Consider the following 55,151-nt stretch of genomic DNA (forward strand, 5'->3'; position numbering starts at 1 on the left):
CGAGCCGGTCGACTACCGCTCCACCGACGTCACCGAGGCGGTGCGGGACGTCGACGTCGTCCTGGACACGCTCGGCGGCGACACGTCCGTGCGGTCCCTGCGGGTGCTGCGGCCGGGCGGTGTCGTGGTGTCGATCCTGCCGGTGGGTTCCGGGGAGTTCCACGAGGAGGCGGAGCGGCTCGGCGTACGGGCGGTGCGCATGCTGGTGGACGCCGACCGGTCCGGGATGCGGGGCGTCGCGGAGCTGGCGGAGTCCGGGAAGCTGAAGGCCACGATCGCCGGGACGTTCCCGCTGGCGGACGCCGCGAAGGCGCACGAGCTGGGTGACACCGGCCGGACGACCGGAAAGCTGGTGCTGCTGGCGGACTGACCGGAGCCGGGCGAGGGGCGCTGGTAGGGTCCCCGGCCCGCGCCCCGCCATGCGCCAAACTCGAAGACATATGTCAATCGAACATGCTCAAATTCCTTCCATCGAGGGTAACTTGACGATCGGGAAGCGACGTCCGGGCGCGGGTGGGAGGTGGTGCCGAGGTGCGACGCGAACCCGTACCTCTCACCCGGCAGCTGGGCATGTACGCGCTCCAGGGGCACACCGTGCTGGAGTTCCGGGGCGAGATCGACATCGTCGCGGCGACCGAGATCGGCCCCTTCCTGGACCGGGTCACCGGCCGGCCCGGCGCCCGGGTCGTCATCGACCTGCGACCGGTGGAGTTCTTCGACTGCTCGGGGCTGCGGCTGCTGTACCGGGCGCGCCTCCGGGTGCTGGAGCGCGGGGGGCAGCTGCGCCTGGTGTGCACCCACCCGCTGACCCTGCGGGTGTTCCGGGTCACCGGCCTGGCCCGGCTGCTGCCCCCGCACCCGAGCCTGGACGCGGCGCTGGCCGGCTCCGCGGCCGCGTCCGGCTCGCTGTGAGACCGCGGCCCGGCCGACGATGGTGAAGACGGAGCGGTCTGTTCCGGCCGTCGGCGGGCATCCGGTCGGCAGGAAGGAGGACCGTCGTGATGACGACTTCCACCAAGCGCCTGCCGGGCTGGGCCAAGGCCGTGGGGGCACTCGTACTGGTGCTCGCCGTGCTGTTCGCCGGGATCCGGCTGGCCGTACTGCCGGGCATCAAGGATCTGTTCGGCACCGAGACCCACGACCGTTCCGGACCCGCTCTGCTCAAGTCGATCCAGGACATGAGCCGTTACGACGCGGCCTCGGGCAACTTCCAGGTCGTCGTGGACCTGGACAAGGACGCGAAGTTCCTGCCCGACGCCCTCCGCGGCACCCGCACCCTGTACGTCGGCGCGGGCACCGTGGACGCCTACGTCGACCTCGGCCGGGTCGGCGAGGACGACGTACGGGTCGACGGCGACCGTACGGCCGCCACCATCCGGCTGCCGCACGCGCGGCTCGGCAGGCCGGCTCTGGACCCCGACCACTCCTACGCCGTGTCCAAGCAGCGCGGGCTGCTGGACCGGCTCGGCGACCTGTTCTCGGACAACCCCAACAGCGAGCAGGCCGTGCAGCGGCTCGCCGTCCGGCACATCGGGGACGCGGCGCGGCGCAGCGGGCTGACCGTCCGGGCCGAGAGCAACACCACCGGGATGCTCCAGGGCCTGCTGCGCTCCCTCGGCTTCAAGGAGGTACACGTCAGTTACGGCTCCTGATCAGCCTCCCAGCACCCCCGGCGCGGCCAGCGCTCCCAGCACGGTCGCGCCCACCAGCAGCCAGGCCACGTAGTCACCGACGTGCCCGGACTGGAGGCGCCGCAGGGGCGCGGCCCAGTCCGGGGCGGCCACCCAGCGGGGCCGGGTGACGGCGAGGCCGGCGAGCGCCACGGCCAGCACGGTGGAGGCCCCGCCCAACAGGAGTCCGTGCACGGTCCAGTGCACGGAGGCGTGCGCGCCGCCCGAACCGGCCTCGTTGACGGAGCGGGCCACCAGCGCGCCGAAGCCGGGTACCACCCCGGCGGCGAGGGCGGCGGCGAGCAGCACGGCGGGCACGGTGGTCATGGTGTCCGGAATCCGGCGCAGCAGGCCGGACGTCTCGGGTTCCTCGTCGGATCCGCTGGTCTCGTACTCGGTGTCCTCCGGGCGCGGCCCGAGCCCGAGGAAGACGCGGGCGGTGACCCGCAGTACGGCTCCGGCGGTGATCGCGGAGGCGGCCACGAACACCACGGTGAGCGGGCCGCCGACCGCCTCCTCGGTGACCGCCTTGCCGAGCGCCGTGCCGAACGGCGGCAGGCCGGCGAGACCGAGGGCGCCGACGGCGAACATGACCGCGGTGGCGCGCAGCTGCCGGGCCCGACCGTGCAGCGCGTGCTCGTCGACGCTGCCGAACCGGTCCAGGAGGGCGCCCGCGCAGGCGAACAGTGCGGCCTTCACCCCGGCGTGGCCGAGGATGTACAGGGCGACTCCGTCGTCGCCCTCGGGGGTGAGGACGCCGAGCCCGACGAGGAACAGGCCGGTGTGGGCGACGGTGGAGTAGGCGAGGAGCCGTTTGATGTGCCGCTGGTACCAGCACATGACGGCGCCGTTCGCGGCCGTGAGGGCGCCGAGCGTCACCAGGGCCCGGGTCAGGTCGGCGGCGGGGATGCCGCCGGGTCCGGAGAAGACGGTGCCGTACACCCGCCAGACGCCGTAGGCGCCGAGTTCCACCATGACGCCGGACAGGAGCATGCAGACCGGGGTCGGGGCGACGGCGTGCGCGTCCGGGAGCCAGAAGTGGAAGGGTACGGCGGCCGACTTCACCAGCAGTCCGGTGAGGACGAGCACGAAGGAGGCGAGGACGAGGGCGTCCGGTCCGCCCGGCCCGGCCGCCGCGTCGAGCCCGCGGCCGATCTTCGCCATGGCCAGTTCGCCGGTGCGGGCGTACAGCAGCGCGATGCCCATCAGCATGGCGTAGGCACCGAGGGAGTTGACGACGCCGAAGGTCAGGGCGCCCTGCACGGCCTTGGGGTCGTCGATGCGGTAGCCGGTGAGCGCGTAGGCCGTGACGCTCATCAGCTCGAAGAACACGAACGCGTTGAACAGGTCGCCGGCGATGGCGAATCCGCACATGGCGCCCTGGAAGACCAGCATCAGCGCGGTGAACGCGCCGGTGTGACCGTGCGGGGGCGCGGCGAAGTAGCGCCAGGAGTAGGCGAGCGCCGCCAGGGCCAGCAGGGAGGCCAGCGCGGCCATGCCGAGCGACGGACCGTCCCCGACCACGAGGATGCCGACGCTCTCCCCGCCGGCCGGCAGCCAGCCGCCGACCCACTCGGTCATCGGCGGCGCGGAGTTCAGCAGCAGCACGACGGCGAGGGCGCCCGTACCACCGGAGACCACGAAACCGGTGATCTCGGTGGCGATCCGGGGCAGATGGCGGCCCGTGGCCGCCAGCAGGGCGGCGCCGAACAGCGGGAGCGCGACGAGCAGCGGAAGCAGATGGTGCATCAGCCGCGCAGCTCCCGCAGCTCGTCGGGGTCGACCGTGCCGTGCCGCTTGGCGACCTGGAGGACGAGGGCGAGCAGCAGCGCGGTGACGGTGGCGCCGACGACGATGTCGGTGAGGGTGAGGGCCTGGACCACAGGGTCGACCACCGGCCGGGAGCCGGGCTCGATGTCGGAGAAGACGGGCGCGGTGGCGCCGTCGCGGTAGCCGACCGCCAGCAGCAGCACGTAGGTCGCGGACTGGCAGACCGCGAGACAGCCGACGGCGTGGATGAGGTTCCGGCTGGTGGCGAGGCCGTAGCAGCCCGTCAGGAAGACGTAGACGGCGACGAGGTACGGCAGGACGTGCATCGCGGTGTTCAGCTCCCTGGTCTTCCTCGGTGTTCTACTCCGGTGCTCCTCCTCGGCGGTCAGCTCACGTCCGCCTCCTCGATCTCGACGGCCTGGTCGAGGAAGTGGGCGAGCAGGACGACGACCGCGCTCGCCACCTCCATGCCGATGGCCGCGTTCAGCAGCGGGACGGTGCCGCCGGAGGACAGCGTGTTGAAGGTGCCGTACGGCAGCAGCGTGTTGGCCAGGAACGCGGTGCCGGCCAGGACTCCGGCGAGGCCCAGCACCAGGTAGGCGGAGACGGCGAGCGCGTCGGAGGTCTCGTAGACGCCGAGCGGGCGGACGCGTTCCAGCGCACGGTAGTCGGCGCCGAGATAGAGCAGGTGCAGGGCGGTCGCGGCGACGACCCCGCCCTGGAAGCCGCCGCCGGGGCTGAGCTGGCCGTGGGCGACGACGTACAGGCCGGTGACCAGGGCGACGGGCAGCACGAGCAGGGCGTAGCGGCGGACCGGCCGGGCCACCTCGGCGGGTTCGGGCCGGGCCCGGTGCTCGTCGCGGGCCTGGCGCAGCAGCACCACGCAGCCGAGGACGGCGGCGAACAGGATGCTCATCTCGCCGAGGGTGTCGTAGGCGCGCTGGTCGAAGTTGACGGAGGCGATGGTGTTGGCGGTGTGCCGGGCGAGGGAGGCGTGCACGGCCCGGTCGCCGTACGGGTGCCGGGGTCCGCCGAAGGAGGGCAGGTCGAGGCAGGCGGCGATGAGCAGGGCGGCCAGGCCCGCGCCGCCGACGGCCAGCAGCCACAGCCGCAGCCGGTTCACCGGGTGCCGTCCTTGGTCCGGCCGCGCCGGCGGACCTTGCGCACACAGAGCATGATCAGCAGCGGGGTGAGGGCTGAGCCGACGGCCAGCTGGGACAGTCCGACGTCCGGGGCCTGGACCGCGGTGAACAGCACGGCGAGGACGACCCCGAGCACGGACAGCACCAGCGCCTGGCGGGCGGGGTCGCGCTGGGCCACGGCCGCGGTGGCGGAGGCGGCCACCAGCAGCAGGGCGACGACGATCACCGCGTCGGACACAGCACACCCGCCTCTCGGCACCCCGCGCCGCAGCCGCACCCGGCACCGGCCCACCCCGGGGCCGCCCCTCGGCACCCCGCGCCGCAGCCGCACCCTGCACCGGCCCGGCCCGGCGTCCCCTCAGCCACCCCGCACCCCCCGGAGCCCGCCCGCCAGCGCCCGTGAGGCGATCAGGTTGCCGCCGATCAGCAGGGTGCCGATGACCAGCAGCTTCACCATTGCCCGGCCGGGTCCGCCGGCCACGCAGAGCGCGAGCACGACCGCCGCCGCGAGGCCCGCCGCCGTCCAGGTCAGTCCCCAGGCGCCGGGCCGTTCGCCGGCCAGGTCGTCGGAGAGCAGCCGGGCGAAGACGAGGGTGCCGACCGGGCCGAGCAGGGCGAGCAGCAGGGCGAGATCGACGTAGGAGGGGCGGCCGTAGCCCTGGGCGAGGAGCAGCAGGGCCGGGCAGACGGCGGTCGTGGTCAGGTTCTGGGCGATCACCCGGCGGGCCGGCGGGCCGGTGGTCACACCCCACAGCGCGGCCGCCCCGCCGCCGCCCAGTTCGACCGTCGCCGCGAGGAGCCAGCCGTTCACCGCCAGGTCACCGCCCGCCGGCCGGCCCGGGCCAGCAGCGCGCCCGCGGCGGCGCAGCCCGCGCCGACGATCCGTTCCAGGGTGTCGACCGTCGTGATGAACACCAGCCACAGCAGTGCCAGCGCCGCCCACCAGGCCAGGAGTTCACCGACGGCGAGGAGGACCGCGTGCGGGGCGGTACGGCGGGTCATCCAGCACCTCCTCGGTCCGCTCTGCACGGGTGTGCGGCGATGCGTCCGGAGTGCCGCTGGGGGTCATCCAAGCACCGCCCGGCCCGCGCGGGAGCGGCGGCACGCGGGTCCGCACCCGGAGTGCCCCGGGAGCGTGAACGGAAACCCACCGGTGTGCGCCCGGCAGCGGAGCCGGGGGGGCATCCCGGTCCGGGATGGGGGTAACCGGCGTACGAAAGCGGGAAGTTGACGACTGGAGGACCGCATGGCCCGTACCGCACCGCGCCTGCCCGAGGCCCTGCGCGCCGTCCGGAAGCGGCGGCCGGCCGAGCAGGTCCGGCCACGAGGCGCGCGGCACGCCATGCCGCTTCCCGTCCGGCTGCTGGCGATGCTGGTGGCTTTCGCGTGCATGGTGGCGTTCGCCGTCGTCCTGGCCCGGATCACGCTCCAGCCGTCGCCCGCCTCGGTGCCCCTGACGCACAGCAATCTGCATCCGGGCCGCTCGCTCAGGGACTATGTGGAACAGGCGTCGGCGCGGGACGCGATCCGGCAGATCGGCGGAAACCTGTTGCTCGGCGTGCCGTTCGGGGTGCTGGTACCGGTCCTGGCGCCGCGTGCCCGGGGGATGCTCCAGGTACCGGCGCTGACCGCCCTGGTCATGCTGATGGTGGAGCTGGTGCAGGGGGCGCTGGTCACCGGGCGCGCCTTCGACATCGACGACGTCATCCTCAACACGGCCGGTGCGCTGGTGGGTTGGCTGCTGCTGGGACGGCGGCTCGGGCGGGGGGTGCACCGCCGGGTGCGCGAGCCGTCGACCGACTGATCGTCAGCAGCAGGTCTGTACCAGACTATTGACGCCCTCTTATCTCACTCCTTAAATCAAGAGCCGTCATACCCCCCACCCGAACGGAGAGCCATGGCCTCCCGCCTGCTCCGCAGATGTCTCCTCGCCGCCCTGTCCGCGGCCCTGGTCGGCTCCGCCGCCGCCGGCCCGGCGCGGGCCGACACCGCCGCCCCGGCGGCAGCGGCCGTCACCACCTTCTCCGACACCTTCGACGGGCCCGCGGGCTCCGCGGTCGACGGCTCGAAGTGGACGCTGGAGACCGGCGACAACGTCAACAACCACGAGCGGCAGTACTACACCTCGGGCACGAAGAACGCGGCTCTGGACGGCCAGGGCCACCTGGTGATCACCGCCCGCAAGGAGAACCCGGCCGGCTACCAGTGCTGGTACGGCAGCTGTCAGTACACCTCCGCCCGGCTGAACACGGCCGGGAAGTTCACCGCCCAGTACGGGCATGTCGAGGCACGGATGAAGATCCCGCGCGGACAGGGCATGTGGCCCGCGTTCTGGATGCTCGGCACGCCGGTCAACTGGCCGGACTCGGGTGAGATCGACGTGATGGAGAACGTCGGCTTCGAACCCTCGGTGGTGCACGGCACCATCCACGGCCCCGGCTACTCCGGCTCGGGCGGCATAGGCGCGGCCTACTCGCTGCCGAACGGGCAGGCCTTCGCGGACGCCTTCCACACCTTCGCCGTCGACTGGGCGCCCGACTCGATCACCTGGTCGGTGGACGGGAACGTCTACCAGCGCCGCACCCCGGCCGACCTGGGCGGGAAGACCTGGGTGTTCAACAAGCCGTTCTTCCTGATCCTGAACCTGGCGGTCGGCGGCTACTGGCCCGGCGACCCCGACGGCTCCACCCGGTTCCCGCAAGCGCTGGTGGTGGACTCGGTGTCGGTGACGACGAGCGGCAGCGCGGCCGGCGTCCCGATCCGGGGCCTGGCCGGCAAGTGCGTGGACGTGGCCGGCGCGAACTCCGCGAACGGCACCCCCGTCCAGCTCTACGACTGCAACGGCACCGCCGCGCAGGCGTGGACCGTCGGTGCGGACGGCACCCTCCGGGCGCTCGGCAAGTGCCTGGACGTCACGAACAACGGCACGGCCGACGGCTCGACCGCCCAGCTGTGGGACTGCACCGGCGGCCCCAACCAGAAGTGGACCGTCACCGGGGCCCACGACATCGTCAACCCGCAGGCGAACAAGTGCCTGGATGTCACCGGCGACAACTCGGCCAACGGGACGCGGCTGCAGATATGGACCTGCACGGGCGGCGCCAACCAGAAGTGGACGGTCGGCTGAGCCGTCGGTTCAGTGCAGCTTCCAGGTGTACTTGTCCCCGCCCACGAAGCGGACCACGTCCGGGTCGTCCAGGTCGTGGATGGTGATGCCGAAGGAGGCGGCCGCCTCCAGCACGTCGGTGACGGTCCTGGCCTCACCGACCACCTGACCGTCGATCTCCATGATCCGGAACGGCGGCTCGCCCGGCCTGCCCGGGCACACACCGTGGACCAGGACCCGCGGATGGGAGATGTGCGGAGCTGCTTGTTCGGTCATGTCATCGAGGGTAGAACGCAACCCGCCCGGACGGGTCATCCACCGGAGCCGTCCAGAAGATCGAGAACCGCCGCCTCGACGGCTCCCTGCGTGGCGGGACGCCCGAAGCCCCCGTGTTCGCCCAGCCGGGTGAGCACGGAGGCGACGGTCGTACCCTGCGCGAACAGCTCGAAGACCTTCGGGTCGCCGTACGAGGCCGGGGCCGGCGCAGGAGCCGGCCCGCAGCCTCACCGAGGCCTCAGGGACGGCGCCAGTCGTCGCTGGTCAGATGGGAGCCGGCCTGCGGGCCCATGCGGAGCATGCCGCCGTCGACGGTCCAGGAGGCGCCGGTGACGTACGAGGCGTCCGGGCTCGCCAGGAAGGCGATCACGGCGGCCACCTCCCGGGCGTCGCCGGGCCGCCCGAGCGGCACGCCGGGGCGGCGCTCGGCGTGCACGTCCGTGTTCTCCTGTCCGGTCATCGGGGTGGCGATCTCGCCCGGCGCGACCGCGTTCACCGTGATGCCGTACTCGGCCAGCTCCAGGGCCATCACCTGGGTGAGCAGACCGAGCCCGCCCTTGGCCGCGCAGTACGGGGCCGCGCCGACCCGGGGCTGGTGCTCGTGCACGGAGGTCACGTTGACGATCCGGCCGCCGTCGCCCTGCGCGATCATGCGCCGCGCGACCCGCTGCCCGCACAGGAAGGGGCCGACGAGGTCGACGTCCAGGACCCGTCGCACATCCGCAAGGGTCAGGTCGAGGTAGGGGGTCATGGTGCCCGTACCGGCGTTGTTCACGAACACGTCGATCCGGCCCAGCTCGGCGCAGAGCTCGTCCACGGTGTCGGCGGCCTCGGGCAGCCGGGTCAGGTCCAGCTGCGCCACCTCGGCCCGGCGGCCGTGGGAGCGGACCTCCGCCGCCGTCTCCTCGGCGCCCTTCTCGTCGGAGTGCCAGGTGATGCCGACGTCCAGACCCGCCTCGGCCAGCCGTACGGCGGTGGCACGGCCGATGCCGGAGTCCGCGCCGGTGATCAACGCCGTTCGCTGCGGTGCTGGGCTGGGCATGGCTCGTCTCCTCGCGGTGCGTACGTGGACGAGTCATCGCAGTACCCGATGGTGGTGTGGGCAAAACGGGTTCCCGGCGCAGGGGCCGGGGCGCGTTGCGGGTGGCGGGTGGCGGCGGGTGGCGGGTGGCGGGTGGCGGGTGGCACGCTGCGGGTCGCGCAGTTCCCCGCGCCCCTTGCGGGGCGCTGATGCAACCTTGGTTCCCATGGACCCCGTCGCCGCCCTCGACCGGATCGCGTTCCTGCTGGAGCGGGCACTCGCGCCCACCTACCGGGTACGGGCCTTCCGTACCGCCTCCCGGGTGCTTGCCGCGCTGCCCGGAGAGGAGATCGCCGAGCGGGCCGCGTCCGGGACGCTGGAGTCGCTGAAAGGGGTCGGGCCCAAGACCGCCCAGGTCGTGCGGGAGGCGCTGGCCGGTGAGATGCCCGGGTATCTGCGCCGGCTGGAGGAGGAGGCCGGTGCGTCGGCCGGTCCAAAGGGGGCCGGTGCCGAGCTGCGGGCGCTGCTGCGCGGGGACTGCCACACGCACTCGGACTGGTCCGACGGGGGCAGCCCGATCGAGGAGATGGGGCGGGCGGCCGCCGAGCTGGGCCATGAGTGGACGGCGCTCACCGATCACTCCCCCCGACTGACCGTGGCCCGCGGGCTGTCCCCCGAGCGGCTGCGCGAACAGCTCGCGGTGGTGGCGGAGCTGAACGCCCGGTGGGCGCCGTTCCGGCTGCTCACCGGCATCGAGTGCGACATCCTCGAGGACGGCTCGCTGGACCAGGAACCGGAGCTGCTGGCGCAGCTGGACGTGGTCGTGGTGTCGGTCCACTCCAAGCTGCGGATGGACGCGCGGTCCATGACCCGCCGGATGGTGGCCGCGGTGCGCGATCCGCACGCCGACGTCCTCGGGCACTGCACCGGGCGCCTGGTGACGGGCCGGGGGCGGCCGGAGTCGCAGTTCGACGCGGACGAGGTGTTCGCCGCGTGCGCCGAGTCGGGCACGGCGGTGGAGATCAACAGCCGGCCCGAGCGGCTGGATCCGCCCCGGCGGCTGCTGCGCAAGGCCGTGGCGGCCGGGGTGCTGTTCTCGATCGACACCGACGCGCACGCTCCGGGCCAGCTGGACTGGCAGATCCTCGGCTGCGCCCGGGCGGAGGAGTGCGGGGTGCCCGCCGAGCGGGTGGTGACCACGTGGTCGGCGGACGAACTGCTGGCGTGGACGCGGGAGGGCCGTCTGCCGGCACGCGTGGCGGGATCGGGGCGTGGTACCCGGTCCCAGGACCGGGCCTGACCGGCAACCCGGATCGGACGTGACAAGGACCAGGAACCCCGGATGGGCGGGAGAAGGGACCGCGGATGGATCGTGCCGCCGTCTTCGACGTCGACGGAACCCTCGTCGACACCAACCACCTGCACGTCGTGACCTGGTGGGAGGCGTTCCGCCAGGCGGGCCACGACGTGCCCATGCACGCCGTCCACCGGGCCGTCGGCCTCGGCTCCACGGACCTGATCGCCCACCTGCTGGGCGAGGACCGCGACACGGAGCGGGACGCCCAGCTGAGCGACGCGCACAAGACGCTGTACGGCCAGTACTTCGACCGGCTCCGCCCTCTACCGGGGGCCGGGAAGCTGCTGCGCCGACTGCACCGGGACGGCTGGGCGGTGGTGCTGGCCACCTCGGCGAGCGGCTCCGAGCTGGGTGCGCTGCGCCGGGCGATCGACGCGGACGACGCCATCGCGGGCACGGCGAGTGCCGAGGACGTACAGGAGGGCAAGCCCGCCCCGGAGCCCGTGCAGCACGCCCTGGAGCTGGCCGGGGTTCCGGCATCGCGGGCGGTGTTCGTCGGGGACACCGTGTGGGACATGCGGGCGGGCAGCACGGCGGGGGTGCGCTGTGTGGGCCTGCTGTGCGGCGGGATACCCCGGGCCGACCTGGAGGAGGCCGGGGCGGAGGCGATCTACGCCGATCCCGCGGATCTGCTGGAACGACTCCCCGGGAGCCCGCTGGCCTGAGCATCACCGAGGGTGGCATGCGTCACAAGTGCGGACGGAACACCCCGGGGTGGTTGCCCGTTGCACAAAACGTGGGTGCGGAGGGGACAGGGTCCCCGGGCCTCACCTTTTGCCCACAGGGACGATCGTTCGGCTGAAGCCCTGTGGAGCCTTTCGCCGCGAGGCGACCGCCGTCCGCGCCCACCATGTGACCGCCCCGGTCGTGAGTCCCCCGTCACGACCGGGGCTTTTCCATGCCCCGCGAGCGGGCACCGCCGCACGGGCGGGCACTGCCGCACGGGCGGGCGCTGCTCCGCGGCCGGACGCTGCACCGCGGGCGGACGCTGCCGCGTGTGCGGGCGAGGGCCCCGGGTACCCGGCCGGTCGTCGCAGCCTCCGCCGCGAGGACGGAAGGAGCCGAAGGTGAGCAGCTCAGCGGGCAGCAGGGTCGTCGTGACAGGCGCCACCGGCAATGTCGGGACGAGCGTGGTGCGTCTGCTCTCGGAGGATCCCGGGATCAAGTCGGTACGGGGCCTGGCCCGGCGGACGCCCGAATGGGCGCCGCCGAAGACCGAGTGGTCCGCCGTCGACCTGGCCACGGACGGGGCGAAGCTCGCGGAGCGGTTCGAGGGAGCCGACGCTGTGATCCATCTGGCCTGGGCGTTCCAGCCGACGCACGATCCGGCCACCACCTGGCGGACCAACGTGCTCGGTGGCATCCGGGTGTTCGAGGCGGTCGCCGCGGCGCGGGTGCCGGTGCTGGTGCACGCCTCCTCCGTCGGGGCGTACTCGCCGGGGCCGAAGGACCACACGGTGGACGAGTCCTGGCCGACGCACGGCTGGCCGGACGCCGCGTACTGCCGGGAGAAGGCCTATCTGGAGCGCACGCTGGACGTGTTCGAACGCGACCACCCCGAGGTGCGGGTGGTCCGCATGCGGCCGGCATTCCTGTTCAAATGGGAGTCGGCGAGCGAGCAGCGGCGGATCTTCGGCGGGCGCTTCCTGCCCGGTCCGCTGGCCCGGCCCGAGCTGCTGCCGTTCCTGCCGGACATCCCGGGACTGCGGGTGCAGGCGCTGCACACGGACGACGCCGCCGAGGCGTACCGGCTCGCCCTGTACGCGGACACCGCCCGGGGCGCCTTCAACCTGGCCGCCGATCCCCCGCTCGACGCCGGCGTGCTCGCCGAGCTGCTCGGCGCCCGGCCGGTGCGGCTGCCGCGTGCGGCGGCCCGGTCGGCGATCGCCGCCGCCTGGGGGCTGCATCTGCTGCCCGCCTCCCCGCATCTGTTCGACGCGGTGCTGCGGCTGCCGCTGATGGACTGCGGGCGGGCACACGCCGAGCTGGGCTGGCAGCCCCGGCGCACGGCGACCGAGGTCGTCCGGGAGTTCCTGGACGGCCTCCAGAAGGGCGGCGGGATGGAGACCGAGCCGATGCGGGGACGCAAGGTCGGCTGAGCGGGCCCACGCCCGAACCTACGAAGGAGCGGAGAAAACACCATGGCCGAGCGCAGCCAGGAGGAACCCGGCTCTGCGGCCGGGCGCGACGAGACGCCGGTGCCGAGGGACCTGCCCGACCAGCAGGCCGGTTCCGGGAACGACCGATGGGACGTCACCCCCGGTTCCAGGGTCGGCGACGAGCCGGACGAGGACACCGTCCCGGACACGGACGAGTCCGGCACCGGCCCCCGCGGCACACCCCGCCCCGGCACGATCCACCCGGAACACCCGACCCCGGACGAACCGTCGGCCTGAGGGCCGGTCCGGCGGGGGCGGTGACCGCGCGGGCGGTCCACGGGGTGGAAGTCAGTGCGGGGTGCGTTCCTGGAGGGCTGTTCGCCAGGCGGGCAGGGGGTCCTGGGTGGCTGGTTCGGGACGGCGGCCGCCGCTGGCGAAGAAGTCGGCCAGCGGCAGGATCGCGGCGCCGACGGTGACCGCGTCGGGGCCGAGCCGGCCGAGGTCGATGGTCACCTTGTCGGCCGGGTGACGCAGGGCGTACGTCGCCGCGTGCCGGCGCACCGCGGGCAGGAAGCGTGTGCCGAGCTGGAGTCCCGCCCAGCCGCCGATGAGGATCCGCTCCGGCTGGAAGAGGTTGATCAGGTCGGACAGGCCGGCGCCGAGATACTCGGCGGTCTCCTCCAGGACGGCCAGTGCCACCGGGTCGGGCTCACCGCCGTCGGCCGGGTAGGCCGCGGCCAGCATCGCGGTGAGCGCGGTCTCCTCGTCGGCGTTCTCCGGCGGCCGTCCGCCCTCCTCGCGCCAGCGCGCCAACAGCGACTCGGCGCCCGCGTACGCCTCCAGGCAGCCGGGGGCGCCGCAGCGGCAGCGGCGCCCGCGCACCCGGACCGTCAGATGACCCCACTCCACGGCCCGCCCGTGCTCCACCTCGGGGGTGACCAGGCAGGCACCGACACCGGAGCCGAAGAGCACGACCACGGCGTTGCGGGCGCCGCGCCCGGCGCCGAACCACATCTCGGCCTGGCCGAGCGTCTTGGCGCCGTTGTCGATGAGGTACGGCACCTCCTCGGGGAGTGGGGAGGAGGAACGGAGCAGCTGCTCCAGCGGGACCGCGTCCCAGCCGATGGTCTGCCCGTGGACCACGGCCCCCCGGTCCGGGGTGTGCTCGACGATGCCGGGGACACCGACGCCGACACCGAGCAGCCGGTCGACAGCGGCCTCTTCGGCGGTGAGGACCTCGGCGACGCCCTCGCGGATATGGCCGGCGATGACCTCGACGTCGTAGCCCTGCGCAGTCAACGGACGCTCCACGCGGGCGAGTTCGGTGAGGGCCAGGTCGAACAGCTCGACGCGGACCCGGGTCTCGCCGACGTCGACGCCGATCATCTGGCCGCTGTGCGGGGCGACGCGCAGCAGGGTGCGGGGCCGGCCACCGTCGGAGTCGACGCTGCCGGCCTCCTCGACCAGTCCGTCGGCGATCAGGTCCGCGACGACGTTGCTGACCGAGCCGGAACTGAGTCCGGTGGCCGGGCCCAGCTCGAAACGGCTGAGCGGACCGTCGAAGTACAGCCGCTGGAGCACCGCCGTGCGGTTGCCTCGTCTCAGGTCGCGTACCGTGCGACCGTTGCGCCCCGCCATGTGGCTCCCTTCACGAACTGTCCCCGACCTGCAACATACCCCTTCGGGCAGTCGGTGCGCGAGATTCCCCCAAGCCTTAGTTCACGCTGTGAGCTAAGACGCAGTGGCGGGATCTCGTCCAACGCGGCGCCACGCTCCGGGTCCACGGTCTCCCGCGCCCCGGTCTACGTGGCGCCGCCGAGGGGCCCATGGTGGCCGGCCGGGGCGGGCGGGGTGCCCGCCCCGGCCGGCCACCATGCACTCTTTCGAGTCCCCCACCGTGCCCCCTCCTCCGCGGCTCAGCCCGCCGCGTACACGTCCTCCACATAACGCCCGTCCGCCACCAGCGTGTCGAGCCACCGCTCGGCCGCGGCCTCGTCGGCCCCGGGTGTGCGTTCCCGGTACAGGGTACGGAAGGCCGCGCGGACGCCGGGGGCCATACGGGCGCCGTCGCCGCAGACGTACACCCGGGCCCCGGCGGTCAGCAGCCGCCACACCTCGTCGGCCTCGGCGGCGATGCGGTGCTGGACGAAGGCGGCCCCGTTCTCGGGCGCGGCGCTGAAGGCCGGGCGCAGTGACACCGCGCCGGCCCGTTCGGCGGCCCGCAGCTCGTCGGCGTGCAGGAAGTCGGCGTCGGGTGCGTCGCAGCCGAAATAGAGGATGGCCGACGGGAGTCGGGTGCCCGCGCGGCGGGCGGCGAGGCGGTCGGCGACGGCACCCCGGAACGGGGCGAGTCCGGTGCCCGCGGCGACCATCACGACCGGTGCCGAACCGTCGATCCGGAAGGCCTCGCGGCAGGGCTGGACGCGGGCGTACACAGTGTCGCCGGGACGGAGGGAGGCGAGGTGGCCGGAGCCGGTGCCCCGGTAGCGGCCCCGGCCGGAGCGGGCGGGAGCGTCGAGCACCGAGACCATGAGGTCCGCGTGGCGCGGGTCGGCCGCCGGCGAGGAGGACAGGGAGTAGTGGCGGGGCCGCAGCGGGGTCAGCAGGTCGAGCAGGAGCGGCCAGTCGAGGGCGCCGCGCAGGGCGGGTTGGTCCTCGGCCAGCTCCACCAGGGTGCGCGGGTCGTCGCCGGGCAGGGCGGCGAGGGCGGCGCGCTCGGGCGGGCAGGGGTTGGCCTCGGCGAGGAGGGCCAGCTGCCGGGCTGTCGGCCGCTCCTGCAATTCGACGTGGTGTGCCAGAAGTTGACGTACCGTCAGCGGACGATCCACGGCGAGGCCGTCGCGGCGCGGGCGGGTGGCGCGGATGTCCAGGACGGCGTCGGCGTCGAGGCCGAACGCGGCGACGGCACGGTCCACGAGGTCCGGGGCGTTGGTTGGCAGCACGGTCAGATGGTCGGCGGTGCGGTAGGTGACGCCCTCGGGCAGGGCGATGCGCAGGAACCGCTTGGTGCGCGGGTGGTCCGGCGCGGTGAGGTCGTACGCCTCGGTGACCGTCATCGGGACGAGGCCGTGCCGTTCGGCGGCGGCGTCCAGCGGGCCGCCGGTCAGCGTGCGGACCTCGTAGGCATGGCCGGGCCCGGCCGTGGCGCCGTGCGTGGCGTCCGGGTCGCCGTACTCCGTCAGGAGCGCGGTGCGCAGCCGGGTCGTGAACTCCCGTACCGCGCCGGTGAGATCACCGGAGGCGTCGGCGGCGGCGCGGTCGGTGAGCCGGGTGGCGCCGAGTTCGGCGAGGCGGGCGTCGACGCGGGTGGGGACCTGCTGGTAGGTGGCGGCCCAGTTGCGGTCGCCGACGCCGAGGACGGCGTAGGTCACGCCGGTCAGGTCGGGGGTGCCGTCGAGCCAGGCGGTGAAGGCGACGGCGTCGTCGGTGGGGCGGCCGTTGTAGGAGGCGGCGGCGATGACGACGGGCCGGTCGGTGGGCAGGCCGTCCGCGTAGGCGTCCAGGGCGGCGACCTCGGTGGCGCAGCCGACGGCCGCGGCCTCGTCGGCGAGCTGGGCGGCGAAGTCCCGGCAGGTGCCGTAGTTGCTGCCGTGCAGGAAGAGGGCGCTGGTGCGGGGGCGGACCCGGGCCGGCAGGGCGTCCGGGGCCGGGGTGCCCGCGGCCGGGGCGGGGGCGGTGCCGGGCAGCGGGGCGTGCACGCGGTCGGCGGGGGTGCGCGGGGTGAGTGTGAGGGTGAAGCCCTCCGGCTTGAGGGTGAGGGTCTCCTTCACGGTCAGCCGGTAGCCGGCGTGGTCGTGCAGCCGGTAGCGGTGCACCAGCAGGGCGAGCAGCATGGTCGCCTCGTGCAGCGCGAACTGCCGCCCGATGCAGGCGCGTTCACCGGTGCCGAACGGTTTGAAGGCGTGCACCGGGCGGGCCGCCTCGGCCTCGGGGGTGAACCGCTCGGGGTCGAACAGCTCCGGGTTGTCGCCCCACACGGGCTGCCGGTGCAGCATCGGCGCGAGCACGGTGACGGCCTGGCCGGCGCGCAGCGGGATCCGGCCGCCGAGCAGGGTGTCCTCGCGGGCGTGCCGGCTGAACGCGGCGGCCGTCGGCCACAGCCGCAGCGCCTCGTTGAGCACCTGACGGGTGTAGGTGAGGCGGCCGATGTCGTCGTACGTCGGCTCCGGGTCGGGGGTGTCACCCCACAGCGCGTCGGCCTCGCGCTGCACGAGCCGGAGTACGGCGGGGTGCTTGGCGAGGTAGTACAGCGCGAAGGACATCGCCCCGGAGGTGGTCTCGTGGCCGGCGATCAGGAAGGTGATGACCTGGTTGCGGATGTTGGCCGCGTCCAGGGTGCTGCCGTCGGCGGGGTGCGGGGCGCTGAGCATCAGCCCGAGCAGGTCCTCGGCACCGCTCTGGTCGGTGCCCGCGCGGGCGGCGATGACATCGTCCACGACCCGCGCCAGATGGTCGGCGTCCTCCCGGAAGGCCGCGTCGGCCGCCGAGTGATCCGTGCCCGGGGTGCGGGCCAGGCGGGTCATGCTCCACTCCAGGCAGCGGACCATGGACTCCACGAACGGGTGCGGCTCGTCGCGCGCGAAGGAGCCGAAGTCGTAGTCGAATCCGGCCAGTCCGATGGTGTCGAGCGTCATGCGGGTCATGTCGCCGGGCACGTCGACGGGCTGTCCGGCCCGTGCCGCGCGGTCCCAGGAGTCGATGAGCCGGCGGGACACCTTCAGCATCACGGGGTGGTAGGTGCGCATCGAGCCGAGCGCGAAGGCGGGCATCAGGATGTCGTGTGCCTTGGCCCAGTTGGGTTCGTCGTTGTATGCCGTGAACAGGCCGTCGGCGGCGAACTCCCGTACGTTCTCCAGGGCGGGCCCGATGTGTTTGGCGAAGCGCTCCTCGTCGGCCAGGTCGGCGACCAGGTCCGCGTCGGCGACGAACGTCACGTCCCGGCCGTGCAGCCGGCGCGCCAGCACCGGGCCGTGGGCCCGCATCAGCTCCATGACCTGCTGGATCGGGGTCGGGCCGGGACCGGTGGCGGTGATGTCGACGACGGGGATGCCGGGCAGGGTGCCGGCCGGCTCGGGGTGCAGTGCGGTGGGGGGCATGACGCGAGAACTGCCTTTCGCGGTAGCGGAGTACTGCATTCCAGAGTGGTCGACGGGCAGGCCGGCCCGCGCCATCGCACTACACGATCGTGCAGTGGAAAGTGGGCGGTGGGACTTGCGCGGGCCGGGGCCGAGTGCCGAACTCCCCGCGCCGGCCCCGGCCAGGCCCTACGCTGCGAAGAACTCCGGCGAGCCGTATGCGAAGGGAGTGGGGAGTCGGCCGTGGCAGCGGCGGGTCCCGTCGCGGACTTCCGCGCGGAACTCCATCGCCCGGTGCGCGCCTGCGGGGCGTCGCAGACGGAGATCGCCGCCGCGCTGGGGCTGAGCGGTGCCTCGGTGCCGGAGCTGCTGAACGGCCGACGTGGAGGGGGCATGGCGCTGACGTCCGGGCCGCCAAGTTGCCGCTGACCTGCCTCTTCCTTTTGGATGGCGGGCGGGCCGGGAGGTGTGATGGAAGCGGAGCGGGCGGACGCCGTGGTGTGGTGCAACCGTGCGCTCACGTTGTTCGACCGGGTGTCGGTACCGGTGGCGGTGTGCGATGTGTACGGCCAGGTGGTACTGGCGAACCCGGCCATGGCCGCGGAGTGCGGTACGACGCCGGGCCGGCTGCGCGGCCGGCAGGTGCTGGAACTGTTCCGACCGCAGGAGGCCACCCAGGTCGAGCGGATCGCCGAGGCGCTGCGGCTGCGACACCGCTCCCGCTACCAGGTGTCGGTGTGCTGGCGGGCGCCCGGCGGGGCCGAGCGGTACGGGGAGCTGACGGCGGATCCGGTGAGCGACAGCGTGGAGGCGACGCCGGCGCTGCTGGTGATGCTGCAGCTGCTGGGCGAGCGCCCCGCTCAGGAGCCGGAGCCGGTGCGGACCACCGAGGCGGAGCGGCGGGTACTGGCCCTGCTGGCCGGCGGTGCCACCACCGCCCGCGCCGCCCGTGAACTGGGCCTCAGCAAAGACGGCGTCGCCTACCACCTCCGCCGCCTGTCGGCCTGCTGGGGCGCGACCAACCGCACCGAACTGATCGCCCGCGCCTACGCCCTCGGCGTGCTGCTCCCGGACGTGTGGCCACCGGAGCCGAGGCCCACCGCGGAGTAGCCGATACCGGCAGCGGGCCCCCGCCGGCAGAGGCGTCCGAGGCGCCCGGAAATCCGTTGGCCCTCCCCAGCCTTGCTAATTAGGCTAGGCATGAACCTAGACCCTCTAGGCTCGCACTCCCTGAATCCGGAAGGACTCCGCCATGAGATCGCTCACCGAGCAGGACATCCGCAACTCGTTCGTCAACTGCTCCAAGGGCGAGGCCAAGCGACTGGCGGTCCCACGGGATCTCGGGGAACGGCCGTGGGACGACCTGGACTTCCTCGGCTGGCGCGATCCCGGGGCACCCGACCGCAGCTATCTGGTCACCGAACGGGAGGGCCGGCTCGCCGGTGTCACCCTGCGCTTCCCGGCCTCGCAGCGCGGCTTCCTGCACCGCAGCATGTGCTCGGTCTGTCTGACCACGCATCCGGGTGGCGGCGTCTCGCTGATGACCGCGCGCAAGGCGGGAGCGGCGGGCCGCGAGGGGAACTCGGTCGGGCTGTACATGTGCACGGACCTGGCGTGTTCGCTGTACGTGCGCGGCAAGAAGGTCCCGGAGTCCGGCGGCCGGTTCGAGGAGAGCCTGAGCCTGGAGGAGCAGATCGCCCGCACGCGGGGCAACCTGTCCGCCTTCATCGACAAGCTGTACGAGTAGCCCGGACAGACCCGAACAGAAACCGTCGGCATATGGCCACGTTCGACCCACCCGAGGAACGGGAACAGGCCAAGGGATGCACGACGTACGAAAGTGGTCCATGGGGCTCCGGCGGCTGGTGGCGCGCCGCCGAGAGCCGGTTGTCGTCCAGACGCTGCGCTCGGCCGCGGCCGCGACGGTCGCCTACGTGATCGCGCTCCGGCTGAGCCCCGAGCCCGCCCCGCTCACCGCGCCGCTGACCGCGCTGCTGGTCGTTCAGGTGACCTTCTACGCCACACTCACCAACGGCATCCGCCGGGTGAACTCGGTGGTCGCCGGGGTGCTGGTCGCCATCGCGTTCAGCGTGCTGGTGGGCCTGACCTGGTGGAGCCTCGCGCTGCTGATCGTCGCCGCGCTGGCCGTCGGGCACCTGGTGCGCGTCGACGAGTACGTGGCCGAGGTGGCGATCAGCGCCATGCTGGTGCTCGGCGTCACCACGGTCGGGTTCACCGCGTGGGCGCGGATCGTGGAGACGCTGATCGGCGCGGTCGTCGGGACGGCCTGCAACCTGCTGCTCCCGCCCCCGGTGTGGGTCGACGAGGCCGGCCGGTCGATCGAGGACCTGGCCCGGCGGGTGCGGCAGCTGATGCTGCGGATGGGTGAGGAGGCCGCCGGCCGGACCCCCTGGGAGCGGGCGGCCGAGCGGCTGCACGAGGCCCGTCGGCTCGACCACGACATCGTGCAGGTGGACGCGGCGCTGCGGCAGGCCGAGGACAGCCTGCGGCTCAATCCACGGGTCAAGGAGGGGCTGCTGCACCGGGTGGTGCTGCGCACCGGTCTGGACACGCTGGAGATCTGCACGGTGGTGCTGCGGGTGCTGGCCCGCTCGTTCACGGACCTGGCGAAGGCCCGTGGGCCCGAGGAGCTGTTCCCGCCCCAGGTGGGGGCGACCGTGGAGCAGCTGCTGTCGGAGATCGCCGACGCCATCGTCAGTTTCGGGGTGCTGGTGACCACCCATCTGAGCGAGAACGCCGAGTCGGCGGAGGCCCGGCTGACCGCCGAGCTGCACACGGCGGCGGGCACCCGGGACCGGCTGGCCGAACTGCTCCAGGACGAGGTCCGCAAGGACTGGGCGCACTGGCAGCTGCTCGGGGCCGTGCTGACCGAGACGACCCGGATCATCGACGAGCTGAACACCGAGCACCGCGCCCGCCGGCTGCTGGAGGAGCTGGACCGGGTCTCCCGCGGGCACCGGACCAAGCTGCCCCGGCTGGCCTGGCTGCGCGACCGCCTCGGTGTCCAGGAGGAGCTGTGGCGGAACCACGCGGGGTTCGGTGAGCGTTATCGGTGAGGGAGCTGCCGGGGCGGGCCGGCGCGTAAGGCGAGGGGTGGGCGGATGACCGGCACCGGGGTCCGGATCGACGGGAACACACTGCGGCTGCCGGGCGGGGTGGCGGTGCGGTTCGTGCGTACGCTGCGGCTGCCGGAGAGCGGCACGCACCCGCTGCCGCCGGGACTGGGCGAGTTCCCGATCCGGCGGGTGGCCGACCACGCCGACCGGGTGCCGGAGCAGTGGCGGGCGCGCGGCGGCGTGATGCTCCCGGTGTATCTGCGCGAGGCGATGTGGCTGAGTTTCGCCGGTACGACGGAGCCGGCCGCGCTCCAGGTCGGCGTGGGCAAGGTGTGCGCGGTGTCCGGCAAGCCGTGGCGCGACCGGCTGTCCCGCCGCCCGCAGAACTATGTGGTGCTGCCCCGCCAGCCGTGGCTGGACGGCATCAACTCGGGCAAGGGCACGGTCCGCCAGTTCGTGGCCGTGCCGCTGGGACTGGGCGCGACCGTGGAGGGGCAGGTCACCGGCGAGGAGGTGTGGGGCGGGGTCCAGCTCCAGTCGTTCCCGCTGAAGGAGGACGTGCTGGCCGAGTGGCGACACCGAGAGCGGGAGCGGGCGCGGCAGCCGGGCCCGGCCGGCGCGTTCGGCGGCTACGGCGCGCCTGCGCCCATGGCCGCCGCGGCCCCCGGCGGCCCCCCGCCGGCGGCGGCCTTCGGTGCTCCGCCGCCCCCGGCCGCCGCCCCACGGCGCGCGGCGGCCATGGGACTCGGCGTGGGCGGCTCGATGCGGCAGGAGGTCTACCGGGACGACCGGCCGCTCGGGGACTGGGCCGAGGAGCCGGCCGGGCGCGTGTTCGTGCACCTGGTCACGCCGCCGGAGTGGCGCCGGATCACCGGCGAGGCGCCCCCGCCGTCGCCGGTGGACCGGGCGGCGTACACCCGGGCGGGCCTGCCCTGGTACGACTACTACGAGGCGGACGCCGAGGACCTCGCCCCCACGGAGACCCTGGAGGCGGTCAAGCCGGTCGGCGAGTGGCTCGGGGACGACCTGGACCCGTGGCAGGCGCCGCCCCCCAACCAGGTGACGCCGCTGAAGGACGCGCCGGGAAAGCCGGTCGAGGACGGGGAGTGGTGAGACCCTCGCCACCCCTCTCCTGCGGTTGCACTGTGTGCAACACCGGTTGCCCGGCTTGCCCTTGACGGCGCACGCGCGCCAAGGTGGCTGTCACGACCGGTGCAACCGACGACATGAGGTGCGGCATGGACACGGAGGCAGGGACGGCGGGGCGGGGCTCGCCCCCGCCCCGGGGGAGCCGGGAGCGCGGGGGCGGCTGGACCAGACGCCGGTTCGTCGGGGCCGTGGCCGGTACGGCGGCCGTGGTGGCGGTGCCGGCCACGGCCGCCCCGCCGGCGGACACCCACGCCCCGGCGAGCAGGCCGAAGCCAGCCACCGCGCCCGGCGAGCCGTCCGGCCCGCGCCCGCTGTACGTGGGCACCTACACCTCCGCCGACGGCGGCGGCACCGGCATCGGCGTCGCCGGGTACGACCCGGAGACGGGCCGGATCACCGGGTCGGGCACGCTCACCGGGGTTCCCGACCCGTCGTATCTCACCGTGCACCCGGACGGCCGCACCCTGTACGTGGTGGACGAGCGGCAGGACGGCGGGGTGACGGCCGTACGCCTCGCGGACCGGCGGGTCCTCGGCACCCGGAGCACCGGTGGCGCGGCCCCCTGCCATCTGTCGGTGCATCCCACCGGACGCTGGCTGCTCAGCGCGAACTACGGCTCGGGCAGTGTCGCCGTGCACCCGATCGACGCCTCGGGTGCCCTGGGCGAGCGCACCGACCTGGTCACGCACACCTCCCCTGGCCCCGGCCCCGGTCAGCAGGGCCCGCACGCCCACCAGGTCGTCACGAGTCCGGACGGCGGGCACGTCCTCGCCGTGGACCTGGGCACCGACACCGTCCACACCTACCGTCTCGACCAGGCGAAGGGCACGCTCACGGAGGTGGCGCAGGCCCACACCCGGCCCGGCGCCGGACCGCGCCATCTGGCCTTCCATCCGGGCGGCCGGTACGCGTATCTCGCCAACGAGGTGGACGACACCGTGGCCGTCTGCGCCTACGACCCGCGCTCCGGACGGCTGAGCGTCGGCGAGCCGCAGCCGACGGGGGCGAGCGGCGGCACGAACTATCCGGCGCAGATCCTGGTGACGGCGAACGGCCGGTACGCGTTCCTCGCCAACCGGGGGCACAACAGCCTCGCCCGGTACGCCGTCGACGCCGACGGGGCCCGGCTGCGGCTGCTCGGCACGGTGCCGGTGGGCGGGGACTTCCCCCGGCAGATCGCGTTCTCGCCGGACGGCCGGCTGCTGTTCGCGGCGAACCAGCGCTCCGGCACGGTCACCGTCTTCCACGTCGATGCGGGCCGGGGCGAACTCAGCCTGGCGGGCGAGCCGTTCGCGTCACCCGTCGCCGTCTGCACGGTGCCGCTGTAGCGCGCGGGGGCAGGCGGCGGCACCGGCCTGCGCCAGCAGGACGTGCATGCGCTCGGTGAGCTGGGCGACGTCGTCCGCGGGCGTGTGGAAGGGCAGCCGTACGTCACCGTGGGTGCGGCTGCGTTCGATGCGCAGGGTCAGTCCGTGCCGGTCGACGGCGAGCGGCGCCACCCGGGTCGCGGCGTGCAGGCTCTCGGGCCGCACCAGGCGGGTCAGCCGCTCGACGGCGTCCGGGTGGACGTCGGCGAGATGGGTGAGCAGCCGGGACTCGGCGCCGGCGAGGGGGTCGGGCCGGGCGGCGGTGAACTCGTCCAGGTCGACCACCACCGGCCCGGAGGACTGCCGCAGCACCACCCTCGTGGGCCGGAAGAGCAGGGCGCCCGCGGACGGCGCGAACCAGCCGGAGAGATAGAGCCGGGCCCGGATGCGGTTGCGCACCGGTACGGGGGCGACGTCGGCGAACTCCAGCAGCGCCGAGGGCTCTTGGCGCGGGGCGCACAGAGCGGCCGCGAACAGGCCGCTGTCGTCGGGCACCGCCAGCCGGACGTCGCCGTCCTCGGTCACGGAGTGCGCGCCGACGTACTCCTCGCGCACGCCGTCCGCGGTCACCGCGCACGACCACGCGGCGGCCGGCACCGAGCGTGCCCGTTCCGCCGCGCCGGGTGCGGCCGTCCAGTCCTGCGTGTCACCCATACCGAGACCTCCTTAGGTAAGCCTTGCCTAACCTATCGAAGATCGGGGCGCACGCCAACCACGCCACACCGGCGGACGGCGTTACGCGAGCACACCCAGGAGGGCGCGGGCGCACAGGTCACGCACCTGCTCCCGGCTCAGCTCCGCCTCGCCGCGCAGCCATTCGAGACAGACGGCGGTGGTGAAGGCGAGCCAGCCGCGCACGGCCGGGCGCACCTCGGGAGCCGCCTCGCAGACCGGCCCGAACTCGGGGTCGGCGGCGAGCGCGGCCAGTATCTGCTGCTCCTGCGCGGCCAGGGCCCGCTGGTAGACCCGGCGCACGGCCTGGTCGCCGGCCGCGTCGGCGCGGTGGAAGGCCCGGAAACCGTGGGCATGGGCCTCGACGTAGCCGAGGTAGGTGTCCAGGCCCGCCGTGAGCTGCTCGCGCACCGGCATCCCGGGCACGGCCGCCGTCATGCGCAGCATGCGCGCGCTCTCCCGCTCCACGACGGCGGCGAAGAAGTCCCGCTTGGTCGGGAAGTAGTGGTACAGCAGCCCGCGCGACACCCCGGCGATCTCGGCGACCTGCTCGATCCACACATCGTCGTAGGGACTCTCCGAGAACAGCTTCGCGCCGACCGAGAGCAGCTGCTCACGGCGCTCCTCGGTGCTGAGTCTGCGCCGGGCGCGTTCCCCCTGGTTCGCGGGCATGGCGTCACTTTACTTGACGTCGGTTCAACAAGGACACCACACTGGAACACGTTATTGAACCCACGTACAACATGCGCGCGTCGCAGCTTCAACCATCCGCTGATCAAGGGAGATCGCGTCATGGCGGAGACGGCGGAGACCACGGGGACCGGGCTGCCAAAGGGTTTCCGGAGCGCCGAGCAGGGCTGGCCCGAGCTGCACCGCATCCCGCATCCGCCGCGCCGGCTGCCGCTGCTCGGCGATGTGCTCGGCGCCGACCGGCGCACCCCGCTCCAGGACTCGATGCGCTTCGCGCGCGAGCTGGGCCCGATCTTCCGGCGCCGGGCCTTCGGCAAGGAGTTCGTGTTCGTGTGGGGGGCGCGGCTCGCCGCCGACCTCGCCGACGAGGCCCGGTTCGCCAAGCACGTCGGACTCGGCGTGGCCAATCTGCGGCCGGTGGCCGGGGACGGCCTGTTCACCGCCTACAACCACGAGCCCAACTGGCAGCTGGCACACGACGTCCTGGCCCCCGGGTTCAGCCGGGAGGCCATGGAGGGCTACCACGGGATGATGCTGGACGTCGCCGGCCGGCTCACCGACCACTGGGACCGGCAGCTGGCGGCGGGGCGGACGGTGGACGTACCCGGCGACATGACCCGGCTGACCCTGGAGACGATCGCCCGGACCGGCTTCGGGCACGACTTCGGCTCCTTCGAACGGGAGCGGCCGCACCCCTTCGTCACGGCGATGGTCGGCACGCTGACCTACGCGCAGCGGCTGAACAGCGTGCCCGGGCCGCTGGCCCCGCTGCTGCTGTGCACCGCCGCGCGGCGCAACGCGGCCGACATGGCGTACCTCGACCGCACGGTGGACGGTCTGGTCGCCGACCGGCGCCGGTCCGGTGGCGGAGAGGGGGACCTGCTGGACCGCATGCTGGCGACCGCGCACCCGGAGACCGGGGAGAAGCTGTCCGCGGAGAACGTCCGCAAGCAGGTGATCACGTTCCTGGTGGCGGGGCACGAGACCACCTCGGGCGCGCTCTCCTTCGCCCTGTACCACCTCGCCCGGCACCCCGAGATCGCCGCCCGGGCCCGCGCCGAGGTGGACCGCGTCTGGGGCGACACCCCGCGGCCCGGCTACGACCGGATAGCCAAGCTGCGCCATGTCCGCCGCGTGCTGGACGAGTCGCTGCGGCTGTGGCCGACCGCGCCCGCCTTCGCCCGGGAAGCCCGGCAGGACACGGTGCTCGCCGGTGAGCATCCGATGCGCCGGGGCGCGTGGGCGCTGGTGCTGACGCCGATGCTGCACCGCGAGCCGGAGGTGTGGGGCGAGGACGCCGAGCGGTTCGACCCGGACCGCTTCACCGCGGCGGCCGTACGGGCCCGGCCCCCGCACACCTTCAAGCCGTTCGGCACCGGTGCGCGGGCCTGCATCGGCCGCCAGTTCGCCGTGCACGAGGCGACCCTGGTCCTCGGGCTGCTGCTGCGGCGCTACGAGCTGCACGCCGACCCCGGCTACCGTCTGACGGTCGCCGAACGCCTGACCCTGATGCCGGAGGGCCTGCGGCTGCGGCTGGAACGACGGCCCGCTCTTGACGGGGTCGGCGAGAGGCGCCCTGAAGGGGCGCGGGGAACCGCGCGACCAGCCCACGACGGAGCCGCAGACGCCCGACGGCACCACCCGGCCGAACCGGCGGAGTCCCCGTCAGCGAGCCGCTGTCCAGTGCACAGGGCGACTGACTGACGTCGGCAGACGAGTACCGCCGCTGCCCCGCGCAGCGTTCACCTGCGGCTGGGTGAGGAAGAACGCGCCGGTGAGGTCCGCGTCGGTCAGGTCGGTGTCGCGCAGATCGGCGCCGATCAGGTCCGCGCCGCGCAGATCGGCACCGGTGAGGTCGGCGGCGATGAGGCAGGCACCGCGCAGGCTCGCCCCACGCAGATCGGCGCCCTTGAGCCGGGCACCGATGAGATCCGCGCCCCGGCGGTCCTTTCCCTTGCCCTTCCCCTTGCCGCGGGCGCCGGCCCGGGCCAGCTCGCTGGTGCGCAGCAGGAGTACGTTGACCTCCTGCCGGTGCGCGGCCACGTCCAGGCCGGCCAGCTCCTCGGGGCTCTGCCGGGTGAGCCGCTCGGTCTGCTCCAGCGCCTGCCGCAGCTCGGGGTGGACGGGCCGGGCCGCGGGCAGCTCCAGCGCCTCCGTCAGGTACCACAGCAGCTCGTGCAACTGCCGGACGACGGGGAACACGTCGAACATCCGGCGGGCGTCCTCCTTGGAGCCGGTCCGCCAGTCCTGCCCGCCGAAGGTGAGCTGCGAGACCTTCTGGCCGGCGCCGAAGCAGTCGTAGACCGTGCAGCCGGTGAAGCCCTTCGTCCGCAGATCGGCGTGGATGCCGCAGCGGTGGTCGCCCCCGAGGTTCGGGCAGGGCTTGCCCGCGGGCTTGTTCAGCGCGAAGTCGGCTGAGCGGGCGAAGGGCAGGGCGACACAGCAGAGCCCGAAGCAGCGCGCACAGTCCCCGCGCAGCTCCGGAAGGGCGGCTATCTGATCTGGCATGCACACAGCCTACTGGGGACGTCTCACCAGAAATCCGCTCACCAGGAATCCGGCGGTTGCGGCCCCTGCCGGACGGGCGTTACCTGGAAGTACCGGCGGTGAAGCGCGCAGGCCACGGCACGGGCCCGGGCCCACGTCTTCCTGTGCTCCCCCCGTCTTCCTGTGCTCCCCCGGCCATCGGCTCCTCGCCGCCGTCGTCCAGCGTTCGACGCGGAGGTGACCCAGGTGAAAGCCGTAGTCTATGAAAAGCCCTTCAACGTGACGGTGAGGGACGTCGACGATCCGCAGATCCAGCACCCGAACGACGTGATCGTACGGGTGACGTCCACCGCGATATGCGGCTCGGACCTGCACATGTACGAGGGCCGCACGGCCGCCGAGGCGGGCATCGTCTTCGGACACGAGAATCTCGGTGTCATCGAGGAGTGCGGCAACGGCGTCACCTCCCTGTCCGTGGGAGACCGTGTCGTGATGCCGTTCAACGTCGCGTGCGGATTCTGCAAGAACTGCCTCGCCCTGAAGACCGGGTTCTGTCTGACGGTCAACCCGGGATTCGCCGGCGGAGCGTACGGATATGTGGCGATGGGCCCGTTCATCGGTGGCCAGGCCGAGCGGTTGCGGGTGCCCTACGCCGACTTCAACTGCCTGAAGCTGCCACCGGGAGAGGAGTTCGAGACCGACTTCGTGCTGCTCGCCGACATCTTCCCGACCGGCTACCACGGGTGCGAACTCGCCCAGGTGTCCCCCGGCGAGTCCGTGGCCGTCTTCGGTGCCGGACCGGTCGGCCTGATGGCCGCCTACTCCGCGCTGCTGCGCGGTGCGGCGAAGGTGTTCTCGGTCGACCGGGTGCCCGAGCGGCTGGCCAAGGCGGAGGAGATCGGGGCCGTCCCGATCGACTTCACCAAGGGCGACCCGGCCGAGCAGATCAAGGAACAGACGAACGGGGAGGGAACCGACAAGGGCGTGGACGCCGTCGGCTACCAGGCCCAGGCACACGACGCCAGCCACGAGGAGCCCGCCATCGTGCTCAACGAGCTCGTCATGACGGTACGTCCCACCGGCATGCTCGGCGTCCCCGGGCTGTACGTGCCGTCCGACCCGGGCGGGCCCGACGATCACGCCAAGCACGGCCAGCTGCTGGTCTCCATCGGAAAGATGTTCGAGAAAGGCCAGCAGATGGGCACCGGTCAGTGCAACGTGAAGCGGTACAACCGCCAGTTGCGTGACCTGATCATCGCCGGGCGGGCCAAGCCCAGCTTCGTGGTCTCCCACGAATTGCCGCTGGACCAGGCTCCGCAGGCCTACGAGAAGTTCGACAAGCGCATCGAGGGCTACACCAAGGTGGTCCTGCACCCGGGTCACGCCCTCGCCGCGTGAACCGCGTACGTCACCGGTCCGGACGCCCACGGGCGTCCGGACGTTCGACGCGTGCGGGTCACACCTCGTCGCGGGTCATGGCCAGCAGCCGGTCCAGGACGCGCGGCGCGCCCGCGCGCAGGCCGTCGTGCTCGAACTCGTTCGTGACCCAGGTGCGCAGGCCGCGGACGGCGCGTGCGGTGTCCAGGGAGTGGACGGTGTCGACGTACATGTCGTCGTGGTAGACCGCCGCGACGACGGGGACCTCGTTGGCGGCGAGGCGGGCCGGGTCGTACAGCGGGCCCCAGTCGGTGCGGGCGGCGAGCAGTTCGGCCGTCTCGCGCAGGGGCCGCAGGGCCGGATCGGTGTCGAACATCCAGGGGTGGACGGTCTCGCCGGTGAAGAGCACCGGGCCGTCGCCGGTGAGCGCCTTGGCGGCGTCGAACTGCGGGAACTCGGCGCGGACGCGGTCGGCGGCCCAGGCGGTGGGCCGGGCGTCCTGGCCGTAGATCGCCTCGTGCACGAGGGCGTACAGGGGGTGGCCGGCGTACGACAGCAGGGCCTGCGCCTGCTCCTGGAAGGCGTCGGAGAGTTCCAGCCCGCCGGGCGTGCGGACGAAGGCGTCCTCCAGCAGGTGGTGCAGGCGGTGGCTGCCGTCGCTCCCGCCGAGCATCAGGCCGAGGGACTGGAAGGCCTCCACCGTGAAGCGGTAGCCGTTCGGCAGGACCACGTCGTGGCTGAGGAGGTGGTCGGCGATCCGGCGGGCCCGCTCCACGTCCTGCGGGTAACGGGCGTAGTGCGCGGCGACCTTGCGCTCGATGCGCGGGTAGGCGGCCCGGTAGACGTCGTCGGCGTGGGCGTGCAGGGAGGGCAGGCCGCCGGTGATGATCGCGGTGTCGATGCCCTCGGGCGCGAGGGAGAGGTACGACACCGTGCAGAAGCCGCCGAAGCTCTGGCCGAGCACGGTCCACGGGGCGCCGCCGGTGACCTGGGGGCGGATGGCCTCGCAGTCGCGGACGATCGAGTCGGCGCGGAAGCGGGTGAGGTAGTCGGCCTGTGCGGCGGGGCCGCCGCGCAGCGGGAGCGTCTGCCGGGTGGCGGGGGTGGAACGGCCGGTGCCGCGCTGGTCGAGCAGGAGGACGCGGTAGTCCTTCAGGGCCCGGTCGAGCCATGCCTGACGTCCGACGAAACGATTGGCCCCGAACCCGGGCCCGCCCTGGAGATACACCAGCCAGGGCAGGTCCTGCCCGGCCTTCTCGCTCGCCACCGCCTCGCGGGCGTACAGCTCGATGGTCTCGCCGCCCGGGTCGGCGTGGTCGAGGGGCACGGTGAAGTGGCGGTCGGTGAGGACGACGCCGGGCTGGCGGTAGCTGAGGCTCAACGGGTCTCCCGGGACGGATGGGACGGACGCGTCCCAGTTCAGCACATGACCGGGCGCAGGCCGAGCCCCGGGATCATGGTTTGTTACTGAACTTCCGGTCAGCGCGCGACGAGGCTGGAGCGGCGCACCACCAACTCCGGCTGGAGCACCACCCGCCGGTGCTCGTGGGCCGGCCTGCCCTCGCCCTGCTCGGTCTCCTCCAGCAGCAGTTCGGCGGCGAGGGTGCCCAGGGTGACGGCGGGCTGGCGTACGGAGGTGAGGGGTACGGCGGCCGCGGCGGCGAACTCGATGTCGTCGTAGCCGACGATCGCCAGCTCGTCCGGGACGGTCACGCCCGCCGCGTACATGGCCTGGAGGACGCCGAGGGCGAGCAGGTCGTTGGCACAGAACACGGCGGTGGGGCGGTCGGCGAGGCCGAGCAGACGGGCGCCCGCGTCCCGGCCGGCGGCCACGTCGAGGCGTTCGGTGGGCAGCTCGCGCAGCGCCTCGGGACCGAGCCCGGCCTCGGCGAGGGCGGTGAGCGCGCCGGTGCGCCGGTCGCGGACCTGGTTGAGCCCGGGCGGGCCGCTGACGTAGGCGATCGAGCGGTGCCCGGCGTCCACCAGATGGCGGACGGCGAGGGCGCCGCCCGCGACGTCGTCCACGGAGACCGAGCACTCGGTGGTGCCCTCGGCGACCCGGTCGACCAGCACGAACGGAATGCCGTGCCGGCGGAAGGTCTCGATGTTGCGGCCGGTGGCGTCGGCCGGGGTGAGCAGCACACCGCGCACCCGCTGCTCGGCGAAGAGCGACAGGTACTCCGCCTCCTCGGCCGCGTTCTGCGCGCTGTTGCACACCATCACGCCGAGCCCCGCCTCCCGGGCCGCCCGTTCGGCGCCGCGCGCGATGTCCACGAAGAACGGGTTGCCCATGTCGAGCACGAGCAGCCCCATGATCCGGCTGCGGCCCGCGCGCAGCTGGCGCGCGGACTCGCTGCGGACGTAGCCGAGCCGGTCGATGGCGGACAGGACGCGGGCGCGGGTCTCACTGGCGACGGTGTCCGGGCGGTTGATGACGTTGGACACCGTGCCCACGGAGACTCCGGCGGCACGGGCGACATCCTTGATACCCACCGACTGGGCCATCGGGCTTCAGACCTCCAGGGGACGAGGGCGGCGGGACGACCTTCACATTACCGTCACGCAGGCAGGGCGAAGTCGGCCACGTGCAGCGCCGAGGGCGTGGTGCCGGCGGACCTCTCCTGGTACAGGAACGACAGGACGTTGTCCGCCCGGATCCGGGTCTCGTCGATCACCACCTCACCGAACGCGTTCAGCCCGGCGCCGCCGAACAGGAGCGTCCAGTCGGTGTACCCGGACTCCCGCGAGGCCGCGGCGATACGGCCGAACGGGAGGACGGCGTAGGCGTTGTCGTACCGGTCCAGGACCAGCTTGGTGCGCCGGCTGGAGCCGAGCGGGACCGGGATCTCGGTCTTCTGCCAGCCGCCGGAGGCTGTTTTGCGCAGGTGGAAGGCGCGGCCGTGGGCGGTGCGGTGGGCGACGTAGTCCGTGGTGCACTGGCCGAAGCGGCCGGGGACGTAGCTGATGATCGCGTGCGGGAGGCCGGCGGAGTCGGTGCACTGGCTCTCCTGGTTCATCAGGGAGTGGTCCGGGTTCAGCGGGTCGACGACGAGACCGCTGTCGCCGACGGAGACCTTGTCGGACCCGCCGGTGGCGCCGACGACGGTGCCCGCGTCGTTGCGCCAGGTCCGGCCGCGGTCGTCGGACCAGACGTAGCCGGTGTCGTGGTTGGTGATGCCGCCGCCGCTGCACATGACGGCCGCGTTCTGCTCCCGCCAGGTGAACAGGGCGTGCAGCCGGCCGCGGGTGTCGTAGTCGATGCCGTGCAGATACATGTTCCGGGCGGCGCTGGAGCCGTGCTCGTTGGTGTACGTGCCGCTCGCGCTGCTCCACTCCCCCAGCGCGGTCCAGCGTGAACCGTCGTACTCGGCCAGGGCGTTGCGGCCGTTGCCGGAGACGCCGGCGCGGTAGACGAGCTGGAGCCGGCCCTCGGGGGTGGCGAGGAACTGCGGATAGGTGAACTGCGAGGTGAGCGCGAGTCCGTCCAGCGTCGTCCGGACGGCGCCGAAGACGGACGGGGTCCAGGCCGTGCCGGCGGGGTCGTCCAGGAGGCCGGCGACCGACTTGGCGTAGAAGAAGCCGTCGCTGTGGGAGTCCATGTTCAGGTGGAGGCGGCCGTCGGCCGGGGAGACGCCCATGCAGATGACGTTGTGGGAGTCGTCGGCCTTGAGCCGGTGCGGCAGGGCGACCGTCGACCAGGTGGCGGCGCCGAGGGCCCGGCGGGCGATGACCGCGTTGCGGCTCGCCGTGTACCAGGCGGCGTACTGGTGGCCTTCGTAGGTCAGCAGGCCGTTCTTCTGGAAGGAGTTGGTGTTGACCAGGCCGTCGTAGGAGACGAAGTAGAGGGCCTGCGGGTCGAGTCGCGTGGTTCCCCTGCTCGTGACCGACGGCTTCGGGGTGGCGGCCCGCGCGGGTCCGGCGGCCGTGGCGGAGGCGGCCGCGAGGGCGCCGGCCAGCATGGTGCGTCGTCTCATGTTCGGCTCCAGGTGGTCAGGCGAGGTGGAACACTTCGGTGAGCGGCCGCATGGCCTCGTCGGGCCGGGCGCCGTCCAGGGACTCGAAGAACGGCGCCATCTCCTGCTGCCAGCGGGCGTTGACCTCGGTGGCCTCCATGCCCGCCCGGGCGGCGGCGAAGTCCTCGGTCTCCAGATAGCCGACGAGCAGGCCGTCCTCGCGCAGGAACAGCGAGTAGTTGTGCCAGCCGGTCGCCCTCAGGGCGTCCAGCATCTCCGGCCAGACGGCGGCGTGCCGCTCGCGGTACTCGGCGAGCCGGTCCGCCCTGACCTTCAGCAGGAAACACACGCGCTTCATCAACGTCCCCCGAACTCTCAGAAGTTGAACCGGTCGATGTTCCTGGCGTCGAACGCGGTCGGCTTGCCCAGGTTGATCACGCCGTCCTTGCCGATGGTGTACGTCGTGGCACCGGCCTTGAAGGTCTCGCCCTCCTTGCCGCTGATCTGCCCCGAGGACAGCGCGACCGCGGCCCGGGCGGCCAGGTCGCCGAGCTTGGCCGGGTCCCACAGCTCGAAGGTCAGCGGCCAGCACGGCCTCCTCGGTGGCTTCGGAACGGGGGATCTCGGCGGCGATCCGGCCCTCGTGCATCACGAGCACCCGGTCGGCCATGCCGAGGATCTCGGACAGGTCGGAGGAGATCATCAGGACAGCGACCCCGTCGGCGGCCAGTTCGCTCAGGAGCCGGTGCACCTCGGCCTTGGTGCCCACGTCGATCCCCGCGCGTCGGCTCGTCCACGATCAGCACCTTGGGGCGGGTGGCGAGCCACTTGACCAGGACGACCTTCTGCTGGTTGCCGCCGGACAGGGTGGCGACGGCGTCCGCGATCCGTGCGTACTTCACCTGGAGCTTGACCGCCCAGTCCAGCGAGCGGCTGCGCTCGGCCCGCCGGTTCACCAGTCCCGCCCGGGCGGTCGTACGGAGCCCGGGCAGGCCGATGTTGCGTTCGATGGACAGGTCCATCACCAGCCCCTGAGCCCGCCGGTCCTCCGGGACGAGGGCCAGCCCCGCCGCCATTGCGGCGGACGGCGCCCCATCGGCGAGCCGGCGCCCGTCGATCTCGACCTCGCCCGCGTCCCGGCGGTCGACGCCGAACACCGCCCGGGCGACCTCGGTGCGGCCCGCGCCCACGAGTCCGGCGAGGCCGACGATCTCACCGCGCCGCACTTCGAAGGACACGTCCGTGAAGACGCCCTCGCGGGTCAGGCGGCGGACGCTCAAGCCCACCCCGCCCGGCTCCACTTCCTGCTTCGGGTACAGCTCGGCCAGGTCGCGGCCGACCATCCGGCGGACCAGGTCGTCCTCGGTCATCCCGGCGAGCGGCTCACCGGCTATCCAGGCACCGTCCCGGAGCGTGGTGACCGTCCGGCAGATCTCGAAGATCTCCTCCAGCCGGTGCGAGACGAACAGCACGGCCGCACCCTGCTCGCGCAGCGTGCGGACGACGCCGAAGAGCCGGGCGACCTCGCTGCCGGTCAGGGCCGCGGTCGGCTCGTCCATGATCAGCACTCGGGCGTCGAAGGACAGTGCCTTGGCGATCTCCACGATCTGCTGATCGGCGATGGACAGACCGCGGGCGGGCCGGTCGGGGTCGAGGCCGACGCCGAGCCGCCGCATCAGGGCTGCCGTCGCCGCGCGGGCGGCCTTGTGGTCGATCCGGCCGAGGGTGCGCCCGGGCCGGCGGCCCATGAAGATGTTCTCGGCGATCGACAGGTCGGGAAAGAGCGTGGGCTCCTGGTAGATCACGGCGATGCCGGCGTCGCGGGCGTCGCCGGGGCCGTGGAAGACGACGGGCTCGCCGTCGAACAGCACCTGACCGGCGTCCGGCCGGTGCACTCCGGCGAGGGTCTTGATCAACGTCGACTTGCCCGCGCCGTTCTCGCCGGCGAGGCCGTGCACCTCGCCGGGCAGCAGCTCCAGGGAGACGTCCCGGAGGGCGCGTACGGCACCGAAGGACTTGGAGACGCCCTTCAGCGCCAGCACCGGGGCCGGTCCCACATCAGGCGGGTGGGTCATGGGGGCTCCTCAGCGACACCGGCGGCAGGGCCGCCTGTCCGCCACGGTGTCGTGAAAGGTTTCAAGTGGATGGCCGGGACGGTAGGCACCGCAGCCATGTCACGTCAATGGGTCCGTATCGAAAAAATTTCGATGGGTAGAGGGCGGTGTGAGGTGGGCGACAGCCGGGTTGGTCGGACTGCTTGACACCCCTGTGGGCGGCCCCTAGCTTGCCGTTCTGAATCGTTTCACACGCTCAGTCGTTCCGGCCGACATCACAGGAGCCCTGCAGTGACCGACCTCGCCGCGGTGAAGGCCGCGCTCAAGACCCAGGCCGTCGAGACGCCGTCGTGGGCGTACGGGAACTCCGGGACCCGCTTCAAGGTCTTCGCGCAGGCCGGGGTGCCGCGCTCACCGTGGGAGAAACTGCAGGACGCGGCGCAGGTGCACGCCTTCACTGGGGTCGCGCCGACGGTCGCCCTGCACATCCCCTGGGACACCGTGGAGGACTACGGCGCGCTCGCGAAGTACGCCGAGGAGCGGGGCGTACGGCTCGGCGCGATCAATTCCAACACCTTCCAGGACGACGCGTACAAGCTGGGCAGCATCTGCCATCCGCACGCGGCGGTGCGCCGCAAGGCCGTCGACCACCTGCTGCGGTGCGTCGACATCATGGACGCCACCGGGTCGCGGGATCTGAAACTGTGGTTCGCCGACGGCACGAACTATCCCGGGCAGGACGACATCCGCGCCCGGCAGGACCGGCTGGCCGAGGGGCTGGCCGAGGTGTACGCGCGGCTCGGGGACGGGCAGCGGATGCTGCTGGAGTACAAGTTCTTCGAGCCGGCGTTCTACACGACCGATGTCCCGGACTGGGGGACCGCCTACGCCCACTGTCTCAAGCTCGGCGACAAGGCCCAGGTGGTCGTCGACACCGGGCATCACGCGCAGGGGACCAACATCGAGTTCATCGTGGCGGCCCTGCTGCGGGAGGGGAAGCTCGGAGGGTTCGACTTCAACTCGCGGTTCTACGCCGACGACGACCTGATGGTGGGGGCGGCGGATCCGTTCCAGTTGTTCCGGATCATGTACGAGGTGGTCCGCGGTGGGGGGTTCACCTCCGAGGTCGCCTTCATGCTCGACCAGTGCCACAACATCGAACCGAAGATCCCGGCGATCATCCGCTCGGTGATGAACGTCCAGGAAGCCACCGCGAAGGCGCTGTTGGTCGATCGGTCGGCGCTGGCCGAGGCACAGGCTGCCGGTGATGTGCTGGGAGCCAACTCTGTGCTGATGGACGCGTACAACACCGATGTGCGGGGGCTCTTGGGCGACGTTCGGGAGGAGTTGGGGCTGGATCCCGATCCCATGGCCGCGTATGCCCGGTCCGGGTGGGCCGACAGGATCGTCGCGGAGCGGGTCGGTGGGGAGCAGGCCGGCTGGGGGGCGTGAGCGTCAGCCGGGTTCCTGTTCCGTCGCGGGTGCGGGCCGTCTCCGGCTGGTCGCGCCCACGCGGCGGAGCCGCATGTCGATACAGCCCCGCGCCCCTTCGAATCCCACCCTCTTCTGAAAAGGGACCCGTACTCATGACCACCCATCCCGAAGTCGCCGCTCTCCTCGATCGTTCTCACCGGCTCGGCTCCGACCCCCGCAACACCAACTACGCCGGCGGCAACGCCTCCGCGAAAGGCACCGCCATCGATCCCGTCACCGGCGGTGACGTGGAGCTGATGTGGGTCAAGGGGTCCGGAGGTGACCTCGGCACGCTGACCCGGGCCGGGCTGGCCGTGTTGCGGCTGGACCGGCTGCGGGCCCTCGTGGCGGTGTATGCGGGTGTCGAGCGCGAGGACGAGATGGTCGGCGCGTTCGAGTACTGCCTGCACGGCAGGGGTGGGGCCGCGCCGTCCATCGACACCGCCATGCACGGGCTGGTGGACGCCCCGCACGTGGATCATCTGCACCCGGACTCCGGTATCGCGCTCGCCTGCGCGGCCGACGGGGAGAAGCTGACCGCCGAGTGCTTCGGGGACAGCGTGGTGTGGGTGCCGTGGCGGCGGCCCGGGTTCCAGCTGGGGCTGGACATCGCCGCCGTCAAGGAGGCCAATCCGCAGGCCGTGGGGTGCGTTCTCGGCGGGCACGGGATCACCGCCTGGGGTGACTCGTCCGAGGAGTGCGAGCGGAACTCGCTGCACATCATCCGGACCGCCGAGGCGTTCCTCGCCGAGAAGGGGAAGGGGGAGCCGTTCGGGCCGGTCGTCGAGGGGTACGCGGCCCTGCCCGAGGCCGAGCGGAGGGAGCGGGCCGCCGCTCTCGCGCCGTACGTCCGTGCGCTCGCCTCGCAGGACAAGCCGCAGGTCGGGCACTTCACCGACTCCGATGTCGTGCTCGCCTTCCTCGCCCGCGCCGAGCACCCCCGGCTGGCCGCCCTCGGTACCTCCTGCCCCGACCACTTCCTGCGCACGAAGGTACGGCCGCTCGTCCTGGACCTGCCGCCGGCCGCGCCGCTGGACGAGGCCGTCACCCGGCTGAAGGAGCTGCACGCCGCCTACCGCGAGGAGTACGCCGCCTACTACCGGCGGCACGCCCGGCCCGACTCCCCCGCCATGCGCGGCGCCGACCCGGCCGTCGTGCTCGTCCCGGGCGTCGGCATGTTCAGCTTCGGCAAGGACAAGCAGACCGCCCGGGTGGCGGGCGAGTACTACGTCAACGCCATCAACGTCATGCGCGGGGCCGAGGCGGTGTCGTCGTACGCGCCGATCGAGGAAGCCGAGAAGTTCCGTATCGAGTACTGGGCGCTGGAGGAGGCCAAGCTCCGGCGGATGCCCGAGCCCAAGCCGCTCGCCACGCGTGTCGCGCTCGTGACGGGGGCCGGCAGCGGCATCGGCAGGGCGATCGCGCACCGGCTGGTGGCGGAGGGGGCGTGTGTCGTCGTCGCCGATGTGAACGCCGACAGCGCCGCGGGAGTCGCCGAGGAGCTGGGCGGGCCGGACCGGGCCGTCGCCGTCACCGTCGACGTCACGTCCGAGGCACAGATCGCCGCCGCTTTCCGGGCGGCCGTGCTCGCCTTCGGCGGGGTCGACCTCGTCGTCAACAACGCCGGCATCTCCCTCTCCAAGCCCCTGCTGGACACGTCGGTGAAGGACTGGGACCTCCAGCACGACATCATGGCCCGGGGGTCCTTCCTCGTCTCGCGCGAGGCGGCCAGGGTGATGATCGCTCAAGGGCTGGGCGGCGACATCGTGTACATCGCCTCGAAGAACGCCGTCTTCGCCGGCCCGAACAACATCGCCTACTCCGCGGCCAAGGCCGACCAGTCCCACCAAGCGCGGTTGCTGGCCGCCGAGTTGGGCGAGCACGGGATCCGGGTCAACGGCGTCAATCCGGACGGGGTGGTGCGCGGCTCCGGGATCTTCGCCGGCGGCTGGGGCGCGCAGCGGGCCGCGGTGTACGGGGTGCCGGAGGAGAAACTGGGCGAGTTCTACGCGCAACGGACCCTCCTCAAGCGGGAGGTGCTGCCCGAGCACGTGGCGAACGCGGTGTTCGCACTCACCGGCGGAGACCTCACGCACACCACCGGCCTGCACATCCCGGTCGACGCGGGTGTGGCGGCCGCGTTCCTGCGATGAGCGCCGGCGTGAAGTCGTACGCCGCGGTCGACCTCGGGGCCTCCAGCGGGCGGGTGATGGTGGGGCGGGTGAGCGCGCACTCGGTGGAGCTGAGCGAGGCGCACCGCTTCCCCAATCGGCCGGTGCGGGTGCCGGAGGGGCTGCGCTGGGACATCCTCGCGCTGTACGGCGGTGTCCTGGACGGGCTGCGGGCGGCGGGCCGGGTGGACTCCGTGGGCATCGACAGCTGGGCCGTCGACTACGGTCTGCTGGACACCGACGGGGCCCTGCTCGGCAACCCGGTGCACTATCGCGACGCCCGCACCGACGGGGTCGCCGAGAAGGTGTGGGCGACCGTGCCGGCGGCGGAGCTGTATGCGGCCACGGGCATCCAGTACGCGCCGTTCAACACCCTCTACCAGCTCACGGCCGCCCGCTCTACCGCCCAGTTCGCGCGTGCCGCACGAGTGGTGCTCATCCCGGACCTGCTGGCGTACTGGCTCACCGGCGAGCAGGGCACCGAGCTGACCAACGCCTCCACCACCCAGCTCCTCGATCCCCGGACGCGGACCTGGGCGTACGAGGTCGCCGAGCGGCTGGGCATCGACCTGGGGCTGTTCGCGCCGCTGCGGCAGCCGGGTGATCCGGCCGGGACCCTACGGCCGGAGGTGCTGGCGGAGACGGGCCTGACGGGTCCGGTGCCGGTGACGGCCGTCGGCTCGCACGACACCGCCTCGGCGGTGGCCGCCGTCCCGGCGACCGGTGGGCGCTTCGCCTACATCTGCACCGGCACCTGGTCGCTGGCCGGCCTGGAACTGTCCGCGCCGGTGCTCAGCGAGGAGAGCCGGGCCGCGAACTTCACCAATGAGCTGGGGCTCGACGGCACCGTCCGCTATCTGCGCAACATCATGGGGTTGTGGCTGCTCCAGGAGTGCGTGCGGGCCTGGGGCGAGCCGGACCTGGGGCTGCTGCTGCGGGAGGCGGCCGGCGTGCCGACGCTGCGCTCGGTGGTGGACGCCGGGGACGAGGCGTTCCTGGCGCCCGGGCGGATGCCGGAGCGGATCGCCGAGGCGTGCCGGGCGTCGGGTCAGCCGGTGCCAGGGACGCGGGCCGAGATCACCCGGTGCATCCTCGACTCGCTGGCCCTCGCCCACCGGCGGGCCGTCGCGGACGCGCAGCGGCTGGCCGACCATCCGGTGGACGTGGTGCACCTCGTCGGCGGCGGCACCCGCAACGCGCTGCTGTGCCAGCTGACGGCCGACGCCTGCGGTCTGCCGGTGGTGGCCGGCCCGACCGAGGCGGCGGCGCTCGGCAACGTCCTCGTGCAGGCCCGCGCGCACGGACTCGCCGGCGATCTCGCCGCCCTGCGCCGGCTGCTGACCCGGACCCAGCCGCTCACCCGGTACACGCCCCGGGGCGACACCGGCCGGTGGCGCGCGGCCCAGGCCCGGCTCGCCGCGCGGTGAGCCGGGCTCTCCCGCCGGCGGGGGCGGCCGACTACCCTGCACTCGTCCGATGACCGACACCGAGGAGCCGCGATGCGTGTCGCCCTGTTCCTGACCTGTGTCAACGACACGCTGTATCCGGACACCGGCAGGGCCGTGGTGAAGCTGCTGACCAGGCTGGGTGTCGAGGTCGACTTCCCGATGGGCCAGACGTGTTGCGGGCAGGCGCACTACAACACCGGCTACCGCCATGAGGCCGAGCCGCTGGCCCGGCATTTCTCCGATGTCTTCGGGGAGTACGAGGCGATCGTGACCCCGTCCGGGTCGTGCGGGGCGATGGTGCGGGAGCTGTATCCGCGCATGGGGGAACGCGCGCGGGCCGAGGGACGCGGTGACCGTCTCGCCCGGACGCTGGCGCCGGTGGTGCCGAAGACGTACGAGCTGACGGAGTTCCTGGTGGACGTGCTCGGGGTGACCGACGTCGGTGCCTCCTACCCGCACAAGGTCACCTATCACCCGACCTGTCACGGGCTGCGCGGTCTCGGGCTCGGCGACCGGCCGCGCCGGCTCCTTCAGGCCGTCAGGGGGCTGGAGCTGGTCGAGCTGCCGGGGGCCGAGGAGTGCTGCGGGTTCGGCGGCACGTTCGCGCTGAAGAACGCCGAGGTGTCTGCGGCGATGGGCGCGGACAAGGTGCGCAACGCGGAGTCGACCGGCGCGGAGGTGCTGTGCGCGGCCGACAACTCCTGCCTGATGCACATCGGCGGCACCATGACCCGGCTCGCGGTGGGCATGCGGCCGGTGCACATCGCGGAGATCCTGGCGAGCACGGAGGAGGACCCGGCGTGAGCGGAACGTTCGTCGGCATGCCGGCCTTTCCTCAGGCCGCGCACGACGCCGTCCACAATCCCACCCTGCGCGGCAATCTGCGGCACGCCACGCACACCATCCGGGCCAAACGGGCCCGCGCGGTGGGCGAGTTGTCCGACTGGTCGGCGCTACGGGAGGCGGGCCGGCGGATCAAGGACCACACCCTGCGCCATCTCGACCGGTACCTGGTGCAGTTGGAGGAGTCGGTCACCGCGGCCGGCGGCACGGTCCACTGGGCCGCCGACGCCGACGAGGCCAACCGGATCGTGGCCCGGCTGGTCAAGGAGACCGGCGAGTCGGAGGTCGTGAAGGTCAAGTCGATGGCCACGCAGGAGATCGGCCTCAACGAGGCCCTGGAGGCGGAGGGCATCCGCGCCTACGAGACCGATCTCGCCGAGCTGATCGTGCAGTTGGGCAAGGACCGGCCCTCGCACATCCTGGTCCCGGCCATCCATCGCAACCGGGGCGAGATCCGGGACATCTTCCGCACCGAGATGGGCGCGTGGGGCCGCCCGGCCCCGCAGGGTCTGACGGACACGCCCGCCGAACTCGCCGAGGCGGCCCGGCTGCACCTGCGGGAGAAGTTCCTGCGCGCCAAGGTCGGCGTCTCCGGCGCCAACTTCATGGTCGCCGAGACCGGCACGCTGGTCGTCGTGGAGTCCGAGGGCAACGGCCGGATGTGCCTGACCCTCCCCGAGACGCTCATCTCGGTCGTCGGCATCGAGAAGGTGGTGCCGGCCTGGCGGGACCTGGAGGTCTTCCTCCAGACCCTCCCCCGCTCCTCCACGGCCGAGCGCATGAACCCGTACACGAGCATGTGGACGGGCACGACGGACGAGGACGGACCACGCGTCTTCCATCTGGTGCTGCTCGACAACGGCCGTACCGACGCCCTCGCCGACCGGGTCGGCCGTCAGGCGCTGCGCTGCATCCGCTGCTCGGCCTGCCTGAACGTGTGCCCGGTGTACGAGCGGGCGGGCGGGCACGCGTACGGCTCCGTCTACCCGGGCCCGATCGGTGCCATTCTCAGTCCCCAACTGCGGGGCACGGAAAGCGAGATCGACGCCTCGCTGCCGTACGCGTCGAGTCTGTGCGGAGCCTGCTACGAGGTGTGCCCGGTCGCCATCGACATCCCCGAGGTGCTGGTGCACCTGCGCGAGCGGGTCGTGGAGGGCGGTCCGGCGGTACGGCAGGGCAACAAGGTGGTGCTCCGGCCCGCCAAGGGACACGCGGCCGAGCGGGCGGCGATGCGGGCGGCGCGCTGGGCGTTCACGTACCCCGGTGCCCTCCGCGCGGGCCAGCGGCTGGCCTCCCGGACCCGCCGGCTGCACCCCCGTACCCTGCCGGGCCCGGGCCGGGCGTGGAGCGGCACCCGGGATCTCCCGGCCGTGCCGCCGGAGCCCTTCCGGGACTGGTGGCAGCGCACGCGCGGCGGAAAGGACGGCGGCAAGTGAGCAGCAGGGAGCGGATTCTGGGCCGGGTCCGTCGCGCATTGGCGGACGTGCCGCCGGACGAGCGGCCGTACGAGGAGGCGGTGCCCCGGGACTATCTGCGCGCCCACGGCGAGCGGACCGCCGAGCAGACGGTGGAGTTGCTGGCGGAGAACCTGGCGGACTACCGGGCGGTCGTGCACCGTGCCGACGCGGCGGAGCTGCCGCTGCTCGTCATGCGGCTGCTGGCCGAGCGCGGCTCCCGGGAGGTGCTGGTCCCGCCGGGGCTGCCGCCGGAGTGGCTGTCCGCGGCCGATCCCGTGCGGATCCACGACCGGGCGGAGGACACCGCTCAGCGACTGGATCAGGTGGACAGTGTGGTGACGGGCTGCGCCGTGGCGATCGCCGAGACCGGCACGATCGTTCTCGACGGCTCCTCGGGCCAGGGCCGACGCCGTGTCTCGCTCGTCCCGGACCACCACATCTGTGTCGTCCGCGTCCCGGACCAGGTCGTCTCCTCGGTCCCGCAGGCCCTCGAACGCCTCGATCCGGTCCGCCCGCTGACCTGGATCTCTGGCCCGTCGGCCACCAGTGACATCGAGCTGGACCGGGTGGAGGGCGTGCACGGCCCGCGCACACTGGAAGTGATCCTGCTCAGCTGAACCATCCCCTTGGGACGAGCGCCATCGCAGTTCGGCGGCAACGAGGCGGCCGGCCGGGCGGTGGCTCCCCGGCGTCCGCCGGTCGGGGCACGGCGGGATGAGACGTGCGGCGTCCTGCCGTAGCGTGAGGGAATGATCCGGTTCGATCAGGTCACCAAGCGGTATCCGGACGGTACGACGGCCGTGGACGACCTCTCCTTCGAGGTGGCGGAGGGGGAACTGGTCACGCTGGTCGGGCCGTCCGGGTGCGGCAAGACGACGACCATGATGATGGTGAACCGGCTCATCGAGCCCACCTCCGGCCGGATCCTGGTCGGCGGTGAGGACATCGCGACCGTCGACCCGGTGCGGCTGCGCCGCCGGATCGGTTACGTCATCCAGCAGGTGGGCCTTTTCCCGCACCGCACCGTCCTGGACAACACCGCGACCGTGCCCGCGCTGCTCGGCTGGAAGCGGGCGAGGGCGCGGGCCCGGGCGGCCGAGCTGCTGGATCTGGTGGGCCTCGATCCGAAGACGTACGGGCCGCGCTATCCGGAGCAGCTGTCCGGCGGGCAGCGGCAGCGGGTCGGCGTGGCGCGGGCGCTGGCAGCGGATCCGCCGGTGCTGCTGATGGACGAGCCGTTCGGCGCGGTCGACCCGGTGGTGCGCGAGCAGCTCCAGGACGAGTTCCTGCGGATGCAGGCCGCGGTGCGCAAGACGGTGCTGCTGGTCACGCACGACATCGAGGAGGCCGTCCGGCTCGGCGACCGCATCGCCGTGTACGGGCAGGGCCGCATCGAGCAGTTCGACACGCCCGGCGCGGTGCTCGGGGCGCCCGCGACACCGTACGTCGCCTCGTTCGTGGGCGCCGACCGCGGGCTGAAGCGGCTGTCGGTCACCGCGATCGAGCCGGAGGACCTGGAGCAGCCGCCCATGGCCCGGGTGGACGAGAGCGCCGAACGGGCCGCCGAGCGGCTGCGGGCCGAGGGCGCGCGGTGGGCGGTGGTGCTGGACGCGGGCGGTGACCTGCACGGCTGGGTCGGTCTCGACGAGCTGGCGACCGGCCGCACGGTCGGGGAGCTCGCCCACCGGATGACCGCGTGGGTGCCGGTCGGCGCGCCGCTGAAGCAGGCGTTCGGGGTGATGCTCCAGCACGATGCCGGGTGGGTCGCCGTGCTGGACGGGGCGCGGTTCCTCGGTGTGCTGACCCCGGCGAAGCTGCACGAGGCGCTGCGCCGCTCGGTGGACGCGGACCGGCGCGGTGTGACGCGGGGCCAGGTGGTGTTCGACTCGGTGTCGGACGCCTGAGGCGGGTTACGTCAGCAGGCCCTTGTTCCGCAGATAGGCGCGGGCCACGTCGGCCGGCAGCCGGCGCCAGCTGTCGACCTGCTGGTTCATCGCGGCCAGGTCGCCGGTGGTGAGGACGTCGTTGAGCCTGCCGAGCGCCTTCGCCACACCGGCGCCGCCCGCGCGGGAGCGGTTGACCACGGGCACGACGTAGTCGGCGTTCTGGAGACGCCGGTCGTCGGCGAGCAGGACCAGGCCGAAGGAGTCGAGGGTGGCGTCGGTCGTGGTGGTCAGCACCATCTGGTCCCGGCCGTCCTGCACGGCCCGCTTGGCCTGGGTGGTGCCGACGCCCTTGGGATCGACCCCGGTGATGCCGATGCCGTACACCTTCCTCAGGCCCGGCGCGCAGTACGGCCGTTGCACGCACTCGTCGCCCGCCGCGAGCCGCACCTTCAGCCGCGCGGCACCGAGTTGGCTGAGGGTCCGCAGGCCGTGCCGGCGGGCGTAGGCGGCGGTCACCGCGAAGGCGTTCTGGTCGACGGCCCGGCCCGGCGGCAGGACGGCGAGGCCGCGGGGTGTGGCGAGGGTGCGCAGGGCCCGCATCGTGGCGGCGAGGTCGGGCGAGCCGACCGGGGCCGCGTCGGCGCCGTGGGTCTTGGCACCCAGCCAGTCGGCGAAGGTGGCCGCGTACTCGGGCACGACGTCGATCTGCCCGGACTCCAGAGCCGGTTCGTACAGCTCCCGGTTGGCGACCGTGAGGACGGACGTCCGGTAACCGGCGTGGCCGAGCAGCTGGGCGTAGAGCTGGGCGAGCAGGTCGCTCTCGGTGAAGCCGGCCGAGCCGATGGTCAGCTGACGGTGGTCGCCGGGCGGGGCGGTGACCTGGTCGCGGTCCTCCAGGGACGGGCCGGTGGAGCAGGCGGTGAGCGCGAGCAGCGCGACCACCGCGAGGGCCCTACGACCGCTCATCGGCCACCTCGCACCCAGGCCGGGGCCAGCCGCTCGGCGATCTCGAAGAGGCCCTCGACGAGGAGGGCGAAGACCGCGACGAGCAGCGCGCCCGCGACCACCTGGGGGGTACTGGCGAGGTTGAAGCCCGCCGTGATGATCCGGCCGAGGCCGCCGCCGCCCGCGAGCGCGGCGATGGTGGCGGTGGCGACGAGCTGGACGGCGGCGATCCGCACCCCGTTCAGCAGCAGCGGGAGCGACAGGGGCAGTTCCACGTGGAACAGCAGCTGCCGGCCGGTCATCCCCATGCCCCGGGCGGCCTGGACGACACTGCGGTCGACCTCGCGCATGCCGACGTAGGCGTTGGTGAGCAGCGGTGGTACGGCGAACAGCACCAGGGCGACCACCGTGGGGCCCTCGCCCCACCTCCCGACCGGGGTCAGCAGGAGCAGGACGAGAACGGCGAAGGTGGGGACGGCCCGGCCGACGTTGGAGACGTTCACGGCGAGCGCGCCGCCCTTGCCGAGGTGCCCGAGGACGAGGGCGACGGGCAGGGCGATCAGGCAGCTGAGGAGCAGGCAGACGACGGTGAGCGTCAGGTGCTGGAGCAGCCGGTGCCGGATGCCGTCGTCGCCGGACCAGTGCGCGGGGTCGGTGAGCCAGTGCCAGGCGGCGGTGAGGGTGCTCATGCGCGGGCCGCCCTGGTCCAGGGGGTGATCAGCCACTGCACGCCCAGCAGGAGCAGGTCGGCGGCGACGGCGATCAGCACGCACAGCACGGACGCGGTGAGCACCTGGGCCCTGAAGTAGGTGTTCATGCCCGCGTAGATGAGGTTGCCGAGACCCCCGAAGCCGACGATCGCGCCGACCGTGACCAGGGAGACCGCCGAGACGGTGGCGATGCGCAGCCCGGCCATCGCGGCGGGCAGGGCGAGGGGCAGTTCGACGGCGAGGAGCAGGCGCACGGGGCCGAAGCCGAGGCCGCGCGCGGCCTGCCGGGTCTCCTCCGGGACCGCGCGCAGGCCCGCGAGGATGTTCCGCACGAGCAGGGTGAGCGAGTACAGCACGAGCCCGGCGACGACCAGGGTGGCGGAGAGGCCGTAGAGGGGCAGGAGCAGGGAGAACATGGCCAGCGACGGGATGGTGTAGAGCACCGTCGTCACAGCGAGGACCGGACCGGCCGCCCAGCCCCAGCGGCGGGCCAGCACCGCCAGCGGCAGGGCGATCACCAGGCCGATCAGGACCGACAGCACGGTCAGCTGGAGGTGCTGGAGGACCGCGTCGAGCAGGATCTGCCGGCGGGTGCTCAGATAGGCACCGCAGATCCATTCGTTGCGCGCGAGGCAGTCGTCGGGGGGCGCGGTCACGGCTCCATTGCACCGGCTGGGCGACCGGGTCGGCGCGCTGAGATGGCCCGTACGGGGCGCTTCGCCGGACGGGCCGCGATGCCGGGCGGCCGCGGCGGCGGACGGGCCGCGATGCCGGGCCTGCCGCCGTGCCTGACGTGCCGCACTCCCGGACGTGCCGTGATGGCTGCACGTGCCGCGATGCGGGGCCTGCCGCGGTGCCGGACGTACCGCAGTGCCGGACGTGCCGTGATAGCCGCACGTGCCGCGGTGACAGGCGTGCCGCGGTGGCGGGCATGCCGCATGTGCGTCGATCGTCTGCGCCGTCTTCTTGGCCGGTCGCGCGGTTCCCCGCGCCCCTCAGGGGCGCTACTGCATCCCCGCCGCGTCCAGCAGCGTGGTCACCATGGCCGTGGCGAGTCCGTCGTCCAGGCGCTCCACCCCGGCGCCGGCCCGGGCGCTGGCGCCGTCGAAGACCAGCAGGAGCTGCCGGGCGAGCAGCTCGGGGTCGCGGGCACCGCCCTGCTCGGCGTCGGCGCGGAAGTGGGCCGCCAGCCGCTCCTTGACCCCGCGGGCGACCGCGCTCGCCGGGTGCTCCGGGTCCTTCAGCTCGACCAGCACGGCCAGATAGGGGCAGCCGTGGTAGTCGGCGTCCAGGGACGCCTGCGCCAGCCGCTCGAAGACATGCAGGATGCGCTCGCGCGGGGTCGCGGTCTCCGGAGCGGGGTGCGCGAGCCGGGCCTCGTACCACGGGATGCTCCGCTCCAGGCTCGCGGCGAGCATCGCGTCCTTGCTGTCGAACAGCTGGTACATCGACCGCTTCGACACGCCCGCCGCCCGGCACAGGGCCTCGATGCCGACGGAGACGCCGTCGCGGTAGGCGAGCCGGGCGGTGGCGTCGAGCAGCCGGTCGCGGGGAGACGCCTTCTCTGTGGTGGCCATACGGCGAGGTTACCGCGCCGCGGCCGAGGAGAAACCGATCGGTGTATACCGTGGCGCCGGACCTGAACAAGCGCTTAGATAGGAGATCGGTACCTGCTCCCGAACCGCCGGAGGCCCCGTTGTTCACGTCCGTCGACGACGTCTCCGCCCGCCTCGCCGAGACCGGCTATCTCGCCTCGCCCGCCGTCGCCACGACCGTCTTCCTGGCGGACCGGCTGGGCAAGCCGCTGCTGGTGGAGGGCCCCGCCGGGGTGGGCAAGACCGAGCTGGCCAAGGCCGTCGCCCAGGTGGCCGGCGCCCGGCTGGTCCGGCTCCAGTGCTACGAGGGCGTGGACGAGTCCCGGGCGCTGTACGAGTGGAACCACGCCAAGCAGCTGCTGCGGATCAGCGCGGGCCGCGACGAGAACTGGGACGAGACCCGCACCGACATCTTCAGCGAGGAGTTCCTGCTCCCCCGCCCGCTGCTCACCGCCATCCGCGGCGACGAGCCGACGGTGCTGCTCATCGACGAGACCGACAAGGCCGACATCGAGATGGAGGGCCTGCTGCTGGAGGTGCTCAGCGACTTCCAGATCACGGTCCCTGAGCTGGGCACGGTCACCGCCACCCGCCGCCCGTTCGTCGTCCTCACCTCCAACGCCGGCCGGGAGCTGTCCGAGGCGCTGCGCCGCCGCTGCCTGTTCCTGCACATCGGCTTCCCCGAGGAGGAGCTGGAGCGGCGGATCGTACGGCTGAAGGTGCCGGGCCTCGGCGACGCGCTGACCGAGTCGGTGGTCCGGGTGGTCGGCGCGCTGCGCGCGATGGACCTGCGCAAGGTGCCGTCCGTCGCCGAGACCATCGACTGGGCCCGCACCCTGCTGGCCCTGGGCGCCGGCACGCTGGACGAGACCGTCGTGCAGGACACCCTCGGAGTGATCCTCAAGCACCAGGACGACATCCAGAAGGCGGCGGCCAAGCTCGACTTGGAAGCGCTGTGACCGCCGTCGCCGACCGGATCACCGGCCTGGTCGGGGCGCTGCGCGCGCACGGCGTACGGATCGGCACCGGCGAGACCGTGGACGCGGCCCGCGCGGCGGAGGCGCTGGGGCTCACGGACCGGGAGCGGCTGCGCGAGGGGCTGGCCGCGACCCTGCTGCACGGACCCGGCCAACGGGCCCTGTTCGACTCGGTCTTCGACCTCTACTTCCCGAGCGGGGTGGGCGGCCCGGAGGGCACCGACCGGGACCGCGAGAGCCTGCGCGACCGGCTCGCCGAGGCGCTGGCCGACAATGACCGGGCGCTGATGGCCCGGTTGGCGGCGGAGGCGGTGGACGGCTTCGGAGGGTACGGGAGTTCGCCGGGCTCGGACGGCTGGTCGGCGTACCAGACGCTGGACCGGCTGCGCCCGCAGACCCTGCTGGCCCGGGTGCGGGCCGATGTGCGGGGCCGGGCCGGCAGCGGCGCGGGGTTCGCGGACCGGCTGCTGGACGACGAGATCCGGCGCCGCATCGAGGAGTTCCGGCGCATGGTGGGGGCGGAGGCCCGGCGCCGGGTCGCGGAGCGCCGCGGCCGGGACGAGATCGCGCGGCGCGGCGTCCGGCCGACCGCCGACCAGGTCGACTTCCTGTTCGCGAACCGGGATCAGCTGACCGAACTGCGCAGGGCCGTTCAGCCGCTCGCGCGCAAGCTGGCCACGCGGCTCGCCGCGCGCCGCCGCCGGGCCGCGCGCGGCAGCATCGACCTGCGCCGCACGCTGCGCTCCTCGCTGTCCACGGGCGGGGTGCCGATGCGGCCGGTGCTGCGCCGGCGCCGTCCGGTCCGCCCCGAACTGGTCCTGCTCTGCGATGTGTCCGGCTCGGTGTCCGGCTTCTCGGACTTCACCATGCTCCTCGTGCAGGCCCTGCACGACCAGTTCAGCAAGGTCCGCGTGTTCGCGTTCGTCAACCGGCTCGACGAGGTGACCGGCCTGCTCGACCACGGCCGCGCCGACCCCGACGGGCTCGGCGCCCGCATCCGCACCGAGGCCACCCTCACCGGCTGGCACGGCAGCAGCGACTACGGCATGGCGCTTGCCGAGTTCACCGAGCGGTACGGGGGCGTGGTCGGCCCGCGCACCACGGTGTTCGTCCTCGGGGACGCGCGGACGAACATGAGCGACCCGAACCTGCCCGCCGTACGCGAGGTCGCCCGGCGTGCCCGGCGCGTGTACTGGCTGAACCCCGAACCACGCGCCCAGTGGGGCACCGGCGACTCGGCGGCGCCCGCCTACGCCGACGTGGTCGAGATGCACGAGTGCCGCACGGCCCGGCAGCTCGGCGCGCTGATCGCCGGTCTGCTCCCGGTGTGACGCGGGACGGCCGGCCGTGATCGACTGGTCGCCCGTCACCCCGCGCAAGGAGATCCGCGATGAGCCACCCGCCCGTGCCGCTCGGCACGTATCCCACCCCCGTCGAACCGGCGCCCCGGCTGGCCGCCGCGCTCGGGCTCGGGCCGGACGACCTGTGGGTGAAACGGGACGACCTGACCGGCCTGGGCGGCGGCGGGAACAAGATCCGCAAGCTGGAGTGGATGGCGGGCGCGGCCCTCGCCGAGGGCGCGGACACGCTGGTGACGACCGGTGCCCCGCAGAGCAACCACGCCCGGCTGACCGCCGCCGCGGCCGCCCGGCTCGGGCTGGACGTCGTCCTCGTGCTGCGCGGTTCCCCGGGCGTGTCGCGGTCCGGGAACCTCGCCCTGGACGGCCTGTTGGGGGCACGGCTGCACTGGGCGGGCGAGGTGGACCGTGCGGGACTGGACGCGGCGGCGGCCGAGGTCTGCGCGCGGTTGCGGGAGAAGGGCGCCCGGCCGGCCCTGATCCCGTTCGGCGGGTCCGGCACGCTGGGCGCGCGGGGCTACGTGCAGTGCGGTGAGGAGCTGCGGGCGCAGGTGCCGGAGCTGCGCACCGCGGTGGTCGCGCTCGGCTCGGGCGGCACCATGGCCGGGCTGGTCGCCGCCCTCGGCACGGAGTCGGTGCTCGGCGTCGACGTGGGCGCACTGGCCGACCCGGCGGCCGCGGCAGCGGAGTTTGCCGCTCCGCTCACCGCGGAGACGGTCACGGCGGACCGGCTGCGGGTGCGCCGGGACCAGGTGGGCGACGGATACGCGACGCTGACCCCGTCGGCGGCCGAAGCGCTCCGGACCGCCGCCCGCACCGAGGGGATCATCCTGGACCCGGTCTACACGGGCCGCGCCCTGGCCGGGCTGGCCGCCGCCGTCAGGGACGGCGAGGTACGGCCGGGCGAGAAGACCGTGTTCGTGCACACCGGCGGGCTGCCCGGCCTGTTCGGCCATGCCGAGGCCGTCGCCTCCGCCGAGGAGGCGGCCGTGACCCACACATTCTGAGGGCGCCGTGACCCACACATTCTGAGGGCGCCGTCGCCCACACACTCTGCGGGCGCCGTCGCCTTCGGACTGCGAGGGGCGCACGGGCAGCCGCGCGCTCCGGGGGCGCGCCGTCAGCAACGCGTTCCGAGTCAGCCACACGCTCGCAGTCAGCCACGTGTGCGGAGTCGACCACGCGTTCCGAGTCAGCCACACGCTCCGAGGACGGCGGCCCCCTACACGGACCCGGGTTCCTCCTGCCCCGGAATTACGGCACTTCCCCGATGTCCGGCCGGCGGATCTCGCCCTAACCTGCGAGTACACGCCGAGGGGGGAGAGAACAGGCTATGAAGGCAGTGGTCCAGGACCGGTACGGCCCACCGGACGTGCTGGAGCTGAGAGACGTGGACCAACCGGTGCCCGGGGACGACGAGGTACTGGTGCGGGTGCGGGCGGCCGGACTGAACGCGTACGACTGGCACCTCATGCGCGGTGACCCGTACATAGCCCGGCTGGCGCTGGGCCGCCGCGCGCCCCGGGCCCGGATCCGCGGCCGGGACTTCGCGGGCGAGGTGGCGGCGGCCGGCCGGAACGTCCGGGACCTCCGGCCCGGCGACGAGGTGTTCGGCGAGGTCGACGGCACGTTCGCGGAGTACGTGTGCGTCCCGGACGCCTGGGTGGAGCGCAAGCCGGCCTCCCTGACCTTCGCGCAGGCGGCGGTGCTGCCGCTGGCCGGGAACACCGCGCTGCGGGGCCTGCGGGACGTGGCGGGGGTCCGGCCGGGGCAGCGGGTGCTGGTCAACGGCGCCTCCGGCGGCGTCGGCACGTTCGCCGTGCAGATCGCCAAGGCGCTCGGCGCGGAGGTGACCGGCGTGTGCAGCACGCGCAACACCGAGCTGATCCGCTCGCTGGGTGCGGACCATGTCGTGGACTACACCCGCGAGGACTTCACACGTGCGGGGCGACGCTACGACGTCGTCCTCGACCTTGTGGCGGGCCACGGGATCGCCGGCCTGCGGCGCGCCCTCACCCCCACCGGAACGCTCGTCCTCGGCAGCGGGGGCAGGTCGGGGCAGTTCCTCGGGGCTCCCGTCCTCATCCTCAAGGGAGTCGCGCTCTCCCCGTTCGTCCGTCAGCGGCTGCGCCCGCTCATCGGCCCGGCACCCGGCAAGGCGGTGCTGGCGGACCTGCGGGAACTGGCCGACTCCGGAAAGCTCGCACCGGTGATCGACCGGACCTATCCGCTGGGTGAGGCGCCCGCGGCCATCCGGTACCTGGAAGAGGAACACGCGCGAGGCAAGGTCGTCGTCACGGTCTGACCGGGCACGGCTCCGCATGCGAGTGCCCCGCGGTGACGTGCACCGCGGGGCAGCTGCGCGGTGACTCACGTCCCCTGAGCCTTGGCGTAATCCTGTGCCATGCCTCCCGCGAAGTCGTAGACCACGACCTGCTCGTCACCGACCACCCAGGCGTCGTGACCGGCCGAACAGGCGAAGACGTCACCCGGGCCGACCTCGCTCTCGCCGCCGTCGTCCATGCGGATGTGCATCCGTCCCTGCACCACAAACCCGTTGTGGTGCACCATGCAGCTCTCCGTCCCCGCGAGCGGTGCCACGGACTCCGACCAGCGCCAGCCCGGTTCGAAGGTGGCCACCGCGAAGTCGAGTCCGGTCAGATGGAGGGCTTCGAGGTGGCCACGGGGGAAGTCGCGCCGTTCGTCCGGCTTTTCGACCGTCTTCACTTCCAGCATGACGGTGTCCTCCCTTCCAGCCGCTGACCGCGGCCGGGGCCGGCCTCCGTCTCCCGGCTGCCTCCGACGGCACCGGCGCTACGGCGGCGGCCGTACCCCTCGTGTCCATCGTCGGCCCGGCGCGTCGGCCCCGCCATCCAGGCAGGCGCGGACAACGATGTCAGGTCCGGGATTCCGCACGGCGTACGGCGTGCAGGGCGGCCAGGTAGGCGAGGTCGAGCAGGAAGCAGGCGAGGTAGAGGTAGCGCATGAGGGCGCCGTCGTAGCGGGGCGCCGGGTCGGCGGTGGTCAGCATCGCCAGGGAGGCGCAGGCCGTGCCCAGCAGCTTGGCCAGCGCGATGCCGGTCGACTGGCCGCGTGTGCCCCGGCGGGCGGCGAGCATCGCGAGGAACATGGCCGACATCGCCAGGTTGCTGCCGAACGCGGTGATGGTGCCGGCGCCCTCGTCGAACTGCTCGGAGGCGTAGTTCATCCCCGGGTAGGCGAGGGCGAGCAGCACGGCGAGGGCAGGCAGGAAGAACCGGTCGGGCAGGTACGGGAATTCCGGCCGGCCGTGGCGAACGACCGTGTAGCCGATGGCCAGGTCGAAGCAGAACCAGACGATGTTGACGACGTGCATGACCCCGGACGGGGGCCGCACGAACGCGAACATGAACTCCCAGCTGATGTTGGTGGCGAAGGCGACGACGGGCATCCCGAAGGTCCGCTCCCGCACCCCCCTGCGGATCAGCAGCACATAGGCCGCCGTCCAGAACACACCCGTGCCGAGCAGAAAGGCCGTGTGCACCGTGTCCATCCGTGCTCCCGTCTGCCAACCCTCCGACGCACGACGGTGATTACTCTGGCACGGTGACAGCCGGACACACAGCGTCGATCGCGACGGACGACACCGACGATCCACCCCTGCGCCCACTGCCGGACCGGGCCGCTTCGCTGCTGGAGCAGGTGGACGCCCCGCCCCGGCTGGTGGCCCACCTCCGGGCGGTGCACGATGTCGCCGCGCAGCTGGTGGAGTGGGTCCGACGGCACTGCCCGGAGCTGGAGTTCGACGCCGGCGCGGTGCTGTTCGGTGCCGCCACGCACGACATCGGCAAGGCCCTGCACCCGGCCGAGCTGTCCAGCCCCGGAGCACAACACGAGGCAGCCGGGGAGGAATTGCTGCTGGCGCTCGGGGTCCCGGCCGGACTCGCCCGCTTCGCCGGCACCCACGCGTCCTGGCCGCCCGCGGCCGGTGTCGAGGACCTGCTGGTGAGCCTGGCCGACAAGATCTGGAAGAACAAGCGGGTCCCGCAGCTGGAGGATCTCGTGGTGGCGCGGCTGGCCGGTGCCGACGGGCGGCAGCCCTGGGCGTGGTTCATGGAGCTGGACGAGGCCCTGACGGCCCTCGGGGAGGGGGCCGATCGTAGGCTGGCGTACCAGATGTCCCATCCCCTCACCCGAAGGTGACCATGTTCGCGACCTCTCTCGGTGACGACGGTGCCGAGCTGTGTCCCCTCCAGCCCTGGCAGGCCGAGGAGTTCCTCGCCCATGTGGACCGGGGCCGGGAGTTCATCGGGCGGTTCAACGGGCTGCCGGACGTGGTCACGGACCTGGCCTCCAGCCGGGCCTTCCTCGAGGCGTACGCCGGGAAGGAGGCGGCCGACGGGGGGCTCATCCGGGCGATCCGGCTCGACGGCAGGCTGGTCGGGGCGGTGATCCTGCGCACGCTGGACGTGGCCCAGGGCACGGCGGAGGCGGGCTGCTGGCTGGAGCCCGCCGCGGTGGGCCGGGGTCTGGTGACCCGGGCGGCACGGCTGCTGATCGACTGGGCGATCCGCGAGCGGGGCGTCCACCGCGTGGAGTGGTGGGTGTCGGCCGGCAACACGCCCAGCATCGCGGTCGCCCGCCGACTCGGCATGCGCAAGGAGGCGGTCCTGCGGGAGAGCTACCTGTACCGGGGCGAGCGCCACGACGAGGAGATCTGGTCGGTACTGGCCCCGGAGTGGTCGACCGACCCCGGAGGCGGCACGGCCTGACCGGCACGGCCCGCCGGGCTGCCGGGTCTCGCCGGGGGCGTTGACGCCGGGGAGCACGCGCTGCTCCCCCACCTGCCGACGGCACGCCGTCCCCGGTCCGGGGCCGGTGAGCCCGTCCACGGGCCGGCCGTACCCGAGCGCCCGGCAGCCTGAGGGCACCGGCGCATGCGCTGCACGTCGGCCGATCCGGCGAGCAGGGGACATCGAGGTTTCGGCACCCGCCGCTCGGGCTCGCACAGCGCTAGGTTGGGCGGCATGAGCAACCTTGACCGCGCGCCCGTGCCCAGTGTCTGCGGTGGCCGCGGATTCGTCGTCGGCGAACCCGTCCGCGAGCTGCTGAGTCCCCGGCACGTGAAGCTGGGCGAGTCGACGGAGGTGCGCAGGCTGTTGCCGAACCTCGGCCGGCGCATGATCGGGGCGTGGGCCTTCGTGGACCACTACGGCCCGGACGACATCGCCGACGAGCCCGGCATGCAGGTCCCGCCCCACCCGCACATCGGGCTCCAGACGGTCAGCTGGCTGCACGAGGGCGAGGTGCTGCACCGGGATTCGACCGGCAGCCTCCAGACGATCCGGCCCCGGCAGCTGGGCCTGATGACCTCGGGCCGCGCGATCAGCCACTCCGAGGAGAGCCCCCGCCCGCACGCCCGCTTCCTGCACGGCGCCCAGCTGTGGGTCGCCCTGCCGGACGAACACCGGCACACCGACCCCACGTTCGAGTACCACCCCGAGCTGCCGACGGTGACCGCGCCCGGCCTGACCGCCACGGTGATCCTCGGCGGCCTGGACAGCTCGGTCTCGCCCGGTACGACGTACACCCCCATCGTCGGCGCCGACCTCGCCCTGCGCCGGGGCGCCGAGGTCCGTCTCCCCCTCGAACCCGACTTCGAGTACGGCGTGCTGGCCATGTCGGGAGAGGTGCACGTGGACGGCGTGCCGGTGCTGCCCGGCTCACTGCTGTACCTGGGCTGCGGGCGCTCCGAACTCCCGCTGCGCGCCGAGTCGGACGCCGGGCTCATGCTGCTCGGCGGCGAGCCGTTCGCCGAGGAGCTGGTCATGTGGTGGAACTTCGTCGCCCGCTCCCAGGCCGAGATCGAGCAGGCCCGGGAGGACTGGACGAAGGGGGTCCGGTTCGGTGAGGTGCAGGGCTACGACGGGGCCCCGCTGCCCGCACCCGAGCTGCCGCCGGTGCCGT

At 73.1% G+C, this 55,151-nt stretch carries 54 protein-coding genes and 2 pseudogenes (2 of these 56 cut by a window edge); 31 read left to right on the forward strand and 25 right to left on the reverse strand.

Annotated features, from left to right (window positions below; translation table 11 throughout):
• The 3 genes from ACZ7DL_RS12295 to ACZ7DL_RS12305 form a co-directional block, all read left to right on the forward strand.
• On the forward strand, positions 1–370 hold the 3' end of the coding sequence (locus ACZ7DL_RS12295; RefSeq protein ID WP_470773713.1) for an NADP-dependent oxidoreductase. It extends 581 nt beyond the left edge of the window; the window shows 370 of its 951 coding nt (coding positions 582–951); its start codon lies beyond the left edge, outside the window; the stop codon is at positions 368–370.
• 161 nt (positions 371–531) lie between these two features.
• Positions 532–912 (forward strand): anti-sigma factor antagonist, encoded by a 381-nt coding sequence (locus tag ACZ7DL_RS12300; protein ID WP_470773715.1) that lies wholly within the window; start codon positions 532–534, stop codon positions 910–912.
• Positions 913–1,001: 89 nt separating this feature from the next.
• Positions 1,002–1,652 (forward strand): DUF4230 domain-containing protein, encoded by a 651-nt coding sequence (locus tag ACZ7DL_RS12305; RefSeq protein WP_470773716.1) that lies wholly within the window; start codon positions 1,002–1,004, stop codon positions 1,650–1,652.
• Here the strand turns inward: ACZ7DL_RS12305 and ACZ7DL_RS12310 are convergent, their stop codons facing one another.
• The 6 genes from ACZ7DL_RS12310 to ACZ7DL_RS12335 all read right to left on the reverse strand — a co-directional run bounded on the left by ACZ7DL_RS12310 (position 1,653) and on the right by ACZ7DL_RS12335 (position 5,584).
• Complete coding sequence (locus tag ACZ7DL_RS12310; RefSeq protein ID WP_470773718.1) at positions 1,653–3,419, reverse strand: complex I subunit 5 family protein; 1,767 nt, start codon at positions 3,417–3,419, stop codon at positions 1,653–1,655. It abuts the gene before it with no gap.
• Positions 3,419–3,766 carry a sodium:proton antiporter gene (locus ACZ7DL_RS12315; RefSeq protein WP_470773720.1) on the reverse strand — a complete coding sequence of 116 codons (348 nt, stop codon included), beginning with the start codon at positions 3,764–3,766 and terminating at the stop codon, positions 3,419–3,421. The genes ACZ7DL_RS12310 and ACZ7DL_RS12315 overlap by 1 nt, the downstream gene beginning before the upstream one ends.
• Positions 3,767–3,825: 59 nt before the next feature.
• Complete coding sequence (locus tag ACZ7DL_RS12320) at positions 3,826–4,563, reverse strand: MnhB domain-containing protein (RefSeq protein WP_470773721.1); 738 nt, start codon at positions 4,561–4,563, stop codon at positions 3,826–3,828.
• On the reverse strand, positions 4,560–4,820 hold the full coding sequence (locus ACZ7DL_RS12325; protein WP_470773723.1) for a Na(+)/H(+) antiporter subunit B: 261 nt from the start codon (positions 4,818–4,820) through the stop codon (positions 4,560–4,562). The genes ACZ7DL_RS12320 and ACZ7DL_RS12325 overlap by 4 nt, the downstream gene beginning before the upstream one ends.
• 120 nt (positions 4,821–4,940) lie before the next feature.
• A complete protein-coding gene (locus ACZ7DL_RS12330; RefSeq protein ID WP_470773724.1) occupies positions 4,941–5,393 on the reverse strand; it encodes an MrpF/PhaF family protein in 453 nt (150 codons plus the stop codon).
• A complete protein-coding gene (locus tag ACZ7DL_RS12335; RefSeq protein ID WP_470773726.1) occupies positions 5,390–5,584 on the reverse strand; it encodes a hypothetical protein in 195 nt (64 codons plus the stop codon). The genes ACZ7DL_RS12330 and ACZ7DL_RS12335 overlap by 4 nt, the downstream gene beginning before the upstream one ends.
• 244 nt (positions 5,585–5,828) lie before the next feature.
• On the opposite strand from ACZ7DL_RS12335, the gene ACZ7DL_RS12340 reads away from it, so the two are divergent.
• Together ACZ7DL_RS12340 and ACZ7DL_RS12345 are read left to right on the forward strand one after the other, a co-directional pair.
• Positions 5,829–6,386 (forward strand): VanZ family protein, encoded by a 558-nt coding sequence (locus ACZ7DL_RS12340; protein WP_470773729.1) that lies wholly within the window; start codon positions 5,829–5,831, stop codon positions 6,384–6,386.
• A 93-nt stretch (positions 6,387–6,479) separates the two neighbouring features.
• Positions 6,480–7,709, forward strand: a complete 1,230-nt coding sequence (locus ACZ7DL_RS12345) for a ricin-type beta-trefoil lectin domain protein (RefSeq protein ID WP_470773730.1) — start codon at positions 6,480–6,482, stop codon at positions 7,707–7,709.
• A gap of 9 nt (positions 7,710–7,718) precedes the next feature.
• On the opposite strand, the gene ACZ7DL_RS12350 is transcribed toward ACZ7DL_RS12345, so the two are convergent.
• Both ACZ7DL_RS12350 and ACZ7DL_RS12355 read right to left on the reverse strand, forming a co-directional pair.
• Entirely contained in the window at positions 7,719–7,964 is a 246-nt protein-coding gene (locus ACZ7DL_RS12350) for a hypothetical protein (RefSeq protein WP_470773731.1), read from the reverse strand.
• A 238-nt stretch (positions 7,965–8,202) separates the two neighbouring features.
• Positions 8,203–9,006 (reverse strand): SDR family oxidoreductase, encoded by an 804-nt coding sequence (locus ACZ7DL_RS12355; RefSeq protein WP_470773732.1) that lies wholly within the window; start codon positions 9,004–9,006, stop codon positions 8,203–8,205.
• Between the two features lie 205 nt (positions 9,007–9,211).
• On the opposite strand from ACZ7DL_RS12355, the gene ACZ7DL_RS12360 reads away from it, so the two are divergent.
• The 4 genes from ACZ7DL_RS12360 to ACZ7DL_RS12375 all read left to right on the forward strand — a co-directional run bounded on the left by ACZ7DL_RS12360 (position 9,212) and on the right by ACZ7DL_RS12375 (position 12,738).
• Positions 9,212–10,285 (forward strand): PHP domain-containing protein, encoded by a 1,074-nt coding sequence (locus ACZ7DL_RS12360; RefSeq protein ID WP_470773734.1) that lies wholly within the window; start codon positions 9,212–9,214, stop codon positions 10,283–10,285.
• Between the two features lie 65 nt (positions 10,286–10,350).
• Positions 10,351–11,007, forward strand: a complete 657-nt coding sequence (locus ACZ7DL_RS12365; RefSeq protein WP_470773735.1) for an HAD family hydrolase — start codon at positions 10,351–10,353, stop codon at positions 11,005–11,007.
• Positions 11,008–11,409: 402 nt separating this feature from the next.
• On the forward strand, positions 11,410–12,441 hold the full coding sequence (locus ACZ7DL_RS12370; RefSeq protein WP_470773736.1) for an SDR family oxidoreductase: 1,032 nt from the start codon (positions 11,410–11,412) through the stop codon (positions 12,439–12,441).
• Between the two features lie 42 nt (positions 12,442–12,483).
• The gene (locus tag ACZ7DL_RS12375) at positions 12,484–12,738 is read left to right on the forward strand and encodes a hypothetical protein (protein WP_470773737.1); all 255 of its coding nucleotides are present in this window, start codon (positions 12,484–12,486) and stop codon (positions 12,736–12,738) included.
• A gap of 51 nt (positions 12,739–12,789) precedes the next feature.
• Here ACZ7DL_RS12375 and ACZ7DL_RS12380 read toward each other — a convergent pair whose 3' ends face one another.
• Positions 12,790–14,079 (reverse strand): ROK family protein, encoded by a 1,290-nt coding sequence (locus tag ACZ7DL_RS12380; RefSeq protein ID WP_470773738.1) that lies wholly within the window; start codon positions 14,077–14,079, stop codon positions 12,790–12,792.
• Positions 14,080–14,357: 278 nt separating this feature from the next.
• Complete coding sequence (locus ACZ7DL_RS12385) at positions 14,358–17,537, reverse strand: bifunctional cytochrome P450/NADPH--P450 reductase (RefSeq protein WP_470773739.1); 3,180 nt, start codon at positions 17,535–17,537, stop codon at positions 14,358–14,360.
• A 222-nt stretch (positions 17,538–17,759) separates the two neighbouring features.
• On the opposite strand from ACZ7DL_RS12385, the gene ACZ7DL_RS12390 reads away from it, so the two are divergent.
• From ACZ7DL_RS12390 to ACZ7DL_RS12415, 6 genes are all read left to right on the forward strand, one after another.
• Positions 17,760–17,945 carry a hypothetical protein gene (locus ACZ7DL_RS12390; protein WP_470773740.1) on the forward strand — a complete coding sequence of 62 codons (186 nt, stop codon included), beginning with the start codon at positions 17,760–17,762 and terminating at the stop codon, positions 17,943–17,945.
• A 42-nt stretch (positions 17,946–17,987) separates the two neighbouring features.
• Positions 17,988–18,626 (forward strand): PAS domain-containing protein, encoded by a 639-nt coding sequence (locus tag ACZ7DL_RS12395; protein ID WP_470773741.1) that lies wholly within the window; start codon positions 17,988–17,990, stop codon positions 18,624–18,626.
• 142 nt (positions 18,627–18,768) lie between these two features.
• On the forward strand, positions 18,769–19,263 hold the full coding sequence (locus ACZ7DL_RS12400) for an FBP domain-containing protein (protein WP_470773743.1): 495 nt from the start codon (positions 18,769–18,771) through the stop codon (positions 19,261–19,263).
• Positions 19,264–19,339: 76 nt separating this feature from the next.
• On the forward strand, positions 19,340–20,593 hold the full coding sequence (locus ACZ7DL_RS12405) for an FUSC family protein (protein ID WP_470773744.1): 1,254 nt from the start codon (positions 19,340–19,342) through the stop codon (positions 20,591–20,593).
• A 45-nt stretch (positions 20,594–20,638) separates the two neighbouring features.
• Positions 20,639–21,706: a hypothetical protein gene (locus ACZ7DL_RS12410; RefSeq protein ID WP_470773745.1), complete on the forward strand. Its 1,068-nt coding sequence runs from the start codon at positions 20,639–20,641 to the stop codon at positions 21,704–21,706.
• Between the two features lie 125 nt (positions 21,707–21,831).
• Entirely contained in the window at positions 21,832–23,070 is a 1,239-nt protein-coding gene (locus ACZ7DL_RS12415) for a lactonase family protein (RefSeq protein ID WP_470773746.1), read from the forward strand.
• Here ACZ7DL_RS12415 and ACZ7DL_RS12420 read toward each other — a convergent pair.
• Together ACZ7DL_RS12420 and ACZ7DL_RS12425 are read right to left on the reverse strand one after the other, a co-directional pair.
• A complete protein-coding gene (locus tag ACZ7DL_RS12420; RefSeq protein ID WP_470773748.1) occupies positions 23,038–23,763 on the reverse strand; it encodes a DUF2470 domain-containing protein in 726 nt (241 codons plus the stop codon). The genes ACZ7DL_RS12415 and ACZ7DL_RS12420 overlap by 33 nt on opposite strands.
• Positions 23,764–23,844: 81 nt before the next feature.
• On the reverse strand, positions 23,845–24,453 hold the full coding sequence (locus ACZ7DL_RS12425; protein ID WP_470773749.1) for a TetR/AcrR family transcriptional regulator: 609 nt from the start codon (positions 24,451–24,453) through the stop codon (positions 23,845–23,847).
• Positions 24,454–24,573: 120 nt separating this feature from the next.
• Between ACZ7DL_RS12425 and ACZ7DL_RS12430 the strand changes: the two genes are divergently transcribed.
• Positions 24,574–26,175 carry a cytochrome P450 gene (locus tag ACZ7DL_RS12430; protein WP_470773750.1) on the forward strand — a complete coding sequence of 534 codons (1,602 nt, stop codon included), beginning with the start codon at positions 24,574–24,576 and terminating at the stop codon, positions 26,173–26,175.
• Here ACZ7DL_RS12430 and ACZ7DL_RS12435 read toward each other — a convergent pair.
• On the reverse strand, positions 26,137–26,979 hold the full coding sequence (locus tag ACZ7DL_RS12435) for a pentapeptide repeat-containing protein (RefSeq protein ID WP_470773751.1): 843 nt from the start codon (positions 26,977–26,979) through the stop codon (positions 26,137–26,139). The genes ACZ7DL_RS12430 and ACZ7DL_RS12435 overlap by 39 nt on opposite strands.
• Before the next feature lie 225 nt (positions 26,980–27,204).
• Between ACZ7DL_RS12435 and ACZ7DL_RS12440 the strand changes: the two genes are divergently transcribed.
• Positions 27,205–28,356, forward strand: a complete 1,152-nt coding sequence (locus tag ACZ7DL_RS12440; protein ID WP_470773753.1) for a glutathione-independent formaldehyde dehydrogenase — start codon at positions 27,205–27,207, stop codon at positions 28,354–28,356.
• Positions 28,357–28,414: 58 nt separating this feature from the next.
• Here ACZ7DL_RS12440 and ACZ7DL_RS12445 read toward each other — a convergent pair whose 3' ends face one another.
• From ACZ7DL_RS12445 to ACZ7DL_RS12470, 6 genes and pseudogenes are all read right to left on the reverse strand, one after another.
• Entirely contained in the window at positions 28,415–29,716 is a 1,302-nt protein-coding gene (locus tag ACZ7DL_RS12445) for an alpha/beta fold hydrolase (RefSeq protein ID WP_470773755.1), read from the reverse strand.
• A gap of 98 nt (positions 29,717–29,814) precedes the next feature.
• Positions 29,815–30,840 (reverse strand): LacI family DNA-binding transcriptional regulator, encoded by a 1,026-nt coding sequence (locus tag ACZ7DL_RS12450; protein WP_470773757.1) that lies wholly within the window; start codon positions 30,838–30,840, stop codon positions 29,815–29,817.
• A 53-nt stretch (positions 30,841–30,893) separates the two neighbouring features.
• Complete coding sequence (locus ACZ7DL_RS12455; RefSeq protein WP_470773759.1) at positions 30,894–32,309, reverse strand: BNR repeat-containing protein; 1,416 nt, start codon at positions 32,307–32,309, stop codon at positions 30,894–30,896.
• Positions 32,310–32,325: 16 nt separating this feature from the next.
• Positions 32,326–32,646 (reverse strand): L-rhamnose mutarotase, encoded by a 321-nt coding sequence (locus ACZ7DL_RS12460; protein WP_470774080.1) that lies wholly within the window; start codon positions 32,644–32,646, stop codon positions 32,326–32,328.
• A 17-nt stretch (positions 32,647–32,663) separates the two neighbouring features.
• Positions 32,664–32,864 (reverse strand): annotated as a pseudogene (locus ACZ7DL_RS12465) (rhamnose ABC transporter substrate-binding protein); the annotation flags it as partial.
• A 4-nt stretch (positions 32,865–32,868) separates the two neighbouring features.
• Positions 32,869–34,363 (reverse strand): annotated as a pseudogene (locus ACZ7DL_RS12470) (sugar ABC transporter ATP-binding protein); the annotation flags it as partial.
• Positions 34,364–34,633: 270 nt separating this feature from the next.
• Between ACZ7DL_RS12470 and rhaI the strand changes: the two are divergent.
• From rhaI to ACZ7DL_RS12505, 7 genes are all read left to right on the forward strand, one after another.
• Positions 34,634–35,794 (forward strand): L-rhamnose isomerase, encoded by a 1,161-nt coding sequence (gene rhaI / locus ACZ7DL_RS12475; protein ID WP_470773761.1) that lies wholly within the window; start codon positions 34,634–34,636, stop codon positions 35,792–35,794.
• Positions 35,795–35,928: 134 nt separating this feature from the next.
• Complete coding sequence (locus tag ACZ7DL_RS12480) at positions 35,929–37,968, forward strand: bifunctional aldolase/short-chain dehydrogenase (RefSeq protein WP_470773763.1); 2,040 nt, start codon at positions 35,929–35,931, stop codon at positions 37,966–37,968.
• Positions 37,965–39,413, forward strand: a complete 1,449-nt coding sequence (locus tag ACZ7DL_RS12485) for a rhamnulokinase (RefSeq protein WP_470773765.1) — start codon at positions 37,965–37,967, stop codon at positions 39,411–39,413. The genes ACZ7DL_RS12480 and ACZ7DL_RS12485 overlap by 4 nt, the downstream gene beginning before the upstream one ends.
• A 72-nt stretch (positions 39,414–39,485) precedes the next feature.
• On the forward strand, positions 39,486–40,238 hold the full coding sequence (locus ACZ7DL_RS12490) for a (Fe-S)-binding protein (RefSeq protein ID WP_470773767.1): 753 nt from the start codon (positions 39,486–39,488) through the stop codon (positions 40,236–40,238).
• Positions 40,235–41,713, forward strand: a complete 1,479-nt coding sequence (locus ACZ7DL_RS12495; protein WP_470773768.1) for a LutB/LldF family L-lactate oxidation iron-sulfur protein — start codon at positions 40,235–40,237, stop codon at positions 41,711–41,713. Before ACZ7DL_RS12490 ends, ACZ7DL_RS12495 begins: the two co-directional genes overlap by 4 nt.
• On the forward strand, positions 41,710–42,351 hold the full coding sequence (locus ACZ7DL_RS12500; RefSeq protein ID WP_470773770.1) for a LutC/YkgG family protein: 642 nt from the start codon (positions 41,710–41,712) through the stop codon (positions 42,349–42,351). Before ACZ7DL_RS12495 ends, ACZ7DL_RS12500 begins: the two co-directional genes overlap by 4 nt.
• 132 nt (positions 42,352–42,483) lie before the next feature.
• Positions 42,484–43,638, forward strand: coding sequence for a betaine/proline/choline family ABC transporter ATP-binding protein (locus tag ACZ7DL_RS12505; protein ID WP_470773772.1), 1,155 nt, complete (start codon positions 42,484–42,486; stop codon positions 43,636–43,638).
• 6 nt (positions 43,639–43,644) lie between these two features.
• Here the strand turns inward: ACZ7DL_RS12505 and ACZ7DL_RS12510 are convergent, their stop codons facing one another.
• From ACZ7DL_RS12510 to ACZ7DL_RS12525, 4 genes are all read right to left on the reverse strand, one after another.
• Complete coding sequence (locus ACZ7DL_RS12510) at positions 43,645–44,586, reverse strand: ABC transporter substrate-binding protein (RefSeq protein WP_470773774.1); 942 nt, start codon at positions 44,584–44,586, stop codon at positions 43,645–43,647.
• Positions 44,583–45,254 (reverse strand): ABC transporter permease, encoded by a 672-nt coding sequence (locus ACZ7DL_RS12515; protein WP_470773776.1) that lies wholly within the window; start codon positions 45,252–45,254, stop codon positions 44,583–44,585. Before ACZ7DL_RS12515 ends, ACZ7DL_RS12510 begins: the two co-directional genes overlap by 4 nt.
• Positions 45,251–45,931 (reverse strand): ABC transporter permease, encoded by a 681-nt coding sequence (locus tag ACZ7DL_RS12520; RefSeq protein ID WP_470773778.1) that lies wholly within the window; start codon positions 45,929–45,931, stop codon positions 45,251–45,253. The genes ACZ7DL_RS12515 and ACZ7DL_RS12520 overlap by 4 nt, the downstream gene beginning before the upstream one ends.
• 348 nt (positions 45,932–46,279) lie before the next feature.
• Positions 46,280–46,852, reverse strand: coding sequence for a TetR/AcrR family transcriptional regulator (locus ACZ7DL_RS12525; RefSeq protein WP_470773780.1), 573 nt, complete (start codon positions 46,850–46,852; stop codon positions 46,280–46,282).
• A gap of 119 nt (positions 46,853–46,971) precedes the next feature.
• On the opposite strand from ACZ7DL_RS12525, the gene ACZ7DL_RS12530 reads away from it, so the two are divergent.
• From ACZ7DL_RS12530 to ACZ7DL_RS12545, 4 genes are all read left to right on the forward strand, one after another.
• The gene (locus tag ACZ7DL_RS12530) at positions 46,972–47,829 is read left to right on the forward strand and encodes an AAA family ATPase (protein WP_470773781.1); all 858 of its coding nucleotides are present in this window, start codon (positions 46,972–46,974) and stop codon (positions 47,827–47,829) included.
• The gene (locus ACZ7DL_RS12535; protein WP_470773783.1) at positions 47,826–49,178 is read left to right on the forward strand and encodes a VWA domain-containing protein; all 1,353 of its coding nucleotides are present in this window, start codon (positions 47,826–47,828) and stop codon (positions 49,176–49,178) included. The genes ACZ7DL_RS12530 and ACZ7DL_RS12535 overlap by 4 nt, the downstream gene beginning before the upstream one ends.
• Before the next feature lie 59 nt (positions 49,179–49,237).
• Complete coding sequence (locus ACZ7DL_RS12540; protein WP_470773785.1) at positions 49,238–50,212, forward strand: pyridoxal-phosphate dependent enzyme; 975 nt, start codon at positions 49,238–49,240, stop codon at positions 50,210–50,212.
• A 326-nt stretch (positions 50,213–50,538) separates the two neighbouring features.
• Complete coding sequence (locus tag ACZ7DL_RS12545) at positions 50,539–51,510, forward strand: NAD(P)-dependent alcohol dehydrogenase (RefSeq protein ID WP_470773787.1); 972 nt, start codon at positions 50,539–50,541, stop codon at positions 51,508–51,510.
• A gap of 65 nt (positions 51,511–51,575) precedes the next feature.
• Here the strand turns inward: ACZ7DL_RS12545 and ACZ7DL_RS12550 are convergent, their stop codons facing one another.
• Both ACZ7DL_RS12550 and ACZ7DL_RS12555 read right to left on the reverse strand, forming a co-directional pair.
• Positions 51,576–51,941 (reverse strand): cupin domain-containing protein, encoded by a 366-nt coding sequence (locus tag ACZ7DL_RS12550; protein ID WP_470773789.1) that lies wholly within the window; start codon positions 51,939–51,941, stop codon positions 51,576–51,578.
• Between the two features lie 160 nt (positions 51,942–52,101).
• On the reverse strand, positions 52,102–52,737 hold the full coding sequence (locus ACZ7DL_RS12555) for a transmembrane-type terpene cyclase (RefSeq protein WP_470773791.1): 636 nt from the start codon (positions 52,735–52,737) through the stop codon (positions 52,102–52,104).
• Between the two features lie 53 nt (positions 52,738–52,790).
• On the opposite strand from ACZ7DL_RS12555, the gene ACZ7DL_RS12560 reads away from it, so the two are divergent.
• The 3 genes from ACZ7DL_RS12560 to ACZ7DL_RS12570 form a co-directional block, all read left to right on the forward strand.
• Positions 52,791–53,387: an HD domain-containing protein gene (locus ACZ7DL_RS12560; protein WP_470773793.1), complete on the forward strand. Its 597-nt coding sequence runs from the start codon at positions 52,791–52,793 to the stop codon at positions 53,385–53,387.
• Positions 53,388–53,389: 2 nt separating this feature from the next.
• Positions 53,390–53,956, forward strand: coding sequence for a GNAT family N-acetyltransferase (locus ACZ7DL_RS12565; RefSeq protein WP_470773795.1), 567 nt, complete (start codon positions 53,390–53,392; stop codon positions 53,954–53,956).
• A 255-nt stretch (positions 53,957–54,211) separates the two neighbouring features.
• A protein-coding gene (locus ACZ7DL_RS12570) for a pirin family protein (protein WP_470773797.1) crosses the window boundary here: on the forward strand, positions 54,212–55,151 show its 5' portion. It continues 26 nt past the right edge of the window; the window shows 940 of its 966 coding nt (coding positions 1–940); its start codon is at positions 54,212–54,214; the stop codon falls past the right edge of the window.

The organism is Streptomyces sp. NPDC036984, assembly GCF_055607665.1.

Bases quoted from the DNA above. Each gene is read 5' to 3' on its own strand.
- ACZ7DL_RS12565 (WP_470773795.1), top strand. From the start codon at position 53,390: ATGTTCGCGACCTCTCTCGGTGACGACGGTGCCGAGCTGTGTCCCCTC.
- ACZ7DL_RS12415 (WP_470773746.1), top strand. From the start codon at position 21,832: ATGGACACGGAGGCAGGGACGGCGGGGCGGGGCTCGCCCCCGCCCCGG.
- ACZ7DL_RS12545 (WP_470773787.1), top strand. From the start codon at position 50,539: ATGAAGGCAGTGGTCCAGGACCGGTACGGCCCACCGGACGTGCTGGAG.
- ACZ7DL_RS12335 (WP_470773726.1), bottom strand. From the start codon at position 5,584: ATGACCCGCCGTACCGCCCCGCACGCGGTCCTCCTCGCCGTCGGTGAA.
- ACZ7DL_RS12420 (WP_470773748.1), bottom strand. From the start codon at position 23,763: ATGGGTGACACGCAGGACTGGACGGCCGCACCCGGCGCGGCGGAACGG.
- ACZ7DL_RS12455 (WP_470773759.1), bottom strand. From the start codon at position 32,309: ATGAGACGACGCACCATGCTGGCCGGCGCCCTCGCGGCCGCCTCCGCC.
- ACZ7DL_RS12525 (WP_470773780.1), bottom strand. From the start codon at position 46,852: ATGGCCACCACAGAGAAGGCGTCTCCCCGCGACCGGCTGCTCGACGCC.
- ACZ7DL_RS12355 (WP_470773732.1), bottom strand. From the start codon at position 9,006: ATGCCCAGCCCAGCACCGCAGCGAACGGCGTTGATCACCGGCGCGGAC.
- ACZ7DL_RS12305 (WP_470773716.1), top strand. From the start codon at position 1,002: ATGACGACTTCCACCAAGCGCCTGCCGGGCTGGGCCAAGGCCGTGGGG.
- ACZ7DL_RS12395 (WP_470773741.1), top strand. From the start codon at position 17,988: ATGGAAGCGGAGCGGGCGGACGCCGTGGTGTGGTGCAACCGTGCGCTC.
- ACZ7DL_RS12460 (WP_470774080.1), bottom strand. From the start codon at position 32,646: ATGAAGCGCGTGTGTTTCCTGCTGAAGGTCAGGGCGGACCGGCTCGCC.
- ACZ7DL_RS12425 (WP_470773749.1), bottom strand. From the start codon at position 24,453: ATGCCCGCGAACCAGGGGGAACGCGCCCGGCGCAGACTCAGCACCGAG.
- ACZ7DL_RS12345 (WP_470773730.1), top strand. From the start codon at position 6,480: ATGGCCTCCCGCCTGCTCCGCAGATGTCTCCTCGCCGCCCTGTCCGCG.
- ACZ7DL_RS12555 (WP_470773791.1), bottom strand. From the start codon at position 52,737: ATGGACACGGTGCACACGGCCTTTCTGCTCGGCACGGGTGTGTTCTGG.
- ACZ7DL_RS12360 (WP_470773734.1), top strand. From the start codon at position 9,212: ATGGACCCCGTCGCCGCCCTCGACCGGATCGCGTTCCTGCTGGAGCGG.
- ACZ7DL_RS12505 (WP_470773772.1), top strand. From the start codon at position 42,484: ATGATCCGGTTCGATCAGGTCACCAAGCGGTATCCGGACGGTACGACG.
- ACZ7DL_RS12310 (WP_470773718.1), bottom strand. From the start codon at position 3,419: ATGCACCATCTGCTTCCGCTGCTCGTCGCGCTCCCGCTGTTCGGCGCC.
- ACZ7DL_RS12375 (WP_470773737.1), top strand. From the start codon at position 12,484: ATGGCCGAGCGCAGCCAGGAGGAACCCGGCTCTGCGGCCGGGCGCGAC.
- ACZ7DL_RS12405 (WP_470773744.1), top strand. From the start codon at position 19,340: ATGCACGACGTACGAAAGTGGTCCATGGGGCTCCGGCGGCTGGTGGCG.
- ACZ7DL_RS12410 (WP_470773745.1), top strand. From the start codon at position 20,639: ATGACCGGCACCGGGGTCCGGATCGACGGGAACACACTGCGGCTGCCG.
- ACZ7DL_RS12515 (WP_470773776.1), bottom strand. From the start codon at position 45,254: ATGAGCACCCTCACCGCCGCCTGGCACTGGCTCACCGACCCCGCGCAC.
- ACZ7DL_RS12380 (WP_470773738.1), bottom strand. From the start codon at position 14,079: ATGGCGGGGCGCAACGGTCGCACGGTACGCGACCTGAGACGAGGCAAC.
- ACZ7DL_RS12350 (WP_470773731.1), bottom strand. From the start codon at position 7,964: ATGACCGAACAAGCAGCTCCGCACATCTCCCATCCGCGGGTCCTGGTC.
- ACZ7DL_RS12385 (WP_470773739.1), bottom strand. From the start codon at position 17,537: ATGCCCCCCACCGCACTGCACCCCGAGCCGGCCGGCACCCTGCCCGGC.
- ACZ7DL_RS12540 (WP_470773785.1), top strand. From the start codon at position 49,238: ATGAGCCACCCGCCCGTGCCGCTCGGCACGTATCCCACCCCCGTCGAA.
- ACZ7DL_RS12450 (WP_470773757.1), bottom strand. From the start codon at position 30,840: ATGGCCCAGTCGGTGGGTATCAAGGATGTCGCCCGTGCCGCCGGAGTC.
- ACZ7DL_RS12510 (WP_470773774.1), bottom strand. From the start codon at position 44,586: ATGAGCGGTCGTAGGGCCCTCGCGGTGGTCGCGCTGCTCGCGCTCACC.
- ACZ7DL_RS12490 (WP_470773767.1), top strand. From the start codon at position 39,486: ATGCGTGTCGCCCTGTTCCTGACCTGTGTCAACGACACGCTGTATCCG.
- ACZ7DL_RS12340 (WP_470773729.1), top strand. From the start codon at position 5,829: ATGGCCCGTACCGCACCGCGCCTGCCCGAGGCCCTGCGCGCCGTCCGG.
- ACZ7DL_RS12430 (WP_470773750.1), top strand. From the start codon at position 24,574: ATGGCGGAGACGGCGGAGACCACGGGGACCGGGCTGCCAAAGGGTTTC.
- ACZ7DL_RS12480 (WP_470773763.1), top strand. From the start codon at position 35,929: ATGACCACCCATCCCGAAGTCGCCGCTCTCCTCGATCGTTCTCACCGG.
- ACZ7DL_RS12400 (WP_470773743.1), top strand. From the start codon at position 18,769: ATGAGATCGCTCACCGAGCAGGACATCCGCAACTCGTTCGTCAACTGC.
- ACZ7DL_RS12485 (WP_470773765.1), top strand. From the start codon at position 37,965: ATGAGCGCCGGCGTGAAGTCGTACGCCGCGGTCGACCTCGGGGCCTCC.
- ACZ7DL_RS12550 (WP_470773789.1), bottom strand. From the start codon at position 51,941: ATGCTGGAAGTGAAGACGGTCGAAAAGCCGGACGAACGGCGCGACTTC.
- ACZ7DL_RS12435 (WP_470773751.1), bottom strand. From the start codon at position 26,979: ATGCCAGATCAGATAGCCGCCCTTCCGGAGCTGCGCGGGGACTGTGCG.
- ACZ7DL_RS12365 (WP_470773735.1), top strand. From the start codon at position 10,351: ATGGATCGTGCCGCCGTCTTCGACGTCGACGGAACCCTCGTCGACACC.
- ACZ7DL_RS12315 (WP_470773720.1), bottom strand. From the start codon at position 3,766: ATGCACGTCCTGCCGTACCTCGTCGCCGTCTACGTCTTCCTGACGGGC.